50 protein-coding genes and 3 pseudogenes (1 of these 53 running past the window's edge) are annotated in these 57,671 nt (G+C 43.9%); 28 read left to right on the top strand and 25 right to left on the bottom strand.

All coding sequences use genetic code 11. The features are described from left to right. From AAFP11_RS12045 to AAFP11_RS12065, 5 genes are all read left to right on the top strand, one after another. On the top strand, nt 1-329 hold a 329-nt coding region (locus AAFP11_RS12045), incomplete at its 5' end, for a hypothetical protein (RefSeq protein WP_341737287.1). An 11-nt stretch (nt 330-340) separates the two neighbouring features. Continuing rightward, nucleotides 341-754: a hypothetical protein gene (locus tag AAFP11_RS12050; protein ID WP_341737288.1), complete on the top strand. Its 414-nt coding sequence runs from the start codon at nt 341-343 to the stop codon at nt 752-754. After that, nucleotides 744-2,213 (top strand): hypothetical protein, encoded by a 1,470-nt coding sequence (locus AAFP11_RS12055; protein ID WP_341737289.1) that lies wholly within the window; start codon nt 744-746, stop codon nt 2,211-2,213. Before AAFP11_RS12050 ends, AAFP11_RS12055 begins: the two co-directional genes overlap by 11 nt. Nucleotides 2,214-2,326: 113 nt before the next feature. Then, nucleotides 2,327-3,496: a tyrosine-type recombinase/integrase gene (locus AAFP11_RS12060; protein WP_341737290.1), complete on the top strand. Its 1,170-nt coding sequence runs from the start codon at nt 2,327-2,329 to the stop codon at nt 3,494-3,496. Between the two features lie 27 nt (nt 3,497-3,523). Further along, nucleotides 3,524-3,799 (top strand): hypothetical protein, encoded by a 276-nt coding sequence (locus AAFP11_RS12065; RefSeq protein ID WP_341737291.1) that lies wholly within the window; start codon nt 3,524-3,526, stop codon nt 3,797-3,799. Between the two features lie 108 nt (nt 3,800-3,907). On the opposite strand, the gene AAFP11_RS12070 is transcribed toward AAFP11_RS12065, so the two are convergent. Together AAFP11_RS12070 and AAFP11_RS12075 are read right to left on the bottom strand one after the other, a co-directional pair. Continuing rightward, entirely contained in the window at nt 3,908-4,084 is a 177-nt protein-coding gene (locus AAFP11_RS12070; protein WP_341737292.1) for a hypothetical protein, read from the bottom strand. Between the two features lie 47 nt (nt 4,085-4,131). After that, nucleotides 4,132-4,629: pseudogene (locus AAFP11_RS12075) on the bottom strand (filamentous hemagglutinin N-terminal domain-containing protein); the annotation flags it as partial. A gap of 80 nt (nt 4,630-4,709) precedes the next feature. Between AAFP11_RS12075 and rnhA the strand changes: the two are divergent. Continuing rightward, nucleotides 4,710-5,144: pseudogene (gene rnhA, locus AAFP11_RS12080) on the top strand (ribonuclease HI); the annotation flags it as partial. 195 nt (nt 5,145-5,339) lie between these two features. After that, a pseudogene (locus AAFP11_RS12085) lies at nt 5,340-5,624 on the top strand (hypothetical protein). Here the strand turns inward: AAFP11_RS12085 and AAFP11_RS12090 are convergent. The 9 genes from AAFP11_RS12090 to AAFP11_RS12130 form a co-directional block, all read right to left on the bottom strand. After that, nucleotides 5,509-5,817: a hypothetical protein gene (locus AAFP11_RS12090; protein ID WP_341737370.1), complete on the bottom strand. Its 309-nt coding sequence runs from the start codon at nt 5,815-5,817 to the stop codon at nt 5,509-5,511. The pseudogene AAFP11_RS12085 and the gene AAFP11_RS12090 overlap by 116 nt on opposite strands. A 195-nt stretch (nt 5,818-6,012) precedes the next feature. Further along, entirely contained in the window at nt 6,013-6,294 is a 282-nt protein-coding gene (locus AAFP11_RS12095) for a hypothetical protein (RefSeq protein ID WP_341737293.1), read from the bottom strand. 244 nt (nt 6,295-6,538) lie between these two features. Next, complete coding sequence (locus AAFP11_RS12100; RefSeq protein ID WP_341737294.1) at nt 6,539-6,868, bottom strand: hypothetical protein; 330 nt, start codon at nt 6,866-6,868, stop codon at nt 6,539-6,541. Beyond that, nucleotides 6,868-7,197 carry a hypothetical protein gene (locus AAFP11_RS12105; protein ID WP_341737295.1) on the bottom strand — a complete coding sequence of 110 codons (330 nt, stop codon included), beginning with the start codon at nt 7,195-7,197 and terminating at the stop codon, nt 6,868-6,870. Before AAFP11_RS12105 ends, AAFP11_RS12100 begins: the two co-directional genes overlap by 1 nt. Beyond that, nucleotides 7,197-7,568, bottom strand: coding sequence for a hypothetical protein (locus AAFP11_RS12110; protein ID WP_341737296.1), 372 nt, complete (start codon nt 7,566-7,568; stop codon nt 7,197-7,199). Before AAFP11_RS12110 ends, AAFP11_RS12105 begins: the two co-directional genes overlap by 1 nt. 6 nt (nt 7,569-7,574) lie before the next feature. Continuing rightward, entirely contained in the window at nt 7,575-7,865 is a 291-nt protein-coding gene (locus AAFP11_RS12115) for a hypothetical protein (RefSeq protein WP_341737297.1), read from the bottom strand. 538 nt (nt 7,866-8,403) lie between these two features. Further along, nucleotides 8,404-9,666, bottom strand: a complete 1,263-nt coding sequence (locus tag AAFP11_RS12120; protein WP_341737298.1) for a hypothetical protein — start codon at nt 9,664-9,666, stop codon at nt 8,404-8,406. 11 nt (nt 9,667-9,677) lie between these two features. Beyond that, a complete protein-coding gene (locus AAFP11_RS12125; RefSeq protein ID WP_341737299.1) occupies nt 9,678-10,712 on the bottom strand; it encodes a hypothetical protein in 1,035 nt (344 codons plus the stop codon). 5 nt (nt 10,713-10,717) lie between these two features. After that, nucleotides 10,718-13,063, bottom strand: a complete 2,346-nt coding sequence (locus AAFP11_RS12130; protein ID WP_341737300.1) for a hypothetical protein — start codon at nt 13,061-13,063, stop codon at nt 10,718-10,720. 40 nt (nt 13,064-13,103) lie between these two features. Here AAFP11_RS12130 and AAFP11_RS12135 point away from each other — a divergent pair, with 40 nt between their 5' ends. Then, nucleotides 13,104-13,634: a hypothetical protein gene (locus AAFP11_RS12135; protein WP_341737301.1), complete on the top strand. Its 531-nt coding sequence runs from the start codon at nt 13,104-13,106 to the stop codon at nt 13,632-13,634. A 5-nt stretch (nt 13,635-13,639) separates the two neighbouring features. Next, nucleotides 13,640-15,073, top strand: coding sequence for a tail fiber protein (locus AAFP11_RS12140; protein ID WP_341737302.1), 1,434 nt, complete (start codon nt 13,640-13,642; stop codon nt 15,071-15,073). Nucleotides 15,074-15,286: 213 nt separating this feature from the next. On the opposite strand, the gene AAFP11_RS12145 is transcribed toward AAFP11_RS12140, so the two are convergent. The 6 genes from AAFP11_RS12145 to AAFP11_RS12170 form a co-directional block, all read right to left on the bottom strand. Continuing rightward, complete coding sequence (locus AAFP11_RS12145; RefSeq protein ID WP_341737303.1) at nt 15,287-16,351, bottom strand: potassium channel protein; 1,065 nt, start codon at nt 16,349-16,351, stop codon at nt 15,287-15,289. Nucleotides 16,352-16,422: 71 nt separating this feature from the next. Further along, nucleotides 16,423-18,966 carry an AAA-like domain-containing protein gene (locus AAFP11_RS12150; protein WP_341737304.1) on the bottom strand — a complete coding sequence of 848 codons (2,544 nt, stop codon included), beginning with the start codon at nt 18,964-18,966 and terminating at the stop codon, nt 16,423-16,425. Nucleotides 18,967-18,985: 19 nt separating this feature from the next. Next, nucleotides 18,986-19,510, bottom strand: a complete 525-nt coding sequence (locus AAFP11_RS12155; protein ID WP_341737305.1) for a type IV pilin-like G/H family protein — start codon at nt 19,508-19,510, stop codon at nt 18,986-18,988. A gap of 117 nt (nt 19,511-19,627) precedes the next feature. Continuing rightward, nucleotides 19,628-20,146, bottom strand: coding sequence for a type IV pilin-like G/H family protein (locus AAFP11_RS12160; RefSeq protein WP_341737306.1), 519 nt, complete (start codon nt 20,144-20,146; stop codon nt 19,628-19,630). A 116-nt stretch (nt 20,147-20,262) separates the two neighbouring features. Continuing rightward, on the bottom strand, nt 20,263-20,823 hold the full coding sequence (locus AAFP11_RS12165; protein WP_341737307.1) for an SPFH domain-containing protein: 561 nt from the start codon (nt 20,821-20,823) through the stop codon (nt 20,263-20,265). Between the two features lie 88 nt (nt 20,824-20,911). After that, nucleotides 20,912-21,454 carry an NfeD family protein gene (locus tag AAFP11_RS12170; RefSeq protein ID WP_341737308.1) on the bottom strand — a complete coding sequence of 181 codons (543 nt, stop codon included), beginning with the start codon at nt 21,452-21,454 and terminating at the stop codon, nt 20,912-20,914. Between the two features lie 163 nt (nt 21,455-21,617). Here AAFP11_RS12170 and AAFP11_RS12175 point away from each other — a divergent pair, with 163 nt between their 5' ends. The 5 genes from AAFP11_RS12175 (at nt 21,618) to AAFP11_RS12195 (ending at nt 26,785) form a co-directional block, all read left to right on the top strand. After that, nucleotides 21,618-23,003 carry an AAA-like domain-containing protein gene (locus tag AAFP11_RS12175; RefSeq protein ID WP_341737309.1) on the top strand — a complete coding sequence of 462 codons (1,386 nt, stop codon included), beginning with the start codon at nt 21,618-21,620 and terminating at the stop codon, nt 23,001-23,003. Between the two features lie 424 nt (nt 23,004-23,427). Then, a complete protein-coding gene (locus AAFP11_RS12180; protein WP_341737310.1) occupies nt 23,428-24,072 on the top strand; it encodes a type IV pilin-like G/H family protein in 645 nt (214 codons plus the stop codon). Between the two features lie 23 nt (nt 24,073-24,095). After that, complete coding sequence (locus tag AAFP11_RS12185) at nt 24,096-24,869, top strand: sterol desaturase family protein (protein WP_341737311.1); 774 nt, start codon at nt 24,096-24,098, stop codon at nt 24,867-24,869. Then, nucleotides 24,859-25,461: a rhodanese-like domain-containing protein gene (locus AAFP11_RS12190; protein WP_341737312.1), complete on the top strand. Its 603-nt coding sequence runs from the start codon at nt 24,859-24,861 to the stop codon at nt 25,459-25,461. The genes AAFP11_RS12185 and AAFP11_RS12190 overlap by 11 nt, the downstream gene beginning before the upstream one ends. 226 nt (nt 25,462-25,687) lie before the next feature. After that, a complete protein-coding gene (locus tag AAFP11_RS12195) occupies nt 25,688-26,785 on the top strand; it encodes an iron-containing redox enzyme family protein (protein ID WP_341737313.1) in 1,098 nt (365 codons plus the stop codon). Nucleotides 26,786-26,889: 104 nt separating this feature from the next. Here AAFP11_RS12195 and AAFP11_RS12200 read toward each other — a convergent pair whose 3' ends face one another. Beyond that, nucleotides 26,890-27,609 carry an SAM-dependent methyltransferase gene (locus tag AAFP11_RS12200; RefSeq protein ID WP_341737314.1) on the bottom strand — a complete coding sequence of 240 codons (720 nt, stop codon included), beginning with the start codon at nt 27,607-27,609 and terminating at the stop codon, nt 26,890-26,892. A 448-nt stretch (nt 27,610-28,057) separates the two neighbouring features. On the opposite strand from AAFP11_RS12200, the gene AAFP11_RS12205 reads away from it, so the two are divergent. The 5 genes from AAFP11_RS12205 (at nt 28,058) to AAFP11_RS12225 (ending at nt 35,588) form a co-directional block, all read left to right on the top strand. Next, complete coding sequence (locus AAFP11_RS12205) at nt 28,058-28,729, top strand: hypothetical protein (protein WP_341737315.1); 672 nt, start codon at nt 28,058-28,060, stop codon at nt 28,727-28,729. A 160-nt stretch (nt 28,730-28,889) separates the two neighbouring features. Next, on the top strand, nt 28,890-29,081 hold the full coding sequence (locus AAFP11_RS12210) for a hypothetical protein (RefSeq protein WP_341737316.1): 192 nt from the start codon (nt 28,890-28,892) through the stop codon (nt 29,079-29,081). Nucleotides 29,082-29,332: 251 nt separating this feature from the next. Then, nucleotides 29,333-30,190 carry a M20/M25/M40 family metallo-hydrolase gene (locus AAFP11_RS12215; RefSeq protein WP_341737317.1) on the top strand — a complete coding sequence of 286 codons (858 nt, stop codon included), beginning with the start codon at nt 29,333-29,335 and terminating at the stop codon, nt 30,188-30,190. Nucleotides 30,191-30,352: 162 nt separating this feature from the next. Beyond that, the gene (locus tag AAFP11_RS12220) at nt 30,353-34,429 is read left to right on the top strand and encodes a hydantoinase B/oxoprolinase family protein (RefSeq protein ID WP_341737318.1); all 4,077 of its coding nucleotides are present in this window, start codon (nt 30,353-30,355) and stop codon (nt 34,427-34,429) included. A gap of 37 nt (nt 34,430-34,466) precedes the next feature. Beyond that, complete coding sequence (locus tag AAFP11_RS12225) at nt 34,467-35,588, top strand: three-Cys-motif partner protein TcmP (protein ID WP_341737319.1); 1,122 nt, start codon at nt 34,467-34,469, stop codon at nt 35,586-35,588. On the opposite strand, the gene AAFP11_RS12230 is transcribed toward AAFP11_RS12225, so the two are convergent. Further along, a complete protein-coding gene (locus AAFP11_RS12230; RefSeq protein ID WP_341737320.1) occupies nt 35,569-36,357 on the bottom strand; it encodes a phage Gp37/Gp68 family protein in 789 nt (262 codons plus the stop codon). The two genes, AAFP11_RS12225 and AAFP11_RS12230, sit on opposite strands and share 20 nt — an antisense overlap. 215 nt (nt 36,358-36,572) lie before the next feature. Here AAFP11_RS12230 and AAFP11_RS12235 point away from each other — a divergent pair, with 215 nt between their 5' ends. Together AAFP11_RS12235 and AAFP11_RS12240 are read left to right on the top strand one after the other, a co-directional pair. Beyond that, nucleotides 36,573-37,220, top strand: coding sequence for a sigma-70 family RNA polymerase sigma factor (locus AAFP11_RS12235; RefSeq protein WP_341737321.1), 648 nt, complete (start codon nt 36,573-36,575; stop codon nt 37,218-37,220). Nucleotides 37,221-37,356: 136 nt separating this feature from the next. Beyond that, nucleotides 37,357-37,677 carry a 2Fe-2S iron-sulfur cluster-binding protein gene (locus AAFP11_RS12240; protein ID WP_341737322.1) on the top strand — a complete coding sequence of 107 codons (321 nt, stop codon included), beginning with the start codon at nt 37,357-37,359 and terminating at the stop codon, nt 37,675-37,677. A 211-nt stretch (nt 37,678-37,888) separates the two neighbouring features. Here the strand turns inward: AAFP11_RS12240 and treS are convergent, their stop codons facing one another. After that, complete coding sequence (gene treS / locus AAFP11_RS12245; RefSeq protein WP_341737323.1) at nt 37,889-41,269, bottom strand: maltose alpha-D-glucosyltransferase; 3,381 nt, start codon at nt 41,267-41,269, stop codon at nt 37,889-37,891. A 571-nt stretch (nt 41,270-41,840) separates the two neighbouring features. Here treS and AAFP11_RS12250 point away from each other — a divergent pair. Continuing rightward, nucleotides 41,841-42,071, top strand: coding sequence for a hypothetical protein (locus AAFP11_RS12250; RefSeq protein WP_341737324.1), 231 nt, complete (start codon nt 41,841-41,843; stop codon nt 42,069-42,071). A gap of 180 nt (nt 42,072-42,251) precedes the next feature. On the opposite strand, the gene AAFP11_RS12255 is transcribed toward AAFP11_RS12250, so the two are convergent. Then, nucleotides 42,252-45,185: an AAA family ATPase gene (locus AAFP11_RS12255; protein WP_341737325.1), complete on the bottom strand. Its 2,934-nt coding sequence runs from the start codon at nt 45,183-45,185 to the stop codon at nt 42,252-42,254. Between the two features lie 101 nt (nt 45,186-45,286). On the opposite strand from AAFP11_RS12255, the gene AAFP11_RS12260 reads away from it, so the two are divergent. Then, on the top strand, nt 45,287-46,702 hold the full coding sequence (locus tag AAFP11_RS12260; protein ID WP_341737326.1) for an MBOAT family O-acyltransferase: 1,416 nt from the start codon (nt 45,287-45,289) through the stop codon (nt 46,700-46,702). 5 nt (nt 46,703-46,707) lie between these two features. Continuing rightward, nucleotides 46,708-47,688 carry a DUF459 domain-containing protein gene (locus AAFP11_RS12265; protein ID WP_341737327.1) on the top strand — a complete coding sequence of 327 codons (981 nt, stop codon included), beginning with the start codon at nt 46,708-46,710 and terminating at the stop codon, nt 47,686-47,688. A 179-nt stretch (nt 47,689-47,867) separates the two neighbouring features. Here the strand turns inward: AAFP11_RS12265 and gloA are convergent, their stop codons facing one another. The 4 genes from gloA to AAFP11_RS12285 form a co-directional block, all read right to left on the bottom strand. After that, complete coding sequence (gene gloA / locus AAFP11_RS12270) at nt 47,868-48,263, bottom strand: lactoylglutathione lyase (RefSeq protein WP_341737328.1); 396 nt, start codon at nt 48,261-48,263, stop codon at nt 47,868-47,870. A 97-nt stretch (nt 48,264-48,360) separates the two neighbouring features. Further along, entirely contained in the window at nt 48,361-48,588 is a 228-nt protein-coding gene (locus AAFP11_RS12275) for a hypothetical protein (protein ID WP_341737371.1), read from the bottom strand. Between the two features lie 19 nt (nt 48,589-48,607). After that, entirely contained in the window at nt 48,608-50,863 is a 2,256-nt protein-coding gene (locus AAFP11_RS12280) for a heavy metal translocating P-type ATPase (protein ID WP_341737329.1), read from the bottom strand. 158 nt (nt 50,864-51,021) lie between these two features. After that, nucleotides 51,022-51,267, bottom strand: a complete 246-nt coding sequence (locus AAFP11_RS12285) for a heavy-metal-associated domain-containing protein (protein WP_341737330.1) — start codon at nt 51,265-51,267, stop codon at nt 51,022-51,024. A gap of 126 nt (nt 51,268-51,393) precedes the next feature. Between AAFP11_RS12285 and AAFP11_RS12290 the strand changes: the two genes are divergently transcribed. The 4 genes from AAFP11_RS12290 to AAFP11_RS12305 all read left to right on the top strand — a co-directional run. Beyond that, nucleotides 51,394-52,101 (top strand): DUF305 domain-containing protein, encoded by a 708-nt coding sequence (locus tag AAFP11_RS12290; protein WP_341737331.1) that lies wholly within the window; start codon nt 51,394-51,396, stop codon nt 52,099-52,101. 287 nt (nt 52,102-52,388) lie between these two features. After that, on the top strand, nt 52,389-52,577 hold the full coding sequence (locus AAFP11_RS12295; RefSeq protein ID WP_341737332.1) for a hypothetical protein: 189 nt from the start codon (nt 52,389-52,391) through the stop codon (nt 52,575-52,577). A 202-nt stretch (nt 52,578-52,779) separates the two neighbouring features. Beyond that, the gene (locus tag AAFP11_RS12300; protein ID WP_341737333.1) at nt 52,780-54,735 is read left to right on the top strand and encodes an efflux RND transporter periplasmic adaptor subunit; all 1,956 of its coding nucleotides are present in this window, start codon (nt 52,780-52,782) and stop codon (nt 54,733-54,735) included. Between the two features lie 114 nt (nt 54,736-54,849). Beyond that, nucleotides 54,850-57,671: the 5' portion of an efflux RND transporter permease subunit gene (locus AAFP11_RS12305; protein WP_341737334.1), read on the top strand. 331 nt of this gene lie beyond the right edge of the window; only the first 2,822 of its 3,153 coding nucleotides appear in the window; its start codon is at nt 54,850-54,852; its stop codon lies beyond the right edge, outside the window.

Raw genomic sequence — 57,671 nt, forward strand, 5'->3', positions numbered from 1 at the left:
TAGTTCTTGTTGACCAACCGTTGAAACCCTTATTAAAGCGTTGGTTTCGGGAGTTGAGCCCCTTAAAGGGCTCAACTCCCGAAACCAAGCGGGGGAAGGGATTGGAATTATTGGAGATGTCTATTCAGTCGAAAGCAATCACTGCGAAATATACCGAGCTTGGTGTTTCTTACCAGCAACAACTTTCCTTGTCTGCCAGTTTAGACAAGCAGTTGGCAATTCAAGTCTCTCAAAAAGAAGCTTACTGGAAAGGTGAACCTGTCGGCAGTGCGTCTGCTTCTGCATCCAGAATAGGTGGATTTTTTAGCAATTTATTTGGGAAGAAATAATGGACACGCTGATGCCGATCTACTCTCCAAATTTTGATTTCAACGAGATGGGGTACAATCCGCCGATTCAGCCACAACCAAAGCAAGGGCGGGAACTTTTTTCGGATGTGGCGGTTGATGGTGCGAGGGCGGGATTGATTTGTGGTGGCACGCTAGTCGTGACACTTTTAGGTCGCCTGATTCCAGTTTTGGGTTTAGGTTCTGTTTTGTTGAGATTGGTAGCCATTGCCTATTGCTGCGATCGCCCAGAGTTGACATGGGTTGATGCTGTTGCAGTAGTTGTGGGTGCCATCTGTGGCGATTGGGATTTGGTTTTGCCAATTTTTCAATTAATTAGCGAATTTATTACTGCGGTCACTCTGCCGCTAAGTGTCGGAGCGATCGTGATTTTTGCTCTTTTTCTGGCGGTAAAATATGCGAATTAAGCTGCTACTACTGTTAGCGCTTGGTGTCGTGGGGCTGGGTGTTGGTATCGGCACCCAGCCTGTCGATACTCAGTGTGTATTGAAAGGCGATCGAACCCGTCCGTGTTGGCTAGTTGGTAATGAGAAAGTTTTGTCTCGCAGACCTGGTACCGGTCTTTTACGTCTAGCCGGTGCAGTTGTTGGAGTTGGAGCTTTTGCTACGGCGCTACACTTCGCTGGTGAAGACCAAAAAGAACAGGTTTGGGTGTCGGCTGTTAGGCAGATTTGGGATGTTGCACGATTAAAAGGCGAACAAATTCAAGCTGCTGCCTATTTGCAATATATCGCGGATGAAGTGCAGACTAAAGTCGATCTAAACAAGGCGACACTGCTCACGCAAACCCAGAATATTTTTAGTCAAAAATTCGCTTTGGATTTACCAGCTTTGCCTCACGCAACTCCGGGAACGCTGGAAGAAATTGCCAAACAAGGCAAAGTAGAAGAATCAGATTGTGCCCCCTTTTTGCTCTCTGATTCCGCTCGCTGGGTTGAAATTTTCGATTCCCAGACGGCGTTAGTATGGGGCAATCAAGGCGGTGGCAAAAGCTGGTTCTTGCGGTTGTTAGCTCAGCGCAAAAAGGAACAAGGGTATCGGGTAATAGTTCTCGACCCAGATAGCAATCGTTCCGAGTGGAGGGGATTAGAGAGCTACCATTTGTGGGAAGAAATAGAGCGGGAAATTCGCCGATACTTGCAATTACTCAAAAACAGATACACGGAGTTTGCGAAATCCGAAATATCGGAAAATGAGTGGAGGAAACGCTTATGGGATGAAGGCAAGGCAATCGCGTTAATTTGCGATGAGTGCACTACTTATGGTGCTTTTATCAAAGATGAAGAGCTTTTAAAAGAGTTCGCTAGACTTGCTGTTACCAAATCGCGCAAGCAAGAAATGCCCGTAACCTTTGCTGCTCACAACAATACTCAAACTTGCTTGTTTGGTATTTCAGGACTAAGTAATTTGGTTCAAAAAATGTTGCAAGTTGAATTTTTGGCTGATGTTGATTTGAGTAAGTCTACACAACCAAAAGCTTCCGGCAAAGCGCGTATAAAACTTGATTCGTCACGGGAATGGCGCGAGGTTATCGTTCCATTTGTGGAGTCAAAGGTGGTGGATTTTAGGGTGGAGGCTCCACCAGTATCTAGCGATTCTCCACCACCCCTCCCCCAGTCTGTTCACCACCTGGAATCCTTACTGCACCTTGACTCCACCGATTTTAATCCTATCCCGGTAGGGTGGCATTTTCCCGACCCTATGGCTCCACTTTCGCCCGAAGTGCGATCTGTGATTGTCGCTTGCAAGCGAAAAGGTATGTCGCAAAATGCAGCTATTCAAGCAATCTTTGGAATTACAAAATCAGGGAGTGATAAGCGATACGAATCTGCGCGGTTGCTTTGGCAGTCGGTGAATGTAAGATAGTTGCACTGTTAGGGGTACGATGAAGACGACCCCGAAGAAGAAGTAGATAGCGACTTAAGTAGTGAAGATTTAAATTAATAGCGAATATTACGAGGTCGCTCCTCGCTTTCTTTATGACCAGAAAGCAAGCTAGTAAGCAAAATCAAGTTAAGGTCCGTGTTCGGGGTCAAACAATTAGCCTGGTGTTACCAAAAGTCTACTGTGGTAAAACAAAGGTTTTTTCTTTGGGACTTAGTAACACGCCTGACAATTTAAACTTTGCAGAGTTAAAAGCCAGACAAATTGAAGTCGATCGCTTAACAGGGTGCTTTGATACCACCCTAGAAAAGTACAAGTTTCAGACTATTTTTACTGCCCCCCACCCCACCCCCCAGGAGTCCTTGAATTTGCCAGAAATTTACCGAAAGTATATCGAGTCGCGCAAACCTTTTGTTTCGCCGACGACCTGGAAGGGTACCTACACAAATACCCTAAATCACCTTTTAGCTTGCCCTTACCAGTTTGTTTGCGAAGCCCTAAAGGTTAAAAACTGGCTTTTGAGTAATCGAACCGTAGATACAGCCAAGCGAGTTTTGGTTCAACTAAACGCAGCTTGCGACTGGGCTTGTGACTGGGAACTTTTGGAGAAAAACCCTTTAAAAGGGAAAACTAAAATCAAATTTAGTAAAAAATCTAAACCCCAAATCCACCCTTTTAGTTTGGCTGAAAAAGATTTGATACTGTCCAGCTTTGAAAATTCGTCAGAGTTTAGTGACCTCTTGTTGATAATAAAGTTTTTTTTCTTAACTGGCTGTAGAACCGGGGAAGCTTTAGGGCTTCGATGGAAGTCAGTAAAGAGCGACTTTTCTGAAATTAGCTTTGAGGAATCAATTGTTATCGGTCAAGGTGGAAGCGTTAGAAAGCGTGGCACAAAGCAAGGTGAGATGCGGATTTTTCCCTGCAATAATCAGCTAAAAGCTTTGCTAACATCTTTGGAGTCAGAGGACGTTTCTGATGAGCAGTCGGTGTTCGTTAGGTCTAACGGTTTACCAGTTACTCGTCAATACTTGCGAGACGGCTGGTACGGGAAAGGTAAATCCTTGGGGGTGGTGCGACAGCTTGCTGCTGACAAAAAAATAGAAGCTTACCGACCACAATATAACACCCGCCACACCTGGATTTCTTCTTGCTTGGAAAAAGGTATTTCCGCTACTCAGGTAGCACTGTGGGCTGGCAATTCTCCAGAAGTAGTTTTCAGAAATTACGCTGGGGTTGTTAACAAAATTGCGGTTCCAGAATTATAATTCGTAAATTAGAGTTTGGAAAAAAAGGTGGTCGATTTAAACTACGATGAACTTTTGGAATCTTGGCTAAAACTAAAAAAAGAAGAAGAAGGACTTAAGCTGGTTTTTATCCAGCGAAACGATTTCGTTTGGGAGTCTTTCGACCCCGACGGGTCCGATTACTGCTACGAGTTTCAGGATTGGGTCCAAAAGCAGGTTGCTGAGGCAATAGAAGCTGAGTGGAACAAAACGGATTGGCAGGCGATCGCTCGTGATTTTGCTACAGAATTTAAAGGCTCTTATTCTCCGAAACCAAAACCTTAAGAAAGTTTTTTTGCCTGTTCTGAAGTTTTACCTAGAAACAGACTACGATTACGATTACGAAAAAAGCCGTAACTGTTAAGCTACGGCTTTTTTATTTTTACGGTTTTTTTAGTATTTCACCGAAACAGCGATCGCCTTAACGCCACTTTTAGCGATCGCCTGAAGCCGCGCACAAAACCAGTTCCAGCCAGTAAAGTTGCGCAAAACAATACAACCCGCGCTACCAGGACCATTGGCATCAAAGTGAATCCCAAACTCCTCACGCAGTACCCCGTCAATCCTCACAGGGTCAGGAGTTAGGTGGAAAAACCAACCTTCAATCCCCCGCGTGTAGTACCAACTAGCGTGCTAAAATCGTTTACGCCCGTAGCATTAAACCAATTAGAACCCAAACCAACCCCAGTAGCAGTAGTCGCAGTGAAAGCCGCCGGCACATTCAAACTCGCGTTGGGACCAAACACAATCCCCGCAGGATTAATTAAAAAAAGATTAGAGTTGCCACCAGTGACAGTAATTAAACCATTAATTAGGGAAGCATCCCCGCCAGAAATGCGACCTAATATATTTTGAATCCCTGGATTGGTCAAAAAATTAGCAACCTGACCCTCCGGGATACCGAACTTCTGAAAACTATGAAACAGATTCGCCCCGTCCCCCGACAAACTGCCACCACCAATATCGTAGCGGTTGTCAGTGCGGGTCACATTAGTGCCAGTACCGTCAGCCGCCGGAACGACTGTTTGCGCTTGGGCGAAAGTATTAAAAATTAACAAAGAAAACGGACAAATAAATAGCCAGACCTTTTTAATTTTTAAGTTGGCATTTTTCATAGCATCTAGGTCCGATCGCGATTCTGTTAAATTATGACATCTGGCAACAACATACCTGTAAAAAATAGATTAACTCGCCCATGACAATTCCGCAAATCAAAAGCTTGTATACAGACGGCGCTTGTTCCGGCAACCCAGGCCCAGGCGGCTGGGGCGCAGTGGTTTGCTTCGCCGATGGCAACTGTCACGAACTCGGAGGTGCACAGTCCCAAAGTACCAATAACCGCATGGAAATGCAGGCTGCGATCGCTGCCTTGGAGTTTTTTGCCAATTCCGGTCAAACCGAAGCAGTCACTCTTTACACTGACAGCGAGTATGTTAAAAACGGTATCACCAAATGGATTCAAGGCTGGAAAAACAAAGGCTGGAAAACTTCCACAGGCAAAGATGTCGTCAATCAAGACCTCTGGCACCTGCTAGACAAGCTGAATTCCCGGCAAGTGAAGTGGGAACACGTCCGGGGTCACTCCGGCGATTTCTATAACGATAGATGCGACGAAATCGCCCGCAGCTTTTCGCAGAATCTCGTTCCCGAACTGCAACAACACAAAGCAACAGCAGACGGGGCCAGGGCGAGCACAGGGGCAGGCACGGGGGCACTGCCCCTACAGTCGGAAAACACAAATGTTTCAGATGAAACGGAAACAATTGGTAACAAAACGATAGAATCCTATGTCATAACTTCTGACCTTCTCATCTCCAATGCTGCCATGATCGATTCTACTGCCGATACTCTGGAGAACTTGCCCCGCGAGGTGAGGGTTCAGGACCTCCGAAACCTCATCGAAACCTTGCATATAGCTGATGAAGTTGCCACTAAAGGCTACTTGATCACAAGTTCTGAATTAGCTGACTTGATGGATGTAAATGCCAGTGCTGTTACCAGTCGTGGAGACAACTGAGTTTGGCGAAACTGGGTAGTTTCGCGGGTGCGCCGCGAGGGAAATCAAATTCTCTGGCAATTGGAACGCATAGACCCAGCCAGTAGGGTGTAGTTGGAATTTCGTATTCCCCTGCTGGAATCGGGCCGCGTGCTCTGGCTGACTGGTCTTTCGGTCTCTGCCAGCCGGCACACCCCGAAGTTGCTAGGTAGTCGATCGCGTGACCGTCTGGGTAGGTTAGTTTTAAGTTTCCAAAAATCAGGTCTGGGGAATCAGCAAGTGGAAGGGTAAAACTTAATCGGTGCATATTATTCTCGTGGTTTTTGATTAGGAACAGGGACTAAAAGGCTTCCTAGAATCCCGAAAGTGGAAACTATTATTGGCGCAATCCCCTCTGGTACTGACCCAGTTTTTAGAGTAATTGCCAGCGTCCCAAAACTAAGAACTACAGCACAGGAAGAAATTATAAGAACTACGGCTCGGTAACTTTGTCTGTCCACTTTTAAAACCCCGTATCTTCGTCTTCGTACTGCAAAGAAAAACTTTCCTCTACTTCGCAAACAACGCCAGGAACATGGTAGTCGTGGTGAGTTACCATGAACCTTTCCAGGTCGTTCATTCTGCTAGTCAAAAGGGTAAGCAACCCTCGCAAAGAGGTCAACCTGTTGTGGATAATCACCAATCTTTTGATTACCCCTTGAGCAACGCTCCAAAGAGAAAATCCAGTGACAACTAAGCCAAGTAAAGAACTAATTACTGTAACGAGTTCTATTGTCTTTGACATTTTTTTTAGTGTTTTTGGTGACTGACTTTAGTTAAGCCCGAAAAAACGATCTACAAAATTTAAGGCGTTTTTACTACAAATTTTGTAGATCGTATAATTATTCCGCTTCGACAACAGCTTCTGTTTTCACTTCTGTGAGCCCCAACAAAACTTTAAAGGTAGTCGTTATGAGTTTTGACTTTAATTGTTTTGTTGTAGTTTAGTAATTGAATAAAGATGTAATTGAATCTTTATTCAACTACAGCTAGATGATTGTCACAGATTTTTGAGGCTGGATTTTTGTAGTTGGCGAATAAACAGTTTTAGCTCGTAACGTAATTGTGCTGCTCTTGCTAACAACGCCAAAGTTATCAAGGGAAGGGGCGACATCCTCTAAAAGTGGAGAGGTAAAATTTATGTACGCTCCCACGCCAACAGACGTGCCGTTGTTGTAATCCTCTTGTGCTTTTCGGTACGCAACGGCTGCACCAAAAATTACTTGAGAAGGCGTTAAATTAGACATTGCTGTCGTATTAAAAGCAACTTGGATCGTGGTTCCTAAATTGTTGTACCAATTTGCCGTAGAAATATCCATTATGTTAGCTCCCAAATGTTTAGCTCAAAAGTTCTCCCTCTCAAAAAATAACCTGCTTTAAAATGCAGTTCATAAGTTGATGGAAAATACGGAATCGAGAAATTGATGAATTGTTTTTGATTTACCCAGCTTTTTCGCCAAGAACCTTGAATTTCTCCCATTTCGGCTGACACGACGGGTATGAGATAACCCGCGAAAGATTTGATAAAATTATTGTTAAATTTAGGCTCTACAATAATTACTGTCCCCGAAAACAGAACAGGTATTTTGTAAGACTCTAGACCTAACAACAAAGTTTCTTTATAAACCGGAACAGAAGATAAAGGCATTATCCTAGGGCAAAAGAAGCTTTACGGGGAATGGAAGCACTCAAAACTTTTTTTGAGTCTATAGTTTGACCTATTAATCCACCTTCGGTACTAGGTTTGCGAAACGTTGCAACGGAACCTTTAGTAATATAAAGGTTTCTGTTTGTTCGCTTGCCAGCACCATCGTCTAGTACAACTGTTACTGTTTTTAGTTCACCTGCCTGCAATAAATCTTCTAATCTCCAAGGAACGTTAACCCCACTTGTTGTATCAGGCAAACTTACGGGCTTTAATCCGGTAGCTGTTTGTAATCCTGGGGTGTAGATTTTGGCGCTACTGACAAATCCGTAGTTAATATTGTCTCCACCAACAAAAACCAATCCTTTGGGCATATTTTCTTATGGTAAATAATTTTGAGCTTTGAGATCGGCGCTAATTGAAGTAATTACACCTTGAGGGATTATTTTTCCATTTAAATTTTTCTCCGCATCTGCTACCTTGTCAACTGCACACAAAATTTTTGTACTTTTGCGATTTAATGCCGTCGTACCTGTTCGGACCACTAGGGACTCTAGGACTCCGTACAACAACAGGTCTTGAACCCTGTGGATGACTTGCCCTTCTGTATTAGGAGCCAGAGAAATTCCAACGTCGGCGCCAATCTGAGCATAAAGAAGCGGATTTGACATAAAATAATAACTCTTTGTCCCTCCAGCACCAGCACTTGTGGTCACCTTCATTCTTTTAAGAGCTACCATTACCTAAGCCTCCGACGAACTGGAAATATAGCAGAAGTGATAGTCCCGCCTCCGTAAGCTTTTCCGGGTAATTCCGTTACACAAGTGTCTAGCTTTTCAAGTGAACACAGCAAACGGGTTCGTTTGATTTTAGTTCCGACCTTGTAAGAAATTCTGACACTGCCCAACATTCCCTTTCGGACGCCATTGACGGAAGTTTCACTGAAGCTGCCGGGAGGCGCGGCACCCGTAAGCTTGGTAATGCCTACAATGGGACCAATAGTAGCGTCGTATTTTCCGTCGGGCAAACTCATGATAAGTTTACCCGTTCCTGCTGTTTCAACCTGGTGAGCTGACTTGGGCATAAAAGATTGCCTTGGTAGCGTACAGATTCCACTGTAGTGGTAGTTTGAGGGTTTTTAAGGGGTAAATATACTGCACAACCCTATAGGGTTGCACAAAGCCACACATACAATCTGCTCAACATACGTTAAGCGATTACTAAAGTCTGTTTGAGCGTTGGCAAGTAAAGCGTCGCGCGATCGAAGCTTACCTTGCTCTTAGGTAGGCGCTCAGGGATTTCTTGAGTTTGTCCCATTACCTGGATTTCGGTTGTTGGCGGGTAAGCTTTTGTAACATTTTTAGCTTCGCTATATTTTAAAAAAGTTTCGTCTATTGTGTGGTTTTGAATGCTTAAAATTGCTAGTATTAGTCGTTCGCCCTCAGTATGATTCAATGCGTAAACATTTAAGTTGTAACCTTGTTGCCAATCGTGATAAATTACTTGATCCTTGCCTTTCGCCCAAACGTAAGGAGGTTTAGTTTTAAATACAGAACGGATTTTAGTTCCTATTCGGCTAATATCAGTTTGTGTAATCAATTCTAAATCACGTCTTTTTTGTGCTATTATAGGGTTGTCTGTGTACCCTATAAATCTAAATGATTTTTCGCCTTTCACTCTTTGCCTATTTTTTGGTAACGCTTTATCTACTCCTTTAAAATATAAGGTAATTTCAGGAATTCCCGAATATCTAATCGTATCACTGCTGGCAGATTGTTGGCTTCCTCCTCCTTCATATTCAATTTGAATTACGTGATTTACCAGTTGTAGATCCGTCCCACTTAAAACCACTGAGTCTGACTCGCTGCTACGATCGCGCCAATATTCAATTATTCGGAAACCCCAGTCTATTCGCTGCTGTGAAGTTGTCCACTCCTTAAACCTTGGTCGCGATTCTGGCTTTTTAATCCTGTCCCACTGCTTGTCCCCGGTTAGCAAAAAATTTCCATTTCGCTGCTCTTTGGCATCAGGAAAACCCTTCTCCCACTGTTCAAACCAATCCTCAAAATTAATATTTTTGCCAACCATTTCGCGAGTAGCGCGAACTAATTGAAGCAAGATTCTTAGTTCTGCTGGAGTGCCAGCTAACCTGTAATACTCTTCCTTGTGGTTGCGGTTAGGATGGAGGTCTAGTAACCGCCATCCGCGCTCTTGAGCCTTTACTGGCTGGTTAACTTCGTGGACTTTTGGGCGATTGCCAAACTTGCCACCCCAGGGTCTTCCTTCGTTAGCACGCCTAGATTCCGGTGTCCAGCCTTCAGTGTCGGCGGAATCGCCCATGGGAAATTCGTCTTCAAAGTCGTCAATAAAAATGTCTGCCCCAAAATTGTCTGGAGTTTTGGCTGTTTCAGAACCGTTTTCCTGATCGAGGTAAGAACTGAGAATTCTGGAAACTCCACTGTAATTAGCCATATTTTACCTGCTTACAAAGCGTAAGAAACTTTAATCAAAGACTCTGCGCAAGCGTCTTGAAACGCCTCTATTCCTTCTTCTGTCGTTTCACGTTTCCAACCTTCCGGGAATTTTTCGACAAAGGCTTCCTGTTTTTTGGCAAAACTCCAAGGCTCTCTTTCTTCCTCACCCCAAGATTCTAGCCACTTTCCGGCATTGGGAAATATTGCCTTGAGGTCGATTAATTTAGCCCCTCCTCGGATAATTTTTCTAATATTAAGAAAAGCTTCTAAACCTAATAACTGTGACGCTACTCTGGTGGAGGCGTTAACAGCAGACTTGAGGTTTTCTACAGATTCCTCCCACAAATCTGAATCCTCGTCAAAGCTGTTTAACTTTAATTCTTGTAATTTTGCCATGACGTTGGGATTGAATCTAATTATTTTGTGTTGATTGGCTTGGGCTAATCTTCCTAAGCTAAATCCACAAAAAGTACCAAGGATTGAGCCAATTGCTTCGCCCCATTGAGGAGCTAAGTTTTCCAACAGTTGTTGCTGTTGTTTTCTGATTTTCATGTCAGACTGATTCCAGTCAAAATTCCAAATTCTTTGAGTTGCACCAACCCCCCAACGTACCATTTGTCCTAACCCTAATTTTTGAAGAATTTTGCCTTTTGCTAACTGAATAATCGGGCGGACTCTATTAAACATTCCCGTAACTTTTCCACCTACGCGCATTATTAAACCACCTCCTTTAAGAAAGGCGGAGACTCCCTTAAGCGCAGCACCGGTAACAAAAAATTCAACAACCCACTGCAAGCCTACAGCCAACCCCCCCGCGAAAGCTCCTAGCGGATCTGCGTCCAACCAATCACCAAAATTTACTTTAACTCCGGGCGCGAAAATATTTCCTATTTCCTTCCCGCGTATGTATTTTTGAAAGTTGTCCCACACTTTTGTAGCTGTGTTAATGACTCCTCCGAAAAAGTCTTTAACAGATTCTACTACCTCGTTTAAACCCTGGCCGTTTACCCAAGACTGTGGTAGATAGGGTTGAGTCAAATCCATGATTTTTACCTTCTTTTTTTGCGTGTTTTATAGCTTGATGTTGCTTGAGCTTTTTTCACGTTAACTCTGGTTAAAGCCCCATCTAGTTCAACGTTAAATTTAGCTTTTTCCAGTTCTTTTTTGATTAAATCGTCCCCTCCCGCAGTACCGCCTGATTGCTCAACGAGTTTATTGTAGAGCTCTATTATGACATCTCTTAAGTCGTTAGGGTCTTTTTTATTGTCACGCCGAAGTACCTTGACTTGCATTTCAAAATTTTGCAAGGTAGCAGCAAGCAATTTTTCTGTCGCCTCCTCTGTGTTTTCGTCAAGTTCTTCGCTGGGCAAAAATTCTCCGTTTTTAAAGTTTCCAGCATACGGATCGCCTTCTAGTTTGACGGTAACAAAATCTTGTTGTTCCACCATTCCCGTGTCTTCAAACAGGGCTTTTGTCATCTCGTGTATTTGGATTATCTGAACTCGATTTGCTAGGTTTGTCCGAAAATCTCGCAGGGCTAAATTTAATTGTGAATCTTGGTCACCCTCTAAATCGACAAGATATTTGAAAACTTCGCGCATCAAATGGGAAACACTAAACGGCGTGAACGTAATTGGCTGACTTCCTTTTTTTCCTGGGTTTGTGTCACCAATGTGAATTTCTTCTCTTGGGTTCCCAAGGGAAGAATTTAGATATTGAAAAAGTACCTCAAAAGCGTGAAAAGTATTGTGAACTTGTATTTCAGCTTTTTGAGTAGACGGTACAATTAGCGATTTGTCTATCTTGAAGTTGGAAAATTCACCGTAAGGAAAAAGGTACTCAAATCGTTTTATAGCTTCAAAAATATATCTTTGCTCCTGCAAAAAACCACGAAAAATTACTTCTTTATCCTTGTTGATTTTAAACTCGCGTCTTCTTCCAGAAGCATCATCGCCGGGCTGACGATTGTTAGTCAAAGAGTGTTTTGTGTCTCGTTGGTATTCAGGGTTTTGAAGATTTCCCTCCGCTGGTTTATAGGATTGGGGGTCTAAGGCTGTATCAAGATTGTTTGATTGTTTTAAACAATAAACTAGCAAATCGTAAATTGAATTAAACTTAAGTTTAATCGTTTTAGGTTTTGTGGGGTCTTTTATTGGAGTTTCGATTCTTGCGATTTCTTCCCCTAAAAAGCCTTTTACGTTGGTTATTGGCTGTAGTTTGCCGTTGACAACTTGCCGACCCAGCATTCTAAGGGTTTCTAGTTGCAAGGCTTTTGTTACTTCGCAGCAGTCGTTCATTTTTTTCTTAGTTGGTTGTGGGTTAGGGATTGAGGGGGAGAAGGGAGGGGGAGGGGGAGAAGGAGGACACACGCTTTCTAGCTCATTTTTTTCGGTAGAAGCGATTACCCAATCACCAAAAACACCATTTGTCTTTTGTCGAATATACCTTACTCTGGTTTTATCACAATCACTAAGAATTGTCCCCGAATAGGGAGTTGTAACGTTATAATAAGCACTGCTACAAATGATTTCGTTAACAAAGGGGCTATTAATAGGATCATCCGTTAATATTGTTCGGCCGTTGTCGCCTGCTAACACGTAATAAACTGTTCTACCTGGAATTTTGATGACTGTGTGGTTTTCAGGTATAGCCTGAGCATACCTTGAAAAAGAGTCGGGATCTGTATAGTCACCTCCGGTGCTAGGCTTGATGATCATTGCAGGTGTATCCATAAAATTAAAGTATTTAAACTTTCTTCTGACCCAATACTTGCAAGTGCTTTTAAAGTTAGGATAGGAAGGATCGGGGAGTAAAATTGGTGGTATAGCAGGAGTTGGTATTATGGGCGTTGGAGGCTCTTTTTTGTCCTCTTTAGGTTCGCATTCATTTTTTCCAAAAGTATGAGAAAAGGGTCCGATTGAAATTGTAAGGTAATGAAAGCAACCAAGTTTTTCGCTTTCTCTTGGGGTGTCCCGCCCTATATCGATTTTGGCTCCAAGCGGGCCTTTGCCGATCGCAATTCCAAGCCCACCTCCGCGAATTTTGCCAGTAGCAGGGTCGATCGCAATTTTTCCACGAGCGCTAATTGGAGCCGGGACAGGGATTGGGATTTCGACCCCAATCCCCAGGTTTCCTGCTTCTGATTTGCCTATTTCGATTCCAATTCCAGGCCCTCGTGTTGGTGATCGCGGTTTTTGTAGATCAGGCCCTTTCCTTAAATCTATTCCTCCCCCCGTTGGCGAGCGACGGGGTGTACCAGTTGTTCCCTGTCTACCGATTTCAGTGTCTATGTCAAGTATGTCCGAGGCATCTTGCGGTGCTTCAAAATTTTCGCCGTTTTCATCGCTATTTGTACTTAAACTACGAGAAACTTTGGTTGTCCTGGTTATAGACATACTATACTTTAGATATTCCTTGTTTCTTTATACAACATATATGGCAGCTTTTACAAACGGCTCCGGCGGTACTCTGTCCGGAATCACTTCAGTGGAAGATTGGTTTTGCGGGTGTGTAAATTATTTGCTGGCACAGCAGTTAAACAGCACTAGAAATCCCAGCAATATCAGAAATCTTGAAAGAACTATAAATTCTTCAGGAGCTATGTCGGGGTCTTTTACTACCCCTATTACTTTTTCAGCAGGCGCTGGCGGGCTGGTTACTGTTAACGCAGCAAGTTATTTAAGCGGTGTAACTTGGGCGGCCCCAACTGGTGGAGACGCGGCACCAAGTAACGAAGTGATTGCCCTGATTGATGCAGCGCGAAGAATCCGAATTCTTGAACTTGACACGGCAAAAAATCCCACCAACGCCAATTATTTAACGGAATTAACTTTTTCGGTCGGCTCCACTTCTGTAGGTGGCACTACAAACGGGAATTGCACGGTTAGATGGAGCAGCTTTCCTCTTGATATGGTAGTTGCTACTAACGGCGACACAACTTACTCTGGAAAAGTTTATTTAAGTTAAACAAAATGCAGTCATTAAGAAGCAGTGGTAGGTTCAACAAAAAAGTCACGTCTTCCGACGGTAACAACGTTGTCACTGTCTTAGATTTTAATACCCTGAACTCAAAATTCTTGTTTTTAGAAACAGATTACATTTTGGGATTTCTTACGGTAATTGAAGATTGCAAAGTTACAGTTAGTTTGACTAGCCTTGCAGAGGCTTCTTGGCCAGATGTCGGACCCCTAGCTAGTCAGTCTGAACAAATGGCGGAGATCGCTCGCGTTCAGACAGAAGGTCAAAAAATTAGCCTAGGTCTTTACACTGCTAACGGAAACGAGCCTTGGAAGTACGCAAGTGAAGTTGTACTCCAAAACCAGGGATTTGAGGAAACCTTTGTTTCTATCTTAGTTCCTTTTTTGACGATGAATGAAACACTGTTGGTCGGCGGAGATTTTAAATTAGGAGTAAAAATTAATCCAAAATGGAATGCGCCACTAAAAATCAACGATTATTTGATAATTGAGGGAAGTTGGAGGCAAACGGTTGATTTTTCTAAAATTGAAAAAAGCGCAAACAGTGGGATAGATAAAATGAACAATTATACCGGAAGATTAACTGGGGAAGTTATTGGTTTTGGAGGTTCAAGCGCTCCAATCGGCTGGCTCTTGTGTGACGGCCGTGAAGTTTTGATAGCCGCTTATCCAAAATTATGGGAAGTTCTTGGAACTACTTGGGGTGCGCTAACTAACGGTTCCAATTCCGCGGGAGTCAGTCACTTTAGATTGCCTAATTTACAAGGGCGAACTCTGGTGGGCGCTGGGCTGGGGTCGGGATTGACGAACCGAGCGATCGGACAACTTTTCGGTTCCGAATCTCACGTTTTAAACACCAGTGAACTACCTTCACACAATCACACTCAAAACGCTCACAATCACGTCCAGGATGTGCACAATCACGCCCAGGATGCGCACAATCACACTCAAAACGCTCACAATCACGTCCAGGATGTGCACAATCACGCCCAGGATGCGCACAATCACACTCAAAACGCTCACAATCACGTCCAGGATGCGCACAATCACACTCAAAACCCCCACAGCCATACTTACAATTGGTTTGCGACTCCTAACGCTGTCAACGGACTCTCTGTAGCAGTAGGCAGTCTCAGTGCGCAAGCAAACATCGCTACCTCGGTGGCTGCTACCGCAACTAACAACGTCACCACCGCGACTAACCAAGTGGCTACTGCGACTAACAACGTCACCACCGCGACTAACCAAGTGGCTACTGCGACTAACCAAGTGGCTACCGCGACTAATCAAGTGGCTACTGCGACTAACCAAGTGGCTACCGCGACTAACCAAGTGGCTACCGCGACTAATCAGCCTACTGGTGGCGGCTCGGCTCATAACATTGTCCAGCCTTCGGCTGTTATAAATTATTTGATTTTCGCGGGTTGATTTGTACGCCCACGGTGTCTGTCACTGAGTGCGATCGCTTTCAGTGGCAGATTGACTTTTCAAAGTATTCGTAATCGAACGGTCGTGGGTTCAAATCCCACCATCGGCTTACAAAAAACCAGCTATTTTCAAGGGTTATACAGCATTCACGAGCTGTAGAACGTTTATTTTGTCTATGGTTTGTCTAGGACTTGTCTATGGTTTGTCTAGGACTTACGTGTGGTTTGGTGGGCGAGTCTGACGAGCTTTTAAGGGACTGAGGATTTGATTAAGTACGCGCAATTGTTCCGCAGTACCCAAACAAATCAGCATATCTCCTCCACAAATCGCGGTTTCTCCGGTTGGCCCGACAATCAAAGTCCCGCTAGCGCGCCGCACTGCTAAAACTAAGGCCCCCGATTGCGATCGCAATTTGGCATCTCTCAAAGTTTGTCCGACGTAGACACAACTCTTGGGATCTACCAGAAATTCTTCCATGTAAAAAGAACTCTCAGTACCTGTTAAAACACCGTCTACAAAATCCATAACTTGAGGGCGCAAAGCCGCTGCCGCCATCCGCTTTCCCCCAGTGATGTAGGGGGATACGACAGCATCGGCACCACCCCGCTGCAACTTCTGTACTGCTTCTTCTGTGGTGGCGCGGGCGATCGCCCGTATCTTAGGGTTCAGGGTTTTCGCTGACAGCACAGTGTATAAATTCTCAGCATCCGAAGGCAAAGCTGCTACGATACAAATTGCCCGATCGACTCCCACACTCAGCAAAATTTCATCGAGAGTGGCATCCCCTTGCACCGCCGTATATCCTAGGGCCAAAGCTGCCTCCACCGACTGCACCGCCGAATCTATCACCACAAAAGAGATATTTTCTGCCTGAAATTCCACAGCAATCTGACGCCCAGTGCGCCCAAAACCGCAGAGAATGTAATGCCCAATCAAAGAATCTACCAAGCGCCGTTGTTGCCTAATTCTTGCTCCTTCCTGAAAATATCCTTGAATGAGGGCTTCTGTAAAGCGGTTAACAATAAAACCAATAGCAATAACACCCATCAAAATTAGGCACATGGTAAACATTCGCCCGCGTTTACCGAGGGGATGAAGTTCGCCGTAGCCCACTGTTGCTAGGGTAAATACGGTCATGTAAGCCGCATCGAGTAACGACCATTGTTCCACAAGCCAATACCAGAGAGTACCAGTGCAGAAAATGCCACCAAGGGCGACGACACCGCCCATTAACTCTTTTTGCAGTCGCTGATATTTTTGTTCGAGGATAGAATACACCGATGGGGCTGACCTATTACCTATTATGTGCTACCAAGTTTAACTATTTTTGGCGTACTTATGGCGATCGATTAATATTCAGGCGATCGCACTTTTTCTCGATCGCTAATTCCGTCGCATAAATGGCGATCGCTTTGATTAACCAAAGACTTAACCTGAACATAATGGCGAGTTAAATTGCAACCCTGCGCCAGCAAATCATCCACATTCAAATTCCACAATATCACCGTACCATCAGCACTCGCACTGGCGATCGCCCTGCCATCGGGACTAAAACTCGCACTCCCCACCGCACTCTTGTGTCCCTTTAAAGTTTTGAGCAATGTACCATCAATTTTCCAGAGCCTCACCATTTTGTCTGCACTCGACGATACCAGCATTTGGCGATCGGGACTAAAACTAATATTTGTAACTTGGCTGGGATGTTTAAAAATACTCAGCAGTTTACCGTCTTTGCTCCAAATGCTGGCAGTTTTATCGTTATTTGCGGTGGCAAACATTGCGCCATATAAACTCAAAACTCTAGGCAAAGTTCTCTGATTATTTACCTTAGTCAATTGGTCAGATTGCCCTGGATTAATTTGAATCAACTTGCCGTCAACTTGCCAAGATTTAACTAGATTATCATCGCTCACTGAAATCAGCCTCTGACTATCGGCGCTAAAACTTATGCTTCTAATTTTAGCGCTATTGCTTTTTAATATAGCTTTTAAACTGCCGTTGACATACCAAATTTTAATCGTGTTATCGTCGCTAGGTATTGCCAGCATTTGACTGTCTGGGCTGAAAGTAACCAAACCTAACTTAGTGGTTGAAGTGGGAAAAATTATGCGCTGATTAAAACTGTAAACTACTTGTTCTAGTGCAGTCAAAACCCGGAGTTGGATATCTGATGTCACTCCGAGCGAACCCCTCATTTCTTTGACAGCCCGAAGGCTTTCTATTAAAGCTTCCGGTTTTTTGTCGGCTGCCAATAGGGTTTCGGAAAACAAACTGAGAGTCAGGATTTTGTTGTTTCTTTCCTCAATTGATGGTTTTATCCAAAAAGCAACAAGTAAGATTGAAATCAGTAATGCTGAACTTACCGTGAAAATTTGTACTTTCAGTCGTTCTTCACGCCAGAGTTTAAGTTGAGTAGCTTTTCTCAGTTTTTGCTCTGCGGTTAGTTGTTCTAATAACTGATTTTCCCGACGCAATAATTCTATTTCTGCTTGAGTTTGTTCTTCGCGATCGCGCAATTGGGCAAATTCAGCCTCTTGGCTAGCTGCTAAAAACTGATAATCTTGGGTGCTCAAGCTTTTACCAGCAGCCCATTCTCGCGCATCTTCCAATGCTTGACCGCGCAACAATCGAGATTCATCTTGACAATTTGATACTATCCATGCTGTTAGCGATTCAGCATAGGGGCGCAAGTCTCCTAGTGCTTTTTCAACCCATTTTTGGTTGAATATTGCTGCGTAAATTCGGTTAGATACGGTTAATTTTTCGCCGCGTTTTACTACTAATCCGCTGAGTCGCAATTCAGTTTGTTCGGAAGTATCGTCGGCGTCGATCCCCTCTGCCAGGGCGGGCACGGGGGCAGGGGTAGGCACGGGGGCACTACCCCTACAAATTTCTCCTTGACCTGAGAGTGCTAGTATTTTTTGATATAATCCTAATAACCTGCTGGCACGGTGCTGATTTCTGAGGAGGCGATCGCGAATTGTTTTCAAATGCACTGGCTCATCAGCAGCTTCCCAATTATCAATAATCTGAGATTGCACAATCTCCCTAATCAACAACTTTGCTCCTTCTTCCTTCTTATTTCCCCCCTTGGGGGGGGTAGGGGGGGGTTCTTCTTCTTTCCCTTGAACTATCAGTTTACACAACTTTTGAGTCAGAAACGGCTGTCCGCCCGTCCACTCCAAAATCTCTTGTAAAACTGCTTGAGGATTGTCAACTTTACCCTCAAGCCCCTTGACTAAAGGCAAAGATTCGTGTAACTTAAAACCCTGAAGTTCAATAGCTAGACCAATATTAAACGGCGTGCGAGTTGCATCACTCATTAAATCTGATGGCGTAGCAACTCCCAGCAAAGCAAATGTTAAGCGCTGGTATTCTGATTTGTGAGCGCGTTTGTTATAGCAAGACCGAATCAAGGCAAAAAAGTCATCTAGCGATTCTTTGAAACTGAGAATGCTATCAATTTCATCGATGAAAATGACAATGTTTTGAGGAATTTTGACTAGCAATAATTCTTCAATTAACTCTCCTAAACGTTGGACTGGCGACATCAATTCTCTGTCTCGCCACCAAGTCATAAACTCGACGGGGTTAAACAGGTTGAAATTGCACAAAAGCTTGTAAGCGACGCCACCGTACCATTTATCGAGGGAAACTTGCTGATTGCCAATATCCGAAAGGTCGATCGTAGCACAAGCAATGCCATCAGCCGAGAGCTTTTGTACAGTTCGCACCAGCAAACTAGATTTGCCCATTTGTCGGGAATTGAGCACGTAACAAAACTCTCCAGCTTTCAGGGCTTGATAAAGTTCCGAGTCAGCTTGTCGCACTACATAAGTAGGTGCATCTTGCGGGAGACTGCCGCCGATTTGGTATTGGTAATCGACTGTCATAAGCTTGCCTCTAGTTAGATTATTTGGTCACTGCTGTTGTCCCCGTTCCGCAAACTAATCTACTATTTTGAATTTTTGGAGGTAGGGGGCGAATTGTACCGAGTTCGTCAGCGCTACAGAGGATACTTTCTGTTCTGATTTCAGCCTCGCCATTATTTGACTTAGCTCGTATTACAAAGACACCTCCAATATAACTTTTAAGCTCCGGTTTTTTAGAGACTCCATAATTAAAACCAGCTTGCTTTGTAGCACGAACTGAATATTTGTAATTTGTGGTCTCGGTTTTAATGCCAATTCCCAAAGCATCAACAGAAGTGCTAAAAACACTTTTTTCTGCAAAATATGCTTGCTGAAATTTGTTCATTGAGCTAACATACAGTTTCGCTTCCGATTGCTTTGCCGTCCTAGCCTGACTTGGAATTGATATCTGAATAGAATATGGCAAAGTGATCGCACAAATTACTCCAATCACCATTAAAAGCAATAAGCATCCGCAACCGCCATAAGTTGCATTACTAAAAATTGATTCTTGATTTTTAGTCATGGTTTTGTCTCCTTAAAGGGTATATACAAGGCGAATTAAATTCAGCGAGGCAGAGCCTCTGGAACTGCGTTACCAGGAAGAGCCTGGTAACGAGGAATAATCTGGCATATACTTAGATTATTTTGTCACTTTTGTTGTGCCTTTGCCGCAAGCAATTTTACCATTTTGATAAGTAGGTTCTGCTGGTTTAATTGTACCGATAGAATCAGCTTGGCACAATATGGATATTGTCTTTATTTCATTCTTAGCAGCATTTGGCTCAACTTCTTTAGCAGGAACTACAAAGACACCGCCGACATCACTCCTAAGTTGTGGTTGCTTGGGTATTCCATAATTAAATGCTGTTTTTTTAGTGGTGCTGACTGAATATTTAAAGTTAGTTGTTTCTGTTTTAATACCAACTCCTAAAGCATTAACAGAAGTGCTAAAAACACTTTTTTCCGCAAAATATGCTTGCTGACCTTTGTTCAGTGCAGCAACATACTCTTTGCCTTCCCTTTGCTTGCTTGTATTGGTAGAATTCAGAAATATTGGCAAAACAAATGCGGGAGCTACTCCAATGCAGATTATAAACAATAAGCATCCGCAACCGCCATAAACTGCCTTATCAATAATAGATTCTTGATTTTTAGTCATGGTTTTGTCTCCTTAAAGGGTATATACAAGGCGAATTAAATTCAGTGAGGCAGAGCCTCTGGATCTGCGTTACCAGGCAGAGCCTGGTAACGAGGAAAATGAGTAAATACTAATCCCTAATATCGCAACTTTTGTGCTTCTTTTTTGTCGGAATATTCTGGTTTAATCGCTTTAGTGCCGATCGCAAAATCGCGCAATTCCACCCTCGTAAACTTCACACCCCACGGATCGGTGGTTGTATCCAACTCCTCCACTAAAGTATTATTGAGTTGATGACGAGCTGTATGAAGTTCCTCGACAGTTAATTTAGCAATCTGAGTCCGAATTGAAAGAATCAGCATATTTAGCATCGCTTCCTTGAGATTCTGCACCTTGTAAGAAGCTTTTTCTAAGTCAATGATTCGCCAGTACACAATAAATTCAAGGGTGATGGAAACCCGATCGCTAGTTGTGCATTGTTGCGGTGGTAGTTTTAACATTTGCTCGCGCAGAGTTTGTTTATAGGCGACTGTTTCGACAAACGGAATCAGAAATGTCAAACCAGGTTCGAGTTTTTTGCGATCGTACTTTCCGAAAATTTCAACTAAGGCTTCATCTCCTTGACGGACAATTTTAACACTGCTGGCTAAGGATACACCGGTGATTGCAAACAACACCATCAAAAAATACTGATACATAGTGAATCTCCTGGTAAATAATTAACAGTTGGTAGGGGCGGTGCCCCCGTGCCCGCCCTCTTAGTTGACTTGATGTGGCTACAAAGGTTTAGTTGTTGATGTGAATTAATTTGTCAGGTACAACAATCAGCGTGTTTCCTTCGCGGCGCAAAACGTAAACTTTTTGTCTGGGTGCGATTCCTTGGGAATCTTCATTGCGGGCTTTCCAAGAAGCACCTTCATAAATCACCATTCCAGTTTCTCCTGGGAAAATTTCGGAGATAGTTGTCGCTTCCGTTGCTTCGGGAATCACAAACTTTTTGCGAACAATGAAAATCGGTCGAATCCAGATACTTAGGGCGAGAGATATCCCCATCCAGTAGAATATCTGCCAGTCAAAATCTTCATACATTACGTTCGCCCAACTAAACTGAAATGCTACCGCTCCTCTCCACAAAATAAACGATGAAATTAGAGCAGCAGCGCCCATCATCAGCAGGTAAAACCTGTATTTTTGGGGCTGGGTTTTTTGGATAAATAGATCGATCGCACTTAGTACAACACCTAGCAGCAACCAAAAAATAGGCGGTGTGAAAGCGAAACCGGGTTGATTAGTGGCTAACGCCAGCGACCAAATTAGGATAGAATGCACAATGCTTTTACCTCGTTTTGATGTGATTCAACCTTGTTATTTCTTATCTAATCAGGTGGCTATTTGAGTTGGCGAGTGAGTTATTCGAGAATTCATCGACTTTTCATCGACTTTGGGACGCTTGGCATTTATGATGGTTTTAGTGTCTCGATCGTTATAAGCAATGGCTCGATCGCTCAGGCTGCGTCTCCAGTACATTCCCGCAGTTAAATCGTCTCTCCTGAGAAATGGCTTCCCCAGTCAGAAAATCTTGGCGGAGGATTTGGGGATAGCCCAATCTACTGTCAGCCATTTCCTGAATGGCAAACCTGTGGATTATGCCAATTTCATCGAAATTTGTCGCGGATTGGGTCAGGAATGGCGCGATATAGCCGATTTTGAGCTGGAATCCCCGCCCGATGAGGTGTTGCCAAAATCTGCAAAAATTGCGATCGCCCAATCCAACCCAAACCATGAATTAGCTGTCAATTTGAGCGCAATTCCTAGCATAAAACAGTCAATAATTCAACCCTTGCCAGCCGCAGCGCCAGAATTGCCGGGAGGACAAGTAGATTTAGTTTCTAGTTTCTATATCGATCGCCCTCCCATCGAATCTCGCTGTTATGAAACCATCAGCCAACCGGGAGCGCTGATTCGCATTAAAGCTCCGAGACAGATGGGCAAAACTTCTTTAATGGCGAGAATTTTGCATCATGCAGAACAGCAAGGTTCTCGCACGGTGGCGCTGAGTTTTCAACTAGCAAATAGGAGAGTATTCGCTAATTCAGATACTTTTTTGCAGTGGTTTTGTGCTAGCATTGGTCAAGAATTAGGAATGCTGGAACAGTTGCCTAAGTGTTGGGAATTAGCAGATTTGATTGGTAGTAATCAGTGCTGCAAAGCTTACTTTGAACAGTATTTGCTGTCAGAATCTTCACCGCCTCTGACATTAGGTTTGGATGAGAGCGATCGCCTATTTGAATCCCCGGAAATTGCCGATGACTTTTTTGGGTTATTGCGAGCTTTGCACGAAGAAGCAAAACGCCGCGATATTTGGAAAAAGTTTCGCTTGATTGTGGTGCATTCTACGGAAGTATATATTCCACTGGATGTGAATAAATCGCCGTTTAATGTGGGATTACCGATTGAATTGCCGGAGTTTAATGTGCAGCAAGTGCAAGATTTGGCAAAACGGCACGGATTGAATTGGAGTGCTGCTGAAGTTGCAGAATTGATGGGTTTAGTGGGCGGAAATCCTTATTTAGTGCGGCTGGGAATGTATCATATCTCGCGTCAAGATGTGACTTTAGATCGGTTAGTCAAAGAATCGGCAACTGAAGCCGGAATTTACAGCGATCATTTGCGCAGACATTTGTGGAATTTAGAGAAATATGGGGAATTAATGGAGGGGATGAGGGAGGTGACGAGTGTTTCCCAGCCTGTGCGATTGAAGTCAGAATTGGGGTTTAAGTTAAATAGTATGGGGCTGGTGAAGTTGGATGGAAATCATTGTATTCCGAGATGTCGCTTGTATGAGGAATATTTTCGCGATCGACTAAATGGCAAATAATTCTTACAAGACTTACGCCACGAGCCTTGCGAAGATCGAATTGGTGTTTACTTAAGACTAAAAACCTTGAGAAATCTCGTTTTTCCCGATCGTCTAGATCCCCCTAAATCCCCCTTAAGAAGGGGGACTTTGAGAGCGCTTCCAGTCCCCCCCTTAAGAAGGGGGACTTTGAGAGCGCTTCCAGTCCCCCCCTTAAGAAGGGGGGCTAGGGGGGATCAAAGTCGATGAGAAGTCGATGAGAACTCACTCATGTTCTCAAATAGTGACGTGATTTAATAGAAATATGGTAGAAAGGGCGATCGACCAGGTTGGCAAATCCTCGATCCAAGGTCAAAGAGGCGCTACCTCAAAGCCGAATCTCGCACATCTCCTAAGACAAATCATCGTCTAAAAACTTCTCGTGTCAAACATTTGGAGAACAACTATGCAACTCGAAGAAAAGCCTGAACTAAACCAAATTAACCAAAAATCGGAAGCTTTGGTAAAAACTTATCAACCCGATCGGCCCATCACAGAACCTAAATCTGTCGCCAAAAATTATCAGCCAGATTTGTTGCCAATAAAAAAACGTAAATCTGTGGCAGTAACGTTACTGAAAATAACTTTTCTGTATTTTCCTTTGGGTATAATACTTTCTGTGATAGTTGCTGCGATCGCGATCCCTGATGTGGCGAGTTGTGGCGGCAATAAAGCGAAGCATTCAGAAGCTAAGCAATATGTTGCCTCAATCAACAAAGGTCAACAATTTTATTATGCAGAGAACAATACATTTTCCAATTCCATTAGTCCCTTGGGTCTCGGCCTTAAAAATCAGACAACATACTATAACTATTCAGCCATAGCTACCAAAAATGCTGCGTTTAGTTATGGGGTAGCCCGCAGCGATAATCTTCTTAGCTATGTCGGGGCTGTATTTTTAGTACCTGTTTCCCAAGCAGCTAAAAATAAAATGACGACTGTATCCATTATCTGTGCAGTAAATTCTCCTGGGAATACCAAACCTGCTAATCCGATCCTTCTGAAGGCTGTTCCTGTCTGTGCTTCTGGTACAGAATTATTGATGAAGTAAATATCGACATTAATCAGCATCTCATGTTACTTGAAATTGTCAAAGGTTTCATCATCTTAGCAGCCATCTTCATTCCCATAGAAAGAATCTTTGCTTTACACAATCAAAAAGTCTTTCGTCGCGCCTGGAAAACGGATGTTATCTATTTTTTCAGTGGTCACTTTATTGGCAAAGCAACAGGTGCTATAATTTTGGCGATCGCCTTTTCTCATTTTCCTCCTATTGTCAACGTAGAACTCCAAAACACAGTAGCATCTCAACCTGTTTTGTTACAATTTTTAGAAGCAGTTATCGTTGGAGATATCGGCTATTACATTGCTCATCGGCTATTACATGAATTACCTTGGCTGTGGCAATTTCATGCAGTTCACCACAGCATAGAAGACATGGATTGGCTAGCAGCAGTGCGAGTACATCCCTGCGACCAAGTATTTACGAGAATCTGGCAAATAATTCCCCTATATTGGTTGGGATTTAGTCGAGAAACTTGGGCAATCTATGTTCTTTATTCGGCTGCGATCGCCTTTTTAATTCATGCTAATATTAAAGTCAAATTTGGGATATTAAAATGGTTGATAGCAACGCCACAATTTCATCACTGGCATCACAGTCAAGTTCCCCTCGTACCCAACAAAAATTTTGCTGCTCAGTTTCCTTTGTTAGATTTGCTATTTGGAACCATGTATATGCCGGCGAAAAAAATGCCTCATAAATATGGTATCTCTGATTCTATACCTGCTGGATATGTCCGACAAATGTTTTATCCATTTTTAAGGATGATGAAAAATGCTAGATGAAAATTCAAAACAAGGTATTAATCGCTATTCTCGCCTGTTGCTGGTAATTATGATGGGATTTGGCTTGATGAGTGTTGCTTCTTTGAGTGCAGTTGCGCTCTTTAATCACATGGATGTTCCCACTTTTATTGCCAGTTTAAATACCAAACAAGTAACTGTTTCCGAATTGCAGCAAGGTAAGTTGAAGCCAGTGATTTTGATAGATGTGCGATCGCCTGAAGAATACGCCGAAGATCGCATCGGTGACAGTCCGCTGGTTCCCCTAACTGATATTGAGATGGGGTTCGGGGCTAAACAGGTTCAAGCCATTGTCAAAGCTAGAGTTAAATCCGATCGACCTCAGCCAATAGTTGTACTGTATTGTGCTAGAGGAGGGCGATCGATTAAAGCATACCACAAATTGGAAAAAATGGCTCAGTATTCCCAAGAGATTCCGGGAAATAAGACTCAACAAAATCAGGATATGCCCTTTAATTTTGTTGTCCTTTCCGGCGGTATCAAAGCGTGGCGACAAGCAGTGCCTGCTCAAAAAGATGCCATGATTTTAGGCAGAATTACTGGGGCACAGAAAGCAACTATCAAAAGTAATTAGCTAAGAATTAGCATAATTTAGGCGAGTACAACAAGGGAGGTGAGAGATTGATTTAATTTTACGCTTGCATTACCTAGGGGATAAGTCAAATATCTATCAAGAGAAAGGTGTATTGGGCAAACAGATTAGCTATTTTGAATAGTAGTAGCGGCAATCCTCAGCAATCGGTAAAGATTGGCTGTTTGGGTCAAGAGTAAACTGATTAAAATTAGCATAATTGGATTTCATGCACAGCACCCTAGATCTATCATCAAAAACTGAATCGTCGAGTCTGCAAAAGCAACAAATAACAGCTACAAACTACGAAACAGCAGAGCAGCAATTTGTCAACTTGTTAGATGTTGATGATTTAGACAAAACGGTGGTGGCAAAACCGTTAGTTGTCAGTGACTTGGAAAGTGCGATCGCAGTGGCTGTTCGATCGGCTTACCAGGAATCCTCAAGCGATGATGCGGCACACCGCTTTTTGCAGCGGGTGCTGTACCGCATCAACAGACTCAACTTATTTTGGTACGACGATTTGCGTCACTACAACAACGAGCGATCGCACTATTTGCGTTCCGTGCGCGATCGGATTGAGGAACCTTGGCAACAGTGGGAACTGGCACACATTGACCTCCCACGGCTGTACCAGTTAGATGTTAAGCAAGCCCTACGCGATCGCGCGGCTGCTGATGTCGATCCTCCGCTAACTCAGGCCGATCGCTATTTGCGGGAAGAGATGACTGTAGAGGGATATAGGCACTTGCTGGCGATCGCCTCTTTCGATGGTTTAGTAGAAGCTAGCCGCCTTTCCCGCATCCTCGGCGGTGCCGCCAACGAAATCCAATGTACCCTGACACGGGTGCTGATCGAAGAATACGGTGGCGGTCGTCTCGCCCGCAAGCACTCGACCTATTTTGCCCAAATGCTGGCAGAATTCGGCATGAGTACGCAACCGGAAGCATACTTTGATTTAGTGCCTTGGCAAGTGCTCGCCAGCGCCAATCACAACTTCTTGCTGACGGAACGCAAGCGCCATTTTCTGCGCTACAACGGCGGACTGACCTATTTTGAGGTAGCTGGGCCCGTCGCCTACAGGAATTATCTCGCTGCCGCCCAGCGTTTGGGTCTTTCCCAGGCTGCCATGGGTTACTGGGAACTGCACATCAGAGAAGACGAGCGTCACGGGCGCTGGATGTTGGATGAAGTAGCTCTGCCACTAGCGGACAAATACCCGGAGGATGCCTGGGAACTGGTGTTGGGCTACGATCAGGAGAAACTGATCGGCGATCGGGCTGGGGCTGCTGTGGTGCGATCGATCCAAACCGCCGAACAAAATTAACAGGTAGATGGGGATTGGCCGTTGGGTAGGGGCGGGTTCACCCCACAATCTAATAAACCCGCCCCCACCCATAAAACAATCTCCGATCGATCCGTGCTGTACTTTTACAACACAGTCATCAACTGCATTAACTCCCCAGATAAATCCCTGTGGGACTTTTGCTGCTGCTTAAACAAAACACCGGCCAGCAGATAGATGTTTCGAGAATAAAAAGCCTTTCCCTGTTCTCGGAGAGTGGCGATCGCATTTTTCACCTTGGGCTCCGAACTGTAGTAGCCAAAACTCAAGGGTGAGATCTCAAAACCCGCCACGGAGTAACCTTGAGCCAAGCCATAATCAATCAAACCCAGCGGATTAGAATAGCTAGAAACCATCAGTAAAACTTTTTCACATCCCGTAGACAAAAGTCGCTTAGCAATGGTCGAGCCATCACTGCCACCATGCAATAGTGGCTGGTAAATTTTGTCATCCGCAGCGGGCAGATAAGGCGGATTTGAAATCAAACAATCCGCTTGCTTATATAAAGGTGAATCAAAAAAAGAGCAATTGTGAACGACATATTGTTCGCTCAGTTCATATTCTCGAATCTGAGATTGAGCAATTTTCCAAGCCACATTATTTAGCTCAAAACCGTGAATTTTTCCCTCAAAGCTAGTTCTCAACAAAGACTTAATAACTGGGCTTCCCTCTCCCGAACCAAACTCTACGACGAGTTGAGAATTGTCGCTAGCATTTAACACTAAATTTTCCAGGCACTGCGAGTAAAAATTAGATTCTTCAGGACAGTGGAATACCTGTTTCAGAGGGTAAGAAGAAGTGAGCATATAATATGTAACAAGAACTACTTTTTTTCAATTTAACGAATTAGCAATATTCAAACCATCTGTCGGAAGGGTTATCTTAGGCAATTCGGAAATCGATCTTTTGTGATTGTCGTAGCAGCCCTCAACAAATAAGTGTTACTGCCTAACTGTTCTCATCAATAAAGCTAAAAAAATATAATAAAAAGAGTAAAATTAAGGCGATTTCCCCAAATATTCCTAAAGATGAATGGCGAGCCGATAGCGGAAGTTATAAGGTAGAAGCTATGAACTTAGAGGGGTAATTGTTCAGTGGGTAAATCATCAATGGAAATGGGCGAACTTTCATCTTTTATTTTCATTATTTCCCACTGAATGTTGGAAAAATTGCAGGTTGTGCTGTAAACTCGACCCTGCGGTTTGGGAATATTAAGCGCTCGCAGAACTCTACAAGGAAAAAGCAAGCACGATCATGAAATCTTCTAAATTGTTGAAGTTTGTTTTAACAGGCGCTTGTACTTTTAGTCTAGCCACGGTTGGCTTGGGAGTGCCTGCTTCTGCACAGTCGGGAGGGGGCGGTGCAGGTACTGGTGCGGGTACGACTGGTACAAATGGTACTAATAGTACCGGTGCTAGCTCTACTGGCACCACGGGTACCGGCGCGGGTACAAGCGGTAGCACGAGTACGACTGGTACGACTGGTACGACTGGTACGACTGGTACCGGTGCTAGCTCTACTGGCACAACGGGTACCGGCACCACGAATACGACTGGTACAACTGGTACGAATGGTACGAATAGTAGGGGTACAACCGGTACAACTGGCACAACTGGCACGAATGGTACAACCGGTATCACTGGTACGGGCGCTACAGGTACAACTGGTACAAATGGTACAAGCGGTACGGGAACCAGCGGTGCGGGTACTACAAGTACAACGGGTACAACTGGCACAACTGGCACAAGCGATATCGGTGCCGACGCTACAGGTACAACGGGTACAACGGCAGCACCCGCTGGGGCCAATTCTGGTGTTTTGAGTGCGAGGCGCGATCGCCCGCATAATTACGGGTGGCTTGGTGTCTTCGGCCTCTTTGGTTTGCTCAATTTGTTTCGGAAAAGGGGTACACCTTCCCAACTTTAGTGGCGCGATCGCGTCCGTTTTTTCACCCATGCCCTGAGTGGGATCTATTTAACAGACAATCTCGCACGATCGCACTTTTGCCCGCCATCGGTAAATAATTCTGGCGTCGCCATGCAGCATAGGCGATCGTGCTTTGGAAAACTTAGAGGCTTAGAAATTCATGAATCCACTTAATCGTTCAAATTTTTTCAAACAATTGGCTACTTTTACCGGCATTGCTGGCATTAGTTCCTTAATGGCCCTGCCGGGAATCGCAGAATTAAACCCGCATCCTCAGAGCTTTAATCAGTCTGGCGATCGAGTTTTGGAGCTGGCTCAAAACAGTCCCAACAGGGACAAGATGCGGATGTGAAAGCTTGGGCAACTAATATTTTGCCTAACCTTCAGGCACACTTACAAATGATTAACCAGATGGCGGGAAATACCAACAATCGTTAATCTTAGGTCTAGTCCGATCGCCTTAAATGCGATCGGACTCAACTTGTCTCTGACTTGATTAAAATTTAAGACTTAAAAATTTATATAAATTAATATTTTTTGACTGATTAAACTTCCCGATCAAACAGAATATAATTTGATTCTACTCAGCGTATACCAGCCTGCATGAATCTTAAAGAACGCTTGCACAGTCATCTGATTCAAATTGTACGCGATCGCCACCCATACCTCGCATCAGGTGGACATTTCTATGTCCAGCAATACATCCGCGAACAGTTCGCACAGTGGGGAACTGTAGAAGTTGACGATTTTGCGGTGCGCGGCCGGATTCATCACAATTTGATTTTGGATTTACCCCCCCTCAGTCCCCCCCTTGCTAAGGGGGGGAAGCAAGAAAAGCCGATCGTCATTGGTGCCCATTACGATACAGTACCCGGTACGCCTGGGGCCGATGACAATGCTACTGGGGTGGCTGTTTTGTTGGAACTCGCAAGGGCGATCGCACTTCAACCTCTCAAATATCCAGTGAAATTAGTCGCCTTCGATATGGAAGAATCCGGCTATTTCGGTAGCAAGGATTATGCTGATAAGTTAAAAGCACAAAAACAGTCCCTTCGGTTGATGATTTCTTTGGAAATGTTGGGTTATTGCAACCACAATCCCAACTCCCAAAAGTATCCTACTGGATTGAAATATTTTTATCCCAATTCTGGCAATTTTATTGCTTTAATTGGTAATCTGCGGACTGTTCCAGATTTGATTAATTTGAGTGACAAAATTCGCAAATCTGGTCAGTTGTGCGAGTGGTTGCCGGTGCCGAATCGAGGTTTAATTGTGCCGGATACTCGCCGCAGCGATCATGCTCCTTTTTGGGATAATGGTTATCCGGCTATCATGGTGACGGATACGGCTAATATGCGCAATCCTCACTATCATCAAGCTAGCGATCGGATTGAAACTTTGGATTTAGATTTTCTCGCAGGTGTTTGTGGGGGGCTGATTGAGGCTATTCGACATTTATAGGAATTTTAGGGTAACGAACCGCGAAGGTGCAAAGGGCGCGAAGGAAGAAAAGAAAAGTTATGATTTTTATGAGTGGAAAGTTATGATTTTTATGAATTGACTTGCTGGTAATTTTGTTGAATAATTTTAATTTATTCTCATAGTATAGTTGAGGAAAAAATTATGAATGCTGATTTTGTCGATCGCCAAAGCTGGCAATTTTGGATCGATCGCGGCGGTACTTTTACTGATATTGTAGCTAAAAATCCTGATGGTAAACTAATTATTCACAAGTTGCTATCGGAAAATCCCGATCGCTACACAGATGCCGCAGTTCAAGGAATTCGGGATATTTTGGGAATTCCGACAGATGTTCCGATTCCCGCGGCCGCAATTGCAGCGATTAAAATGGGGACGACGGTGGCGACAAATGCTTTGCTGGAACGAAAGGGCGATCGCACGCTGCTGTTAATTACTAAAGGTTTTGGCGATGCGCTGAGAATTGGCTACCAAAACCGCCCGAATATCTTCGCGCGTCAGATTGTGCTGCCGGAAATGTTGTACGATCGAGCGATCGAAGTTACTGAACGCTACAGCGCCACAGGTGAGGAGTTAATTGCTGTTAATTTCGATTTTATCCCATCTTTGCAGCAAGCCTATGATGATGGAATTCGCAGTTGTGCGATCGTATTTATGCACGGCTACCGTTACTGGGAACACGAACAACAAGTGGCTGAAATTGCCAAGCAAATTGGCTTTACCCAAATATCAGTATCTCACGAAGTTAGCCCGCTGATGAAATTAGTTTCGCGGGGAGATACTGCGGTTGTCGATGCTTATTTATCTCCCATTTTACGCCGCTATGTCGAACAAGTAACCAATGAATTGATCGAGGCAGAGCCTCTGGATCTGCGTTCCCAGGCAGAGCCTGGGAACGAGGAACTCCCTTCCCATTCCCCCTCCCCTTCTTCCGATTCCCCCCTAGGGGGGGGCAGGGGGGGGTCAGGAAATAGTAGCCCAATGCCCAATTCCCCATTCCCTTCTTCCGATTCCCCCCTAGGGGGGGGCTGGGGGGGGTCAGGAAATAGTAGCCCAACTCCCAATTCCCCCTCCCCTTCTTCCGATTCCCCCCTAGGGGGGGGCAGGGGGGGGTCAGGAAATAGTAGCCCAACTCCCAATTCCCCATTCCCTTCTTCCGATTCCCCCCTAGGGGGGGGCAGGGGGGGGTCAGGAAATAGTAGCCCAATGCCCAATTCCCCCTCCCCTTCTTCCGATTCCCCCCTAGGGGGGGGCAGGGGGGGGTCAGGAAATAGTAGCCCAATGCCCAATTCCCCATTCCCTAAATTAATGTTTATGCAGTCGAATGGCGGCTTAGTTGATGCCGCCCAATTTCAAGGAAAAAACAGTATTTTATCTGGCCCGGCTGGGGGAATTGTCGGCGCAGTTAAAACCAGTAAACTCGCTGGTTTTGATAAAATTATTACCTTTGATATGGGCGGAACTTCTACGGATGTTGCCCATTTTAATGGGGAATATGAACGAGAATTTGAGACAGAGATTGCTGGTGTCAGATTGCGATCGCCCGTGATGGCAATTCATACTGTAGCAGCCGGCGGTGGTTCCATTGTATTTTTTGATGGCGCCCGTTACCGCGTTGGGCCTGCTTCTGCGGGGGCGAATCCTGGGCCTGTTTGCTATCGGAAAGGTGGCCCTTTGACGGTGACTGATTGCAATGTGATGTTGGGCAAAATTCAGCCGGATTTTTTCCCGAAAGTTTTTGGATTGGATGCAGATTTGCCGATCGCCTCTGATGTTGTCAGGCTAAAATTTGTGCAATTAGCGACGGAAATTGGGGGCGAGAGGACACCGGAACAGGTGGCGGAGGGTTTTTTGGCGATCGCCGTGGAAAAGATGGCTAATGCGGTGAAAAAAATCTCGCTTCAGCGCGGTTATGATGTTTCGGAATATACATTGTGCTGTTTCGGCGGTGCGGGGGGCCAACACGCTTGTGCGATCGCCGATGCTTTGGGTATGAAACGGGTATTTATTCACCCCTATGCGGGGGTGTTATCCGCCTATGGTATGGGTTTGGCTGATGTGCGGGCTATGCGCGAAAGGGCGATCGAGCAACAATTAAGTCTCGATTTAATTAATGATTTGCAGCCTATTTTGGCAGAATTGGAGGCTGAAGGAAGGAGGGAATTGAACCGCAGCAGCGCCGAAGTGGCAGAGGAAAAGGCAGAGGTTTTAGTTATTAGCAAGCTGCACTTAAAATATCAGGGAAGCGATTCGGTTTTACCAGTAAATTTCGCTCCCACTATTGAGATAATGCAGGCTGAATTTGAAGCAGTCCACCGACAGCGTTACAGTTTTATTATGCCAGAAAAAGCGCTGATTGTGGAAGCAGTTGCGGTGGAAGTTGTAGAAACAATGGATGTGCCGGATAGGTCAATAATTGCCTCTGATTGTGACACAGGCATCTTAGCGGTGCAACCAATTTCAACAGTCGAAATGTATGTGGCTGGTGGCTGGCGGGAAACTCCTGTGTATAAAAGGGAGAATTTGCGATCGCACGACTGCATTACTGGCCCAGCCTTGATTGTCGAACCCACGGGAACCAATGTCATTGAACCGGGATGGGAAGCGGAATTAACTTCCAGAAACGATCTCATTTTGAACCGCAGATGCAGCCAAATAAACCCAGATCGTCCCCGTTTATCTACGGTTGAAGCAGATCCGGTGTTGCTGGAAATCTTTAATAATCTGTTTAGGGCGATCGCCGAAGAAATGGGCATCACTTTACAAAATACATCTTCATCAGTTAACATCAAAGAACGCCTCGATTTTTCCTGCGCCATCTTCGACCAAAACGGGCAATTAGTAGCCAACGCCCCCCACATTCCCGTCCATCTCGGATCGATGAGCGAAAGTATTTCAGCTTTAATTTGCGCAAAAAATGCTACTCTTAAACCGGGAGATGTTTATGTGTCGAACAATCCCTACAACGGTGGCACGCACTTGCCAGATATCACCGTTATTACCCCAGTATTTGATAATACTAATTCTCTGCCTCTATTCTATGTAGCCTCGCGAGGACATCATGCCGATATTGGCGGCATCACTCCCGGTTCCATGCCTCCTAACAGTACGATAGTAACTGAAGAAGGCGTATTGCTGGACAATTTTCAGCTAGTAAAGGAGGGGAAATTCCAAGAAGCACAATTACTAGAAATTATAACAACTGGTAATTTTCCTGTGCGCAATCCCACTCAAAATATAGCCGATTTGCAAGCACAGATTGCCGCTAACAAACGCGGTACTGAAGAACTTATCAAAATGGTAGAACATTACAGATTGGAAACAGTGCAAGCTTATATGGGCTTCGTCCAAGACAATGCTGAGGAGTCGGTACGCAGGGTAATTGATGTGTTGCAAGATGGCGAATTTACCTATGGGATGGATAGTGGCGGACAGATTAAAGTAGCCATCACTATTGACAAATCAGCCCGCAGTGCCAAAATAGATTTTACTGGTACTTCTCCTCAACAAATCAACAACTTTAATGCTCCCGCAGCAGTGTGTAAAGCCGCTGTTTTGTATGTTTTTCGCACCTTAGTAGATGACGATATTCCTCTGAATGCAGGCTGTTTAAAACCTCTAGAAATCATCAATCCCGTAGGTTGTATGCTGAATCCGCGCTATCCGGCGGCGGTAGTTGCAGGTAATGTGGAAACTTCCCAAAATATTACCGATGCTTTGTATTGTGCGTTGGGAGTGATGGCGGCTTCCCAGGGAACTATGAATAATTTTACCTTTGGAAATCAGCGCTATCAATATTATGAAACAATTTGCGGTGGTTCTGGCGCTGGTGCAGATTTTGATGGTACTGATGCGGTGCAAACTCACATGACTAATTCCCGTTTAACCGATCCAGAAGTGTTGGAATGGCGCTTTCCGGTACTGTTAGAAAGTTTTGCTATTCGGGCTAATAGTGGCGGCAATGGATGTCATCGCGGCGGGAATGGTGTGGTGCGGCGAGTGCGGTTTCGGGAGGCGATGACGGCGGGGATTTTATCGGGGAGGCGGGTGATTTTTCCCTGCGGTTTGAATGGGGGAGAAAACGGTGTTTTGGGACGGAATTATGTGGAAAGGATTGATGGGAAAGTTGAGGAGTTGGGGAGTACGGCGACTGTGGAAATGCAGGCTGGGGATGTTTTTGTCATTGAGACTCCTGGGGGTGGAGGTTATGGTAATATGTAACAATAGTAAAATGAACTAGAGTCTAGAGGTAACAGTCATGGCTGATAATTCTTTTTTTGATGAATCCAGAGATAATTCTTTAGTGAAATCAGAAATAGTTGCTAAATACTTTAGGGCTTGGGCAAATGTAATGATTCGTCAAGCCAAAAACAGAAAAACAAATATTGCCTACGTCGATTTATTTTCTGGCCCTGGTTCTTATAAAGACGGTTCTAAGTCTACTCCATTACTGATATTGGAACGTGCTATTGCCAATCCAGATATGTCACAAATGTTAGTAACGTTATTTAATGATAAGGACTCAAATAATACTCGATCTCTTCAGCAGGCTATAGAATCAATTCCAGATCTAGGAAAATTAAAGCATAAACCAATAGTTTTGAATAAGGAGGTTGGAGAGGAAATCATTCAAGAAATCAAAAAAATCAATAATGTTCCTACACTATTTTTCATTGACCCTTGGGGTTACAAAGGCTTGTCTCTAAAACTTATTGGGTCTATCATTAAAGGTTGGGGTTGTGATTGTATATTCTTCTTTAACTATAACAGAATTAATCCGGGGTTAAATAACCCAAAAGTAAAGGAACACATGAACTCTCTCTTTGGCAAGGATAGAGTAGATTCCCTTCGGACAGAACTAAAAATGCCACCCGAACAAAGAGAGTCAATCATTGTTAATGCTATTTGTCAAGCTTTAAAAGATGTTGGAGGGTCTCACGTTCAAGATTTCTGCTTCAAAAATGTTAGTGGTAGCCGTACTAGCCATTATCTTATTTTTGTATCTAAGGATAAATTAAGTCACTCAATCATGAAAGACATTATGGCTAAAAAAAGCTCCATTTTTACTCAAGGAGTACCCTCTTTTGAATACAATCAGAGTCAGGCACCGATTCAGCTTTCACTCTTTGATTCTCAACCCCTTGATGACCTTGAAAATACGCTACTTCATGAATTTGCTGGTCAAACACTGACGATGGAAGCAATTTATAATCAGCATCATGTTGGCAAGCGTTACATTAGTAAAAATTACAAGGAAGCTCTGCGGAAACTAGAACAACAAGGTAAAATTATAGTAGATCCACCTGCGAGTAAACGAAGAAAGTACAAAGGAGAAATTACCTTTGGAGAGCAGGCGAAAGTTACATTTTTACCAAAGTAGGTATTACTACTTTATTTGAGTTGCGACTCCCACTCAAAGTGTATCGATTCCATTTCTTTTGGTGTTTTTCCCATGCTTCTGGCATTTCATCCCAAATTTTATCATCAAGAAGTCTCCCAGCAGCTTTAGGTGTTCTACCTCCCCATTGCTTGAAGAAAAACGCGACTTCAGCATCTTTACACTGTTGTCGGATACTCTCAACCCATTCTGATTTCATCGGACGGTGTTTTTGTCCCGATTCTCCCCCAACAATTACCCAATTAATGTCTGTTAAATCGAGTTCTAAAGCACCTAAAAGCGGTTCGCAGGATAGAAATCTGACCTTTGCAGGTACTTGCCGCAAACAATCAATCCTGTTAACATATTTTTGATTTTCAACAGAAACTCCCATCCAAATATTATCATGCCATTCTAGTTCATCTGCTAGTTCGCGAAGGCGATCGTGTCTTTTGGTCAGAATTTGATATACGTGCCAAGGTGTTTCTCGAATCACTTCAAAAACTTCTTTTAAAAATGAAATTGGCACTTCTTCGTGAAATAAATCGCTCATGGAATTTACGAAAATCCGGCTCGATTTTCGCCAGCGTTTTGGTTCTTGCAATCGATCGCGATGCAGTGTTAAATCAAAGCCGTTAGGAAAATTAGTATGGAATCGCTTTGTTAATGCTTCCGCATAACAATGCGCGCAACCTGGACTGACTTTATCGCAGCCAGTTGTTGGATTCCAGGTCCGATCGGTCCATTCTATACCAGTATTAATGCTAGACATACAATAACTTTACCATTAATAAAAGTTTTTCGGCGCTACATAAATACAATTAAAATATACTAATTGAAATTTATTCAGCCTTGCCTACAACTTAATTATATAACTAATTGACTTAAATATCAACAATATTTTAATGCAATAATTTAAGGCACTTGCATTAAATGTATATCGTGTTGTAAAATCGTGCTGCACCAGCATATATTACCAAAACAATTGTGCAAACACCTAATTTTTCCGAATTCAACCATCCTGTGGTCAAATCCCTGTTCCATCACAGCGATCGCCAATTATTGACCCTGTTTCAAAATCATCCCGATCAGGGTAAGTTCTTTACGGCAATTTTTTGCCGCTACGCTCAAATAGTACATTCCCTAATTCGCCATTCTGTGCGATCGCCTGTCCAAGGAGATTACCTATTCGCCCACACTTGGCTGCACATCTATCACGAACTCCGAGGCCTCGATTTGCGCCGGGAAATCCAAGAGTCTGATGGCGACAATCTCAGTCTGCAAAACTGGCTCATTAATGTCACCGCTATCTGCATAAATCAAGCCGAATTGCCTCCTGTTGAGACGATTCATTATTCTTTGCAATCCGCTCCACCTCCTCTCTGGTGTTACCTCAAACAAGCCTTAGAATTGTTAGCACCCCTACCACGTTTAGTTGTGTTGATGGCTCAGACTTTCCGCTGGAGCGAAACCAGAATTGCTGCTTATTTACAAGCAGAAGGTGAAGCTATTTCGCCGGCTCAGGTAAGGGCTTTACTGCAAAAAGGATATCAAACTCTGGAATCAAATTTGCCCGATGATATTCGAGCTATTTATCTCGATGAAAATCTTGACTATCAACAGGCACTTGTTTAGATATACACATTTACTGTAGTAAAAATAACACCATCATAAACCCGCCTTTTCTAGTTCTAGGGGCGGGTTTTACCCGAAATTTTTGCTAGAACTAACAGCATACTAAACCAGCCCTTTCGCGAATACAGAGGAAAAAATGGCAGTTTATCAAGTTCGGTTTGTAAATCAGGAACTAGCGCTCGATCGCACGATCGCCGTACCAGACGACCAGTATATCTTAGATATGGCAGAAGATGCCGGCATTCGCTTGCCCAATGGATGCAAGCAAGGAGAGTGTTCTGCCTGCGTTGTCAAGCTGCTTAGTGGCGAAATCGACCAAAGCGAACAAAAGTTTTTGAAGTCCTCAGAATTGCAAGCTGGCTACGCTGTTACTTGTGTAGCTTACCCGCTTTCTGACTGCACTTTGTTAACTCATCAAGAACAAGTTTTGTATCAAACATCTCTTTATTTGAAGTAATATCGTTGACCGTTGGATCGGAATGATTTAACCACAGAGAACGCAGAGAACACAGAGGGAGATAACAGAGATCAATAATTCCCGTGCTACCGGATTTGAAGTAAGGGGGGTAGGCACCGGAGCACTACCCTTACAGAATCATCGTTTTCTGGAGAATGAAACACCCCTGCCCCCAAGGGAGGATGAGGGATATTCAGGAAGAATTCAACTGTCAACGTTCCAGCAATTGTAGCATCCGCTGAAGCGGAACTTCTACCCAATCCACGCGGTAATTAAGTTCATACACCAGCTCAGAAACCGTTTTTTCTAAGATGTAAGCATCCAGCAAAACTTGTATTTCCGGGATGGATTTTGGCAAGAAATTTGCATCCGCTGCTTTCTGCAAATAACTGTTGAGAAAAGTCAGGCTAACCCAACGATCCCAAACCTTAGCCCACTGCTGCATCTCCGATAAATTTTCAGGACGAATCATCCCACTTTCTACTTCATTGCGGAGTCCCAAACTAACAGCATAGTTGAAAGATTGTAGCATTCCCGCCACATCTCGCAGGGGCGATCGCTTCATCCGCCTCTCACTTAAGGGTCGATTTCTTTCTCCTCCAAAATTAATAATCACAAACTCTTTGCCTGTATACAGAACTTTTCCTAAATGAAAGTCCCCATGACAGCGAATTCGCTCTGCCGTGATTTTCAAGTTCAAAATAGATTTGAAACGTTCCATCAGCAAGTCTTCCCGATTTAGCAGAGTTTGTCCCAATTTTTGGGTTTCCGGTGGCAGTTGGGACAGCCGTTTTTTCAGTAGCAGCAAAGTCCTTCCTGCTAAATTTCTCATCTGTTGATAGATGGAACGTTGGTAAAATGAAGTGAAATTTTCTGGAGCAAAATCAGGATTTTGTGCATCGGAAGCTAAAGCTAGGTGAAGTTCGGCTGTCCGCTGTCCTAAAAGTTCGGCGGAGGCTAAATAGGAACCGATTAGTTCGCGAGCTAATTCGGGAACTGCTAGGGATAAGTCGGATACTAACGAGTTTGAATTCCGCTGCATTCGTGAGGTGTTGGCATTGGGTAAATAATTTTCGGGGTCCGTAGATAAATTTTCTGCTGCATACTTGGCTTCTACTGCCATTACTTGCTCGAAATAGTCGCGCAATGTGTCTAAGGTATAGGACCAGGCATCCCTGCTATCGGGGACGAATTTTTGCAAGATACCCATTGTCATTACTGGTTTCCCTTCCGCCTGATATTCCAAATATCCGGCAATGGGAGCAAAGTGTTGAATCAAGTTGCGATCGGTTAAAAAGCGTCCGATTTCTAATTCTGGGTTGATACCTTCTTCAACTTTTCGCAAGAGTTTGAACGCAAAGCGATCGCCGTAACCTGCGGATGTATTGCTATGTTCTTTTTTGAATACATGAGGTTCTAGCTTTGACAAATCTGGTTCAGAGGTGAGTGCATTGTCTGGAATTCCTAGCACTTTACCCGTGGCACCTTTGTAATTACCAGAATGGGCGATCGCCTCTAGCATAGCACTGAGAAAAGCTTTGTTAGTTGCTGCATCAAATAGTACCCCAACTTCGTCTTTTTCTAAAAATTGAATCCTGGCGATCGCCCGTTCGTCCACATCACCTTGAATCTCTTCCCAACCTACAGGCAAAACGTAAGTTTCGGCCATCCCTTCAGTATAATTTAACTGCAAAAGTAAAATGTATACTGTTGCTTCTAATCCCGAAGATTTTTTACATTCAACAGGCACAATTTCATCTATTTGCAAAGATTGAATCGTCCTATCCCTACCTATAAACCAAGGACTAGAGCGCAAGTAATCAGGCAAAATAGGAACCAGTCCTTCTCTCAATTTACTGGTAGCAAAAGCTGTTTTCCAGTTGCCTGGGATACCTAATGTCGGCAGTTCCGTTTGAGGTAAGTGTAGGGAAAATTCTTCGGTTTTGACAGTAAGGGTAAACCAATAAAACGAGTGAGGACTCAAACTCAAAAAGTAAGCCGAATCGCCCACAGCCGGAAACTCTGTCCGACCAAAAATCTCCACCGGAATAGCACCTTTGAAGGGCGAAAGGTCTAATTCTGCCGTCTGTACGAAGCGGGACAAATTCGCTACTACTAAAACGTGTTCGTCTTGATAAGTACGCACAAAAGCTAAAACTTTGCGGTTTTCCGGGTAAAGAAATTCGCAAGTTCCGCGGCCGAATGCTTGGAATCGTTGGCGAATAGCTATGAGGCGTTTCATCCACCACCAAAGAGAATTTGGATTAGAGCGTTGCGCCTCCACATTCACAGATTCGTAGTGATATTCAGGGTCAACAATTGGCGGTGCGTATAGCCGTTGCTGGTTAGCACGACTGAAACCGGCATTGCGATCGCCACTCCACTGCATCGGAGTTCTCACGCCGTTGCGATCGCCCAAATAAATATTGTCACCCATCCCAATTTCATCGCCATAGTAAAGCACAGGCGTACCCGGAAGAGAAAGCAGCAAAGCATTCATCAACTCAATCCGGCGGCGATTATTTCCCATCAGTGGAGCCAAGCGACGGCGGATACCCAAATTAATCCTCGCCTGGGTATCTTGAGCGTAAACTCGGTACATATAATCTCGGTCTTCATCACTCACCATTTCCAGCGTCAGTTCGTCATGATTTCGCAAAAACAATGCCCACTGACAGTTATTAGGAATCTGGGGAGTTTGCTGGAGAATATCAATAATCGGAAAGCTATCTTCCATGTGTACAGACATGAACAAGCGCGGCATCAGCGGGAAATGAAAATTCATGTGACATTCATCCCCATCCGCGTAATATTCAACCGCATCCTCCGGCCACTGATTCGCCTCAGCTAGCAGCATTCGGTTGGGGAATTTCTCATCTACGTGCTTCCGCAACTGTTTCAGAAATAAGTGAGTTTCTGACAAGTTTTCACAGTTAGTACCTTCGCGCTCGTACAAGTAAGGCACCGCATCCATTCGCAGTCCATCCACTCCCATTGCTAACCAAAAATCTACCACATCTAATATGGCGAGACGCACCGCTGGATTGTCATAATTCAAGTCTGGTTGGTGGGAATAAAAACGATGCCAATAATAAGCTTTTGCTACGGCATCCCAAGCCCAATTAGAAGTTTCAAAATCCTGGAAAATAATCCGAGCATCTTGATATTTTTCTGGCGTATCGCTCCATACATAAAATTCTCTTTCTTTGCTACCTTTAGGAGCACGTCGCGCTTTCTGAAACCAAGCGTGTTGGTCTGAAGTGTGGTTGACAATTAACTCAATAATAACTCTAATTCCCCGCAGGTGGGCTTCTTCTAAAAGATGTTTAAAGTCTTCTAAAGTGCCATAAATCGGGTTGACACTCATATAATCGGAAGTATCGTAGCCATCATCTCGGAGCGGGGAGGGAAAAAAGGGCAGTACCCAAATTGCTGTTACTCCCAAGTTTTTCAGGTAATCCAGTTTTTCAGTTAACCCACGAAAGTCGCCGATACCATCACCATTGCTGTCGGCAAAAGCGCGAATTGGTACTTCGTAAATGATCGCATCTTTGAACCACAAAGGGTCGTCATTTAAGATTGAGTTTTGCATAATTATCCTGGGGAAGAAGGAAGAGGGTAGAGGGAATTGTGATAGCAATCAGATTTCATTGGCGATCGAGATTTTTTGGTTTCAGGAACCGCTCAGACACTGATGCGCGCTCAAATCGATCGACAGGTTGATAAATCCTGTAATACTTGCTATTTTTCAAATCCAAACTTGTTGATTATAACTCATAACACCCTAGCACTTTCTCATACTAAAGGCTGAGTCGTTCACGATGGTTTATGAAGGCGAAACTTATAAATTATTAACAAAAAACTTGGCTAATCTGCGATATATCCTATCCTGAAATCAAGTCCTAATCTGTTTGCTGGTAACTTTTCCTTCGGCATCAATATTGTCAACAATCGAAATGCCTACTGCTAGTTATAGCTAATTTACCCCCATCTCCCTCCGTCTCTCTCCATCTGAAATTACTAGATGTCGGCGGTTGGAAGCATTAGGTGTGGCATTCCGTACCTATTGGACGGTTGGCACGACAATACACTATCTTGACATCCTCTGCAAACATTTGTTACATTTGTTTACATAAAGCAACAAAACTTAAGGAAAAGCCGCCATGACTATCGTAATCGCCCTTTTAATCGTCGGTTGGGTAGCAGCCTCAGTAATTGGCACTCAAGCATACTTCCTGGGCGAACAGTCCAAGCCCATCCACGATCGCAATTGGAACTCAGAATCTTTTGAAAAATTGGCTGTAACCGTCACCGGAACAGAGATTGATTACAGCCTTCGCGTTCCCGCCTACAGCCTGGATGCCTATGGTAGCAGCACCATGTCCAATTCCTAATTTGAACCATTTTCAATAATAGGTAATACCAATTTCATAAAGTAGTGCGACATAACTACCCCCCCAACCCCCCCTTAGTAAGGGGGGGCTTTGAACGGCATCTGTAGCAAATATTTATGAAATTGGTATAAGTCCTGAAATCATTTGGGGAACAGGCTTTTTTGCCTGTTCCTAACCAAGCTACAAACTGTTACCAACTAAGGCCGGACGAGACTCTATTTTGCGAAATTGCAAACTATTATTTTCACAATCGATCGCAATTGTATCACCCTCCACAAAAGCATTTTCCAGAATCTTATTAGCCAGCGGGTTTTCCAACTCCCGCTGAATAGCCCGTTTCAAAGGACGAGCACCATAAACTGGGTCGTAACCAACATCTGTGATATGGTTTTTGGCAGCATCCGACAGTTCCAAGGTAATCTTTTGTTCCGCCAACAACCGTTCAATTCGCTTGACTTGAATAGTGACAATTTGGCGGAGTTCAGTTTTGCTCAAAGTGTGGAACAAAATTGTCTCATCCACCCGATTTAGAAATTCCGGCCGGAAGTGCGATCGCAACGCATTCATCACCCGTTTTAACATTTGTTCGTACTCTTCATCAGTCTCCCGTTCAGAAACAGGTAAACTTTCAGGTTCCTGAGAAATGGGAGGATTCACAACATCAGAAACTCGCGAAGCCGAAATTTCAACCGTACCATCATCATCAACTTTATAGTTGGTCTTTTGACTGGAAAAATCAGGGACTTCCTGCTTGCGAACAGTAGTTTTTTTAGGTGTTTTTCCCTTCTTAGAAAAGACTTCTAAAATGTGGTCGCTACCGATATTGCTAGTCATCACAATCACGGTATTTCTAAAGTCCACCAATCGACCTTGAGAATCTGTGATTCTGCCATCATCCAACACTTGCAGCAAAATGTTAAATACATCCGGGTGTGCCTTTTCCACTTCATCAAATAACACCACCGAATAAGGATGTCTCCGGACTGCTTCGGAAAGTTGTCCCCCTTCATCGTAACCGACATATCCGGGGGGAGCTCCTACTAACCGAGAAACGTTTTGCTTCTCCATATATTCGGACATATCAATGCGGACGATCGCGTCATCGCTATCAAATAAAAACTCCGCCAAAGCCCGCGCCAACTCAGTTTTGCCGACACCTGTCGGGCCCATGAACAAGAAAGAGCCGATCGGCCTTCCGGGGTCTTTCATCCCCGCACGAGCTCGGCGAATGGCGGCAGCAACGGCTGTCACAGCCTCCTGTTGACCGATTACCCGGTGGTGCAAATGCTTCTCCAATTGCAGCAATTTTTGGCGTTCCGATTCCAGCAACCTGTTGACAGGAATCCCAGTCCATTTGGCAACAATTTCTGCAATATCACCCTCAGTAACTTTTTCGCGCAGTAGGGAAGAACCTTGAGATTGTTGTTTCAAAAGTTCGGCTTCTTTGGCTTCCCGATCGCGCACCGCAGTTTCCAATTTGCCGTACTTTAACTGGGCTGCTTTATTCAAATCGTAAGCTCTTTCTGCCTGTTCTATTTGCACTCGCAATTGGTCTTCTTCTGCTTTCAATTTATTGATGGCATCCAACAACTGCTTTTCGCCAGACCACTGAGAAGACAATTTTTCCTGTTTGACTTTCAAAATGTCAATCTCAGTTTTGATGCGTTCGATGCGGGGGCCAATTCCCAAGGCTTGAGTACCTTTTCCCTCACCTTCGATGGACAATTTTTCCATTTCCAACTGCATCACCCGGCGGTCGATCGCCTCCAATTCCACAGGTTTAGAAGTAATTTCCATTTTCAAGTGGGCGGCGGCTTCATCTACCAGGTCGATCGCCTTATCCGGCAAAAAGCGATCGGAAATATAGCGAAAAGACAAAGTTGCAGCAGCCACCAAGGCCGAATCAGTGATTTTTACCCCGTGGTGGCGTTCGTAACGGTCTTTCAATCCGCGCAAAATCGAAATAGTATCTTCAACGCTGGGTTCGCCGACAAATACTTGTTGAAAACGGCGTTCCAAAGCCGGGTCTTTTTCGATATGCTTGCGGAATTCGTCGAGAGTTGTAGCGCCGATACAGCGCAATTCGCCGCGGGCTAACATGGGTTTCAACAAATTGCCCGCATCCATTCCTGAACCGGAACTACCGCCGCCGCCAGTACCGACAACGGTGTGCAATTCGTCAATAAATAGGACTATTTGCCCGTCGGAATCGATGACTTCTCGCAGGACCGATCGCAGTCGTTCTTCAAATTCGCCCCGGAATTTTGCCCCAGCAATTAAACTGCCCATGTCAAGGCTAAATAGTTGGCGATTTTTCAAAGATTCGGGGACGTCGCCGTTAACAATGCGCTGGGCCAAACCTTCGGCGATCGCTGTTTTGCCGACTCCGGGATCGCCAATTAACACCGGATTGTTTTTTTGGCGGCGGGAAAGAACTTGGACTACCCGCCGAATTTCTTCATCGCGGCCGATTACGGGGTCAAGTTTGCCTGCTTTTGCAGCTTCGGTTAAATCGCGGCCGTATTTACTCAGGGCGTCGGAGTTAGCTTCCCCATCTCGATCGGGAGTTTTAGGGTTGCGGAGGCTGGATTTGTTGGTTTCGGAATTTTTTTCTGGGACTTTTGCAGTAGCGCGGACAGATTTGATGGCTTCTTCGAGTTTTGGGCGATCGATCGTACCGGGTGCCGGTCTGCGATCGTAACCAGGGCGTCCCGGTGGTCCATCGCCCCTAGTCAGCAAACGCCTACCAACTCGTTCATCTTCTATTAAGCCAATTAATAAATGTTCAATGGCGATAAAATTATCTTGCCAAGTCACTCTGGTGGCTTCGGCAACATCTAACATCACATCTAAGCCACGACCGAGGTAGAGTTGTTCAGCGTTGGTAACTCTCGGCTGTCGTTTGGCAAAGGCTTCTAACTGTTGCCCAAAGCGGGTGACATCTATTCCGGCCAGGCTGAGAATGGTGTTTGCTAAACCAAGCTGTTCTAGAATGGCGATCGCTAAATGTTCAACCTCTAGCTGCTGATTGGCAAAACGGCGCGCTACATCCTGGGATTTGACAATGGATTCCCAGGCTTCATCGGTAAATTTGCTAGGGTCTGTTGGCTGCACTTTGGTTCCTCGCAATCACAGGGATTTTTACTATTATAAATAGCTTCTTCTTCTTTTGAAAATATTAAGTTCACCCAAATGTTTATTATTTACTGACAATCATGCTATTTCCCACTTACCAATTTTTAGTTTTTTTTCTAATTCTCTTTAGTGCGATCGTCTCTTTAAAACACCAAGTGGACTTATATAAAATTGTCCTCCTACTTTCCAGTTTATTATTTTATTCCTTTTGGAGCTTCGATTTTTTATTTTTGCTAATTTTAGGTACTACCTACAATTATATCATTCTCCGGGCTGTTTGCCACGGAAAACACAAAAAACTTGCTTTAATATCCGGTCTAATTTTCAACATTGCCAACCTCGGCATCTTTAAATATTGCAACTTTTTCGTAACTTCTTTATTTGACCTCCTCAACCAACTCAACATCTCCGCCAGTTTTCAAGTATTGCAAATTCTCATCCCTGTCGGTGTCTCATTCTACACATTTAGAATGATTTCCCATTTAATCGACTGCTACCAGACAAAAATCTCCTGTCCCAAGTTTATAGACTACGCCACCTACATCACCTACTTCCCCCAAATTGCCTCCGGGCCCATATCGCGAGCTCCAGAATTTTACTCCCAGCTAAATTCACCCCAAAAATACGACTATAAAATCGAAGAAGTTATAGTTTTAATTTTGTCAGGACTGTTTAAAAAATATACTTTATCCAGCTTTTTGTTTAACTTCACTCAACTGCCCTTCAAAGTTCCACAACAGTATAGTAGCATTGATTTAATTCTCGCCGTAATTTCCTATTCCTGTTTGATTTATGTAGATTTCAGCGGCTACTCAGATTTAGCCAACGGTATCTCCTGTTTGCTAGGTTTTAAACCTATTGTCAATTTTAATATGCCTTACCAATCCTTAAGCCTCCAAGAATTTTGGAAAAGGTGGCACATCAGTCTTTCCGAGTGGCTGAGAGATTATGTTTACATCCCGTTAGGTGGCAATAAACACGGCAAATTGAGAAAATATGTGAATTTATTCTGCACAATGGCGATCGGCGGATTTTGGCACGGCGCTGGTTTAAACTTTATTGTCTGGGGGGCTATTCATGGCTTAGGATTAGTTGTCAACCATTTATGTCGAGATATACCCCAAGCTATCCACTTCAAAATTGACTATTTATATCCGAAAACAGCCAGATTTTTGAGTTGGTTATTTACCTTTAGTTTTGTCAGTGGTAGTTGGATATTTTTCGGCACTCCCAACTGGGAAACAGCCATCCATGTGTTCCAAGGAATTATCCATTCTGCCGTCAAGAGTTTTCAATTTAACTTTTGGCAATTATATTTAGTCATTGCAGTCATCGGCGCGATGAATTTTTGGGGCGATCGCATCGCCAAAATATTGCTGATCGTATTTTCATTAAAAAACATTTTTTTTCGGGTTGTCTTAGTTTCCCTGTTCGTGTATGCTATTTTGATGCTGGGACCCAGTACCGTTCCGCCTTTTATATACTTTAATTTCTAAGAAATATGAGAGACAGGGAAATTCTGCTAATCGCTACTTCTGTAATTCTAACTTTAATATTTACCAACTTATCCTTATTTCTCAAAAGTTTTTCCTCAACTCCTTTCGCAAGTCCAGAGATTAAGCAAGTAGCACGGAAGATTGAGATGGACGGTTTTAGGAAATCAGAACAAGATTTTTGGAGCAAAATCAAAGATATCGATTTTGATAAAACCCCATCTAAATCAGCAAACAGTGCGGTCAAAACCGAACAAAAACAAGCCATTAAAGCAAAAAAAACAACTGCGAAACCAGCTAAAAAAACAATCGCAGCTAAGCCCAAGTTGACTAGACCTTACCGCAAATTCTTATTTGTTGGAGATTCCGTAATGCTCGACTTAGGAACTCAACTCCAGTACACACTAAAGGAAAAGTATAATATCACCGATACGAAAATTGACTACAAAGTATCTAGTGGCTTAAATCGGATAGACTATTATGATTGGTATGCCAGAACTCGCGAACTAATCAATGATTATCAACCAGATGTAATCATAGTTTTGTTTGGAGGAAATGACACCCAAGATATCAATGATTATCAAGGTAAATACCGAGTAATTATGACTAAAGAATGGCAAAAAGCTTATCAAGAAAGAGTTGATAAATATGCGGAATTATTGAAGTATTCATCTGTGCAGAAAGTGTACTGGGTGGGTCAATCGATATCTAATAAGTCTTTCTATCTCAATCAATTTCCAATTATGAACGATATCTATAAAAAAGCGAGTAAAGTTTCAGGCAGAATTCAATTTATTTCAACTTGGGATACTTTTGCTGAAGGCGGTCAATTTACTCCTGTAGTTGCTGATAAATCTGGGAAGCGAGGCTATGTAAAAGTTAATGATGGTTTGCATTTCACCTCCCACGGTGCTCAAATTATCAGTGACTTAATCATTGACAAGATGGCGGCGGATAAAGTCTTAAAGGTTCCGAAAAAGAAACCATAAAATTTAATGGTGTGGGGTTTAGAAACCGGGTTTATTCACAAAATCTCGGTAAAGATGCCAAAATTATCGCAGAAACCCGGTTTCTTGGATGGTTGGGCGATGGGTGCGAGTCAGAAACCGGGTTTCTTCACTCAATCTCGGTGAAGATGCCAAAATTATCGCAGAAACCCGGTTTCTTCCTAGTCACATCGATTTTTTAGTTGAACTAATTCCACTTTATATCCATCTGGATCTTCGACAAAAGCAATGACTGTTGAACCGTGTTTCATCGGGCCAGGTTCGCGGCTAACTTTACCACCACGAGCTTTAATTTCATCGCAAGTACCGTAAATGTCATCAATGCCGATCGCAATATGACCGTAAGCATTCCCTAAATTATACTCTTCAACGCCCCAGTTGTAAGTTAATTCCAAAACTGTATGGTCAGATTCATCACCGTAGCCGACAAAAGCCAGACTAAATTTACCGTCGGGATAATCTTTTTGCCGCAGCTTTTTCATGCCCAGCACTTCGGTGTAAAATTTGAGGGACTCTTCTAAGTTTCCGACTCGGAGCATGGTGTGTAATAATTGCATTTAGCTCACTCCAAATTTTTTAAGCTAGATCCAATTTTACCGATTTATTGCGAAAAAAACTCGCGCGGGGAACTTCACAATTGCCGCAAGTTGATAACTATCTATTAGCTTTACTGAACAAAAACCACCACAACTCCAAACCAATTAGTGTCAATCCACCTAGGGTGACACCCACTTTTAAACCTAAAGGCTGTTCAATAGTCTGAAATTTAGTGGTTGAATGAGAAGGTTGGATAGGCATTTCGGCAGCTTGAACTGCCGATGCCATTCCGATCGCAATTCCTACACTCGCGAGAGTTACCCCAATTTGACGAGGGTGCAACATTTTTTTGATTACTCCTAATTTAGGTGATATATTTGGGTTTAAAATTACGTAACCGCAAAGCATTAGTCAGGACGGAAACTGAACTAAAAGCCATGGCACCACCAGCGATGATTGGACTTAGTAGCCAGCCAAAAATCGGATATAAAATACCTGCTGCGATCGGAATTCCAGCGATGTTGTAAATAAATGCAAAAAAGAGGTTTTCGCGGATGTTCCGCATGGTGGCGCGCGACAGTTGAATGGCTGTAACTATGCCTTGCAAGTCTCCAGAAATTAGGGTTATGTCGCTGGCTGCGATCGCCACATCTGTCCCGGTGCCGATCGCAATTCCCACATCCGCTATGGCCAAAGCTGGAGCATCGTTAATTCCATCTCCCACCATCGCTACAATTTTACCTTGTGCTTGCAGTGTTTGGATTTTAGCTGCTTTTTGGTCAGGTCTAACTTCTGCAAAAATGCGATCGATCCCAACAGCATGGGCGATGGACTCCGCAGTCGCGCGGTTGTCCCCTGTCAGCATCACCACTTCTAAACCGAGTTTTTGCAGTGCTTTCACCACCCGCGCTGACGATGGTTTGAGGCTATCAGCAATGCCCAGCATCGCCTCAATTTTGCCCTCCACAGCCATCCAAACCACAGTTTTACTAGCAGATTCCCAAGCTCTGGCGCGCAGTTCCAAATATTCAGTATCAAAGCCTAATTCCTGCATCCATCTGAGAGTTCCCAGGGCGATCGACTTTCCCTCCACCACCCCCCGGACACCACTTCCGGCGATCGCCTCAAAATCCTTAACATCTGTTAAACTTACCTCTTGAGATTCACCATATCTCACCACAGCTTCACCCACAGGATGCTCGGAATTTCGCTCCACAGACGCTGCCAATTTCAGCAGTTTTAATTCATTGCTGTTCGCGCTTCCTTTAATTGTGACAAAATCAGTGACAGTCGGCTTACCTTCCGTGAGAGTCCCAGTTTTATCTAACACAATGACTTGAATTTTATGAGCCAGTTCTAAACTCTCAGCTCCTTTAATTAAAACTCCATTCTCTGCACCTTTACCAGTACCCACCATCACCGCCGTCGGAGTTGCCAAACCCAAAGCACAAGGACAGGCAATAATCAGCACTTCCACCATGGTAACGGTTGCCAAAGTCAAGTTGCCCGTAGCATTAAACCAAATAATAAAAGTAGCTAAAGCAACGGCTATTACGGCGGGAACAAACCAACCAGTCACCTCATCTGCCAACTTTTGAATCGGTGCTTTAGACCCCTGGGCATCCTGCACCATCTTGACAATTTGAGCTAAAAATGTATCCTGACCAATCCTAGTAGTGCGAAACTTAAAGCTGCCAGTTTTGTTAATTGTCGAGCCGATAACTTCGTCACCGACTTGCTTTTTGACTGGCAAACTTTCCCCTGTTACCATTGCTTCATCTATGGTGGAATAGCCTTCAATCACCTCTCCGTCTACGGGAATTTGTTCCCCTGGCCGCACCTGCACGATATCGCCAATTTCCACTTGGGCTAATGGCACTTCCAACTCTTGCCCGTTGCGAACAATCCGAGCCGTTTTCGCTTGCAAACCCATGAGTTTCCGAATCGCCTCAGAAGTCTCTCCCTTCGCCCGATTTTCTAGGGTTTTACCAAGCAAAATTAGGGCAATCACACTCGCTGCAACTTCATAATAAACGCTAGGAATCAAACCCTGGGCTAGGAAAAATCCGGGAAAAAGTGTTACAGATACAGAATAAAAGTAAGCAGAACTGGTTCCCAAAGCAATCAGGGTATCCATTGTGGCTAGGCGGCGTTTTAGCGATTTCCACGCTCCTATATAAAATGAGTTACCACACCAGAATTGGACTGGTGCTGTCAGCACTAATTGCAGCCAAAAATTGTGCAACCATCCGGGAATAAATGGCAAATGCCAACCAGTCATAGCTGGAATGGAACCTGTAAATAGTAACAGGCTAATCATACCTGCTGTCCACAATTTACGTTGCAAAACTTGAGATTCTGCTTGACGAGTTGCTTGCTCGGTGTCATCCTCGCCCTGGGATATTTCTGGAAGCGGAAAAGCTTTGTATCCCGCCGCATCAACAGTTGCTTGAATTTTTGCTAAGCTAGTTTTTTGGGAGTCGTATTGGATACTTGCTTGTTCCATGCCAAAGTTGACATTGCACTCAATGACACCAGGAACAGATTTAATTGCTTGTTCAATGGAAGAGGCACAGGAGGCACAACTCATGCCTTGGAGTTTGACTGTGAGATTATCCATATATGCACTCTCGAATTGGGAATAGGAAACTGGCCGTTGCTAATACCATTTCTCTAAAATCGTGCAATCATCTTTGACCCCCCCTAACCCCCCCTTATAAAGGGGAGGGACAAGACTATTGTTGCATTCTTTTTTAAAATTGGTATAAGATTCTGCGGTTAAAGCGCTGGATAACCAACAGATGCGATGGCTTTTTTCACTTCATTTTCCGGCTTCACGGTTTGAATTGTCACGAATTTCGTCTTAATATCTGCCTCAACAACTGCGGCTGGATCGACGGTTTTGACTGCTTGTGCGATCGTATTGGCACAAGCCGAACAAGCAATTTTGGGAACTTTTAACTGTAGAGTCATAATTTCAACCTCAGCATAAAACACTTTGCTAGTTATCTTAATTAATTTCATTATACAGTCTCATGTTAGCATAATAGTCTAGTCTATTTTAGATTAAAGTTTTTCTCGGTTTTCATCCTAATTTCATATCTCGGTGATAAAGTAGATATAAATCCCAATTTTAACAAGATAAAATTTATGAAACCAATGCCATTAAAAACAGGATTGACAGCCCTAATATTCACCTGCACAGCAGCCCTAAGCACTGGAGTGCTGGCTGCTTGTTCCAAAGACACTGTAAGTCAAACTCAAGCCCCAAATATTACAGCCGCCACCCCAGCCAGCAGTAAACAAGAGGTGGCGCAGGACCACAAAATGGGTGGCATGAATCACAGTATGTCCATGGACTTAGGACCTGCTGATGCCGACTATGATTTGCGATTTATAGATGGGATGACAGTGCATCATCAAGGTGCTGTAAACATGGCGAAAGACGTGTTGAATAAATCCAAACGCCCGGAAATGAAAAAACTCGCAAATAACATGATTGTCGCTCAGAATCGTGAAATTAATCAAATGAAAGAGTGGCGAAAAACTTGGTATCCTAAAGCCAGCAATACGCCCATGGCTTATCACGCTCCAATGGGTCACATGATGGCCATGACTCCCGAACAGATGCAAAGCATGATGATGAGTATGGATTTAGGTGCTGCGGATGCTCAATTTGATTTGCGGTTTCTGAATGGGATGATTCCCCACCACGAAGGAGCTTTGGTGATGGCCCAAGATGCTTTGAAAAAGTCTAAGCGGCCAGAAATGCAGAAATTATCCCAAGAAATTCTGACTTCACAAAAGCAAGAAATTGAGCAAATGAAAGAGTGGCGCAAAGCGTGGTATAAACAATAACATAATTCCCTAAATTATCAAGTAAAAAAGCCTGAACACGAATAGCATTAATCACACTATGTCTATTGTTCAGGAAAATTTTGCTTGGCAAAATCCGGCAATCGAGGCAATCAAAAAATGACGCAAAGTGTTGTATTAATAGTCACTTAAATCTATGATTGCGGTCACAACCTGTTTGGATACAGCTAAGTTATTTTTTTTTACGTAAAAATACTGTAGACAATTTAAAAGGCATCCCTCTAAAGTATGAAAGTAACTCAAAAGCTATCATGACAGGGGAATAATTAATGATCTTGAACAGCTTGGAATTAAAAACTACTCATCAATCTAAGGAAACCGTAGAAGACTTAGTGAGCGCATTGACCAAGGAAATTGAAGCGCAATCAGAAACCGAAAAAAAATTACACCAGCCATGCTTCAAATTAGGCAAAACTTATATTGATATTTTAGAAGCCGGCGGGCATCTGGGTTGCTGAGGTGAAATTTCATCCTAATTTCATTGGACTGTGAAAGACTAGGTTGAGGAGAGCATTTTTAGCTCTTGGTCATTGCTTAGCGATCGCTTCTGGGAAAACCCTAATAAGTAGATCTGGTTAATTCAGTTTACTTACTTAGTTGGGAAAAATACCAATCGCTAAACCGGTGGCACTCAACCCGATTTTAAGGACAATGCCAACGATGATATTTCACAAATATGCTCAATCTCCTGCTATTATTAGCAGTGGTTTTGGAACTTTATTAAGCCTAATTTTGGTGGGTTCCCCGGCCGCTGTTTTCGCCCACGCGGGACACGGAGATGAATTTCACCAAAGTGGCGAAACAACTCAAATTCCGGCTGCTATTTCTGTTGATGCTGAAACATCGAAGCGGATCGGAATCAAAGTTGAACCTGTGAGAGCTCAGCGATTGGCTGTGGGTATTAAAACTACCGGACAAATTGAAACTCTGCCCAATCAAAAAGTAGAAGTTCGGGCTCCTGTTAGCGGCACTGTGGTTGAGTTGCTAGTTAAACCGGGGGACAAAGTATCAAAAGGTCAAGTTATTACTGTTTTATCGAGTTCGGAATTAGGGCAACTGCGTGTTGAATCTGTTTCAAAACGAGCCGAAGCTGAAGGCGATTTGCAGCAGGCGCAGGCTGATTTTAAATTAGCTCAACAAAATTACGATCGCCAACTGCAAATATCCTCCGCAGAAATCGCCCAAGCCAAAAGCCAACTGACAGCAGTAACTCAGCAATATGAACAAGAACAAAAGTTAGTAAACAATCGTTCAGTTGTGAAAGTTGCGAAAGAAAACTATCAGCGTCAAGTTGCAATATCGCAAGCAGAAATAGCACGGGCAGAAACGGAATTAACTGTAGCCAAAGAACAGTTTGAACGTGACAAGGAATTGGTAGTGGCAGGGGCAATTCCGCGACGAACAATGCTGGAATCACAAGCTCATTTAGCCGAAGCAAAAGCCACTGTTGCTAAAGCAAAAAGCCGTCCCGAAGTTATTAAAGCCCAAACCGAAATTAAACAAGCCGAAGTAGACCTCCCGATGCGCGAATTGCGCGATTCTCAAGGCAAAGTTGCCGAAGCAAAAGCTCTACTTACCAAAGCTTTAAGCCGCCGGGAACTGTTAGAAGCCGAGGCTCAACTCAAACGAACTAAAGCTGCATTAGAAGTAGCTCAGACGCGCATTCGTCTCAGCAGTTCAGCCTATCAAGCGCGCCTCCAACAACTAGGAATTGCCGCCAATGAAAAAGGACTTGTCACCGTAGTTGCTCCCATTTTCGGCACTGTAGCCGATCGCGAAATCACGTTAGGCGAATCAGTCAACTCGGCTGAAAAACCGCTGATGAGCATATTAAACGATAGCAGCGTTTTTGCCACAGCAAATATTTATGAAAAAGACTTGAATCGGGTCAAGAATGGTCAGGAATTAACCGTGAAAATTGCTAGTTTGCCAAACCGTACTTTCCGGGGAAAAATTAGCTTCATTGGCTCGATAGTAGAAGGGGAAACCCGCGCAGTGCCGGTAAAAGCTTTATTAGATAATCCTGAGAGAATTTTAAAGCCGGGAATGTTTTCTGAGTTGGAAATCTTCACCGACAAAACTGCAACAAATATTTTGGCAATTCCTGTTTCAGCAGTGGTAGAAGCAAACGGGAAACAGTTAGTTTATGTCAAAAACGGCGATGCGTTTCAAGCTATGGAAGTCGCACTCGGTCAAAGTTCCGGGGATTTAGTAGAAATTAAGAGCGGTTTGTTTGAGGGAGATTTAATTGTTACTCAGCGTGCACCTCAACTTTACGCTCAATCTTTGCGGGGCGGTAGCAAACAGTCAAAAACTGAGGACAAGAAGGAAGTAACTCCCAAAGCAACAGAGGCTAGTTTTAACAGTTCTCCCGTGCCTTTGTGGGCGGGAATAGGGGGAGGAATGGCGATCGCCTCTGTGACTTTTGCAGCGGGGGCTTTCTGGGGAAATCGGCGCAAATTGCCAGCAGTAGCAGCATCTCAAAGTCATACTAGCAATGGTTTTTCCATCTCTGCACCGATATTCAACGATGAATTGCTATTACACAATGTACACAATGACAACCATCATGTGAAAGTTAAAGAGGCTGAAATTGAAAAAGTAAATAACAAATAACCAATTAGTAAGGTGCGTCGCTGCGAGATTGTCGCTTTTTTTGAGGATTGTAGATGGCGACGCACCCTACAGATACTATACCCAATTCCCCATGCCCAATTCCCAAATCATAAAATGTTCAGCACAATTCTCAGATGGGTAATCAACCGCCGCTGGCTAGTCGTTCTCGCCACCATTATTATCAGTCTTTGGACATTATATATTATCCCCAAAATGCCGCTGGATGTCTTCCCACCTTTCGCCCCGCCGCAAGTGGAAATCCAGACGGAAGCACCGGGTTTAGCACCGGAAGAAATCGAGTCTTTGGTAACATTGCCGATCGAGAGTGCGATTAATGGAACTCCTGGGGTGACAGCAGTGCGATCGTCTTCTGCTGTGGGTATTTCTGTTGTTAAAGTGATCTTTGATTGGAATACTGAAATCTATCAAGCCCGCCAGTTGATTACAGAAAGGTTACAGCAAGCTCAAAACAAGCTTCCAGTAGGAGTAAAAACACCGCAAATTTCTCCGACAACTTCACCTGTCGGTACTGTGATTACCTATGCTTTTACTTCAGAAACTACTTCGCTGATGGAAGTACGCCGTCTGGTTGATTGGCAAGTCACAAATCGCCTGTTAGCAGTGACTGGCGTTGCTCAAGTAGTGGCTTATGGTGGCGAACAAAGGCAGTATCAAGTATTAGTTGAACCTGCGAAATTGAAAGCATTTAATGTTTCGTTGCAGCAAGTATCGGAAGCTGTGGCGGCTGCGAATGTTAATGCGCCCGGTGGCTATTTAATTACGCCGGATAAAGAAACTTTGATTCGGGGTGTGGGCAGGATTGAATCGATCGCAGATTTGCAGCAATCTGCGATCGCATCTCGCCAAGGAACAGTTGTCAGAATTGGGGATGTAGCTGATGTCAAAATTGGTGCTGGTATCAAGCGGGGCGATGGCAGTTTTAACGGCAAAAAAGCTGTGATTGTGATGGTAAATAGACAGCCAGTTGCTGATACTCCGACGGTGACAAAAGCTGTGGAAGCGGCAATGGCTGAGGTGCAGCAAGCTTTACCCAAAGATATTAAGGTGACAGTCACTTTTCGCCAGGAAGAGTATATCAATTCTTCGGTGGAAAATGTGCGATCGGCTTTAGTGGAAGGCAGCATCATTGTCACCGTCATCCTGATCCCGTTTTTGATGAATTGGCGGACTCTGACGGTAGTTTTGCTCGATTTCTTCCTAACTTGGCTTTTCGGGCTGCTGGCAATGTATTGGCTGGGGCTGGGATTGAATACGATGACTTTGGGTGGGTTGTCGGTGGCGATCGGCACTGCGATCGACGATGCGATCGTCTATGCCGAAAATACCTACCGCAACTTGAGAGAAAATACATCATCTCCTCACCCTCGCCCGGTGATGGATGTGATTTTTGATGGCTCTCAGGAGGTACGCGATTCGTTAATTGGAGCGACTGTTATTGGCATTGTTGTGTTTTCGCCAATTTTTACTTTACCGGGTGTAGAAGGTCGAATTTTTACGCCGATGGGGATTACTTATCTGGTTGTTGTGGTGATTTCTAGTCTGGAATCGCTGTTAATATCTCCCGCCCTTTGCGCTATTTTGTTGCCTAACAAAAAGATGAGTGCTGAAGAACCTTGGTTGCCGAGATTCTGCAAAAAGATATATCACTTTTTTATAGAATTGTCAATGCGCTATTCGGCGATTATTTTAACTTTAGCTGCTGCTAGTATGGTGGCGGCATTAATTATTTTGCCATCTTTTGGACGGGTGTTTTTGCCGGAGTTTCAGGAGCAAACTTTGGTGAATACTGTTCTACTTTATCCGGGCGTGTCTTTGGAAACGACGAATAGTGCGGCTTTTGCGATCGAAGATGCACTTAAGGATGATACCAGGTTTTCATACGTGCAAGTGCGATCGGGCAGAGCTCCGGGTGATGCTGATGCTGCGGGTGTCAATTTAGCTCACATTGATATCGGTTTGAGCGAGGAAGGAATGAAAAATCGGCCGAAAACCTTGGAATCATTGCGGCAGGAATTTGGGAAATTACCGGGAGTTGCACCCAATATCGGCGGCTTTATTTCTCATCGGATGGATGAGGTTTTATCCGGTGTCAGAAGTCAAATTGCTGTCAAAGTTTTTGGCCCGGATTTGAATCAGCTTCGCACCATCGGCGCTCAAGTTGAAGAGCAAATGAAAACTGTGGCAGGAATTGTAGACTTGCAACTGGAACCCCAAGTACCGGTGCAGCAAATTCAAATTAAGTTTAACCGCCAAGCTGCGGGTAGATACGGTTTGAAAATCGGATCACTTTCGGAAATAATTGAGACAGCTTTAAATGGCAAAGTTGTCTCTCAAGTTTTGGAAGTGCAGCAAACTTTTGATTTAGTTGTCTGGTTGCAGCCTGAAGCCAGAAATAACTTAGAAACTATTGAGAATTTGTTGGTGGATACCCCCCCTCTTTCCCCCCCTTATAAAGGGGGGGATGAAACCCCTCTTTCCCCCCCTTATAAAGGGGGGGATGAAAGGGGGGGTAAAATTCCCCTCGCCCAAGTTGCGACTGTTAAATACGGTACGGGCCCAAATACGATTAACCGTGAGAATGTTTCTCGGTTGATTGTGGTGGCGGCCAATGCTAAAGGTCGAGATTTGCGATCGGTTGTGAATGAAATTCAAGCTAAAGTTAAACGAGAGGTACAGTTACCTTTTGGCTATTTTATCCAATACGGTGGTCAATTTGAAGCCGAACAAAGAGCTTCGCAAAATATTATGGTATTTAGTGCGATCGCCTTTATTGTCATTACAGTCTTAATGTATCTTTCCGTCAAGTCAATTGCTTCAACTGCGATGATTATGATCAATTTGCCAATCGGATTAGTGGGAGGAGTAATTTCGGTAGCTTTGACTGGCGGTATAATTTCCGTAGCTTCTTTAGTTGG

Origin of the sequence: Microcoleus sp. CAWBG640, from assembly GCF_020883015.1 — a bacterium.
GTDB classification, from domain to species: Bacteria; Cyanobacteriota; Cyanobacteriia; order Cyanobacteriales; family Microcoleaceae; genus Microcoleus; species Microcoleus anatoxicus.

Coding starts and splice junctions, on each gene's coding strand:
- AAFP11_RS12050 (WP_341737288.1), top strand. CDS start 341: ATGCCGATCTACTCTCCAAATTTTGATTTCAACGAGATGGGGTACAAT.
- AAFP11_RS12055 (WP_341737289.1), top strand. CDS start 744: ATGCGAATTAAGCTGCTACTACTGTTAGCGCTTGGTGTCGTGGGGCTG.
- AAFP11_RS12060 (WP_341737290.1), top strand. CDS start 2,327: ATGACCAGAAAGCAAGCTAGTAAGCAAAATCAAGTTAAGGTCCGTGTT.
- AAFP11_RS12090 (WP_341737370.1), bottom strand. CDS start 5,817: ATGCACCGATTAAGTTTTACCCTTCCACTTGCTGATTCCCCAGACCTG.
- AAFP11_RS12095 (WP_341737293.1), bottom strand. CDS start 6,294: ATGTCAAAGACAATAGAACTCGTTACAGTAATTAGTTCTTTACTTGGC.
- AAFP11_RS12100 (WP_341737294.1), bottom strand. CDS start 6,868: ATGGATATTTCTACGGCAAATTGGTACAACAATTTAGGAACCACGATC.
- AAFP11_RS12105 (WP_341737295.1), bottom strand. CDS start 7,197: ATGCCTTTATCTTCTGTTCCGGTTTATAAAGAAACTTTGTTGTTAGGT.
- AAFP11_RS12110 (WP_341737296.1), bottom strand. CDS start 7,568: ATGCCCAAAGGATTGGTTTTTGTTGGTGGAGACAATATTAACTACGGA.
- AAFP11_RS12115 (WP_341737297.1), bottom strand. CDS start 7,865: ATGTCAAATCCGCTTCTTTATGCTCAGATTGGCGCCGACGTTGGAATT.
- AAFP11_RS12120 (WP_341737298.1), bottom strand. CDS start 9,666: ATGGCTAATTACAGTGGAGTTTCCAGAATTCTCAGTTCTTACCTCGAT.
- AAFP11_RS12125 (WP_341737299.1), bottom strand. CDS start 10,712: ATGGATTTGACTCAACCCTATCTACCACAGTCTTGGGTAAACGGCCAG.
- AAFP11_RS12130 (WP_341737300.1), bottom strand. CDS start 13,063: ATGTCTATAACCAGGACAACCAAAGTTTCTCGTAGTTTAAGTACAAAT.
- AAFP11_RS12135 (WP_341737301.1), top strand. CDS start 13,104: ATGGCAGCTTTTACAAACGGCTCCGGCGGTACTCTGTCCGGAATCACT.
- AAFP11_RS12140 (WP_341737302.1), top strand. CDS start 13,640: ATGCAGTCATTAAGAAGCAGTGGTAGGTTCAACAAAAAAGTCACGTCT.
- AAFP11_RS12150 (WP_341737304.1), bottom strand. CDS start 18,966: ATGACAGTCGATTACCAATACCAAATCGGCGGCAGTCTCCCGCAAGAT.
- AAFP11_RS12155 (WP_341737305.1), bottom strand. CDS start 19,510: ATGACTAAAAATCAAGAATCAATTTTTAGTAATGCAACTTATGGCGGT.
- AAFP11_RS12160 (WP_341737306.1), bottom strand. CDS start 20,146: ATGACTAAAAATCAAGAATCTATTATTGATAAGGCAGTTTATGGCGGT.
- AAFP11_RS12165 (WP_341737307.1), bottom strand. CDS start 20,823: ATGTATCAGTATTTTTTGATGGTGTTGTTTGCAATCACCGGTGTATCC.
- AAFP11_RS12175 (WP_341737309.1), top strand. CDS start 21,618: ATGGCTCGATCGCTCAGGCTGCGTCTCCAGTACATTCCCGCAGTTAAA.
- AAFP11_RS12180 (WP_341737310.1), top strand. CDS start 23,428: ATGCAACTCGAAGAAAAGCCTGAACTAAACCAAATTAACCAAAAATCG.
- AAFP11_RS12185 (WP_341737311.1), top strand. CDS start 24,096: ATGTTACTTGAAATTGTCAAAGGTTTCATCATCTTAGCAGCCATCTTC.
- AAFP11_RS12190 (WP_341737312.1), top strand. CDS start 24,859: ATGCTAGATGAAAATTCAAAACAAGGTATTAATCGCTATTCTCGCCTG.
- AAFP11_RS12195 (WP_341737313.1), top strand. CDS start 25,688: ATGCACAGCACCCTAGATCTATCATCAAAAACTGAATCGTCGAGTCTG.
- AAFP11_RS12200 (WP_341737314.1), bottom strand. CDS start 27,609: ATGCTCACTTCTTCTTACCCTCTGAAACAGGTATTCCACTGTCCTGAA.
- AAFP11_RS12205 (WP_341737315.1), top strand. CDS start 28,058: ATGAAATCTTCTAAATTGTTGAAGTTTGTTTTAACAGGCGCTTGTACT.
- AAFP11_RS12210 (WP_341737316.1), top strand. CDS start 28,890: ATGAATCCACTTAATCGTTCAAATTTTTTCAAACAATTGGCTACTTTT.
- AAFP11_RS12215 (WP_341737317.1), top strand. CDS start 29,333: ATGAATCTTAAAGAACGCTTGCACAGTCATCTGATTCAAATTGTACGC.
- AAFP11_RS12220 (WP_341737318.1), top strand. CDS start 30,353: ATGAATGCTGATTTTGTCGATCGCCAAAGCTGGCAATTTTGGATCGAT.
- AAFP11_RS12225 (WP_341737319.1), top strand. CDS start 34,467: ATGGCTGATAATTCTTTTTTTGATGAATCCAGAGATAATTCTTTAGTG.
- AAFP11_RS12230 (WP_341737320.1), bottom strand. CDS start 36,357: ATGTCTAGCATTAATACTGGTATAGAATGGACCGATCGGACCTGGAAT.
- AAFP11_RS12240 (WP_341737322.1), top strand. CDS start 37,357: ATGGCAGTTTATCAAGTTCGGTTTGTAAATCAGGAACTAGCGCTCGAT.
- treS (WP_341737323.1), bottom strand. CDS start 41,269: ATGCAAAACTCAATCTTAAATGACGACCCTTTGTGGTTCAAAGATGCG.
- AAFP11_RS12250 (WP_341737324.1), top strand. CDS start 41,841: ATGACTATCGTAATCGCCCTTTTAATCGTCGGTTGGGTAGCAGCCTCA.
- AAFP11_RS12260 (WP_341737326.1), top strand. CDS start 45,287: ATGCTATTTCCCACTTACCAATTTTTAGTTTTTTTTCTAATTCTCTTT.
- AAFP11_RS12265 (WP_341737327.1), top strand. CDS start 46,708: ATGAGAGACAGGGAAATTCTGCTAATCGCTACTTCTGTAATTCTAACT.
- gloA (WP_341737328.1), bottom strand. CDS start 48,263: ATGCAATTATTACACACCATGCTCCGAGTCGGAAACTTAGAAGAGTCC.
- AAFP11_RS12275 (WP_341737371.1), bottom strand. CDS start 48,588: ATGTTGCACCCTCGTCAAATTGGGGTAACTCTCGCGAGTGTAGGAATT.
- AAFP11_RS12280 (WP_341737329.1), bottom strand. CDS start 50,863: ATGGATAATCTCACAGTCAAACTCCAAGGCATGAGTTGTGCCTCCTGT.
- AAFP11_RS12285 (WP_341737330.1), bottom strand. CDS start 51,267: ATGAAATTAATTAAGATAACTAGCAAAGTGTTTTATGCTGAGGTTGAA.
- AAFP11_RS12290 (WP_341737331.1), top strand. CDS start 51,394: ATGAAACCAATGCCATTAAAAACAGGATTGACAGCCCTAATATTCACC.
- AAFP11_RS12295 (WP_341737332.1), top strand. CDS start 52,389: ATGATCTTGAACAGCTTGGAATTAAAAACTACTCATCAATCTAAGGAA.
- AAFP11_RS12300 (WP_341737333.1), top strand. CDS start 52,780: ATGATATTTCACAAATATGCTCAATCTCCTGCTATTATTAGCAGTGGT.